The 56318-nt window shown below is 32.4% G+C and carries 59 protein-coding genes; 3 read left to right on the top strand and 56 right to left on the bottom strand.

Annotation, left to right across the window (positions count from 1 at the left end):
• The 9 genes from B5E75_RS07125 to B5E75_RS07085 all read right to left on the bottom strand — a co-directional run.
• Window positions 1–484: glycosyltransferase family 2 protein (locus B5E75_RS07125; RefSeq protein WP_143746943.1), on the bottom strand; the 484-nt coding region annotated here is incomplete at its 3' end.
• Between the two features lie 133 nt (window positions 485–617).
• Window positions 618–1634 carry a zinc-binding dehydrogenase gene (locus tag B5E75_RS07120; protein ID WP_087305096.1) on the bottom strand — a complete coding sequence of 339 codons (1017 nt, stop codon included), beginning with the start codon at window positions 1632–1634 and terminating at the stop codon, window positions 618–620.
• Window positions 1634–2341, bottom strand: a complete 708-nt coding sequence (locus B5E75_RS07115; protein ID WP_087305097.1) for an IspD/TarI family cytidylyltransferase — start codon at window positions 2339–2341, stop codon at window positions 1634–1636. The genes B5E75_RS07120 and B5E75_RS07115 overlap by 1 nt, the downstream gene beginning before the upstream one ends.
• A 113-nt stretch (window positions 2342–2454) precedes the next feature.
• Window positions 2455–4578, bottom strand: a complete 2124-nt coding sequence (locus B5E75_RS07110) for a glycosyltransferase family 2 protein (protein ID WP_162607649.1) — start codon at window positions 4576–4578, stop codon at window positions 2455–2457.
• Window positions 4579–4684: 106 nt separating this feature from the next.
• Window positions 4685–5497 carry an ABC transporter ATP-binding protein gene (locus B5E75_RS07105; RefSeq protein ID WP_087304020.1) on the bottom strand — a complete coding sequence of 271 codons (813 nt, stop codon included), beginning with the start codon at window positions 5495–5497 and terminating at the stop codon, window positions 4685–4687.
• Between the two features lie 10 nt (window positions 5498–5507).
• Window positions 5508–6320: an ABC transporter permease gene (locus B5E75_RS07100; RefSeq protein ID WP_087304021.1), complete on the bottom strand. Its 813-nt coding sequence runs from the start codon at window positions 6318–6320 to the stop codon at window positions 5508–5510.
• Window positions 6321–6425: 105 nt separating this feature from the next.
• The gene (gene pyrE / locus B5E75_RS07095) at window positions 6426–7058 is read right to left on the bottom strand and encodes an orotate phosphoribosyltransferase (protein WP_087304079.1); all 633 of its coding nucleotides are present in this window, start codon (window positions 7056–7058) and stop codon (window positions 6426–6428) included.
• Window positions 7059–7064: 6 nt separating this feature from the next.
• Window positions 7065–7775, bottom strand: a complete 711-nt coding sequence (gene pyrF, locus B5E75_RS07090) for an orotidine-5'-phosphate decarboxylase (protein WP_087358063.1) — start codon at window positions 7773–7775, stop codon at window positions 7065–7067.
• A gap of 81 nt (window positions 7776–7856) precedes the next feature.
• Window positions 7857–8816 (bottom strand): hypothetical protein, encoded by a 960-nt coding sequence (locus tag B5E75_RS07085; RefSeq protein WP_087358062.1) that lies wholly within the window; start codon window positions 8814–8816, stop codon window positions 7857–7859.
• Between the two features lie 157 nt (window positions 8817–8973).
• On the opposite strand from B5E75_RS07085, the gene B5E75_RS07080 reads away from it, so the two are divergent.
• Window positions 8974–10557, top strand: a complete 1584-nt coding sequence (locus B5E75_RS07080; protein WP_087358061.1) for a putative polysaccharide biosynthesis protein — start codon at window positions 8974–8976, stop codon at window positions 10555–10557.
• Window positions 10558–10910: 353 nt separating this feature from the next.
• Window positions 10911–11045, top strand: coding sequence for a DUF3791 domain-containing protein (locus tag B5E75_RS14755; protein ID WP_206413968.1), 135 nt, complete (start codon window positions 10911–10913; stop codon window positions 11043–11045).
• Between the two features lie 215 nt (window positions 11046–11260).
• On the opposite strand, the gene fabZ is transcribed toward B5E75_RS14755, so the two are convergent.
• From fabZ to B5E75_RS06845, 47 genes are all read right to left on the bottom strand, one after another.
• On the bottom strand, window positions 11261–11692 hold the full coding sequence (gene fabZ, locus B5E75_RS07070; protein WP_087304026.1) for a 3-hydroxyacyl-ACP dehydratase FabZ: 432 nt from the start codon (window positions 11690–11692) through the stop codon (window positions 11261–11263).
• Between the two features lie 2 nt (window positions 11693–11694).
• Window positions 11695–12936, bottom strand: a complete 1242-nt coding sequence (gene fabF, locus B5E75_RS07065; RefSeq protein WP_420866391.1) for a beta-ketoacyl-ACP synthase II — start codon at window positions 12934–12936, stop codon at window positions 11695–11697.
• A gap of 9 nt (window positions 12937–12945) precedes the next feature.
• The gene (fabG, locus tag B5E75_RS07060; RefSeq protein ID WP_087358059.1) at window positions 12946–13680 is read right to left on the bottom strand and encodes a 3-oxoacyl-[acyl-carrier-protein] reductase; all 735 of its coding nucleotides are present in this window, start codon (window positions 13678–13680) and stop codon (window positions 12946–12948) included.
• Window positions 13673–14587: an ACP S-malonyltransferase gene (gene fabD, locus B5E75_RS07055; RefSeq protein WP_087358058.1), complete on the bottom strand. Its 915-nt coding sequence runs from the start codon at window positions 14585–14587 to the stop codon at window positions 13673–13675. The genes fabG and fabD overlap by 8 nt, the downstream gene beginning before the upstream one ends.
• The gene (locus B5E75_RS07050) at window positions 14584–15648 is read right to left on the bottom strand and encodes an NAD(P)H-dependent flavin oxidoreductase (RefSeq protein ID WP_087358057.1); all 1065 of its coding nucleotides are present in this window, start codon (window positions 15646–15648) and stop codon (window positions 14584–14586) included. Before B5E75_RS07050 ends, fabD begins: the two co-directional genes overlap by 4 nt.
• Window positions 15645–16589: an enoyl-[acyl-carrier-protein] reductase FabK gene (fabK, locus tag B5E75_RS07045; RefSeq protein ID WP_087358056.1), complete on the bottom strand. Its 945-nt coding sequence runs from the start codon at window positions 16587–16589 to the stop codon at window positions 15645–15647. The genes B5E75_RS07050 and fabK overlap by 4 nt, the downstream gene beginning before the upstream one ends.
• A gap of 1 nt (window position 16590) precedes the next feature.
• Complete coding sequence (locus tag B5E75_RS07040; RefSeq protein ID WP_087358055.1) at window positions 16591–17565, bottom strand: beta-ketoacyl-ACP synthase III; 975 nt, start codon at window positions 17563–17565, stop codon at window positions 16591–16593.
• Window positions 17562–18482, bottom strand: a complete 921-nt coding sequence (locus tag B5E75_RS07035; RefSeq protein WP_087358054.1) for an acetyl-CoA carboxylase carboxyltransferase subunit alpha — start codon at window positions 18480–18482, stop codon at window positions 17562–17564. Before B5E75_RS07035 ends, B5E75_RS07040 begins: the two co-directional genes overlap by 4 nt.
• Window positions 18479–19348, bottom strand: coding sequence for an acetyl-CoA carboxylase, carboxyltransferase subunit beta (gene accD / locus B5E75_RS07030; RefSeq protein WP_087358053.1), 870 nt, complete (start codon window positions 19346–19348; stop codon window positions 18479–18481). Before accD ends, B5E75_RS07035 begins: the two co-directional genes overlap by 4 nt.
• Window positions 19332–20699 (bottom strand): acetyl-CoA carboxylase biotin carboxylase subunit, encoded by a 1368-nt coding sequence (gene accC, locus B5E75_RS07025; RefSeq protein ID WP_087358052.1) that lies wholly within the window; start codon window positions 20697–20699, stop codon window positions 19332–19334. Before accC ends, accD begins: the two co-directional genes overlap by 17 nt.
• A gap of 9 nt (window positions 20700–20708) precedes the next feature.
• Window positions 20709–21119, bottom strand: coding sequence for an acetyl-CoA carboxylase biotin carboxyl carrier protein (locus tag B5E75_RS07020; protein WP_087358051.1), 411 nt, complete (start codon window positions 21117–21119; stop codon window positions 20709–20711).
• A gap of 42 nt (window positions 21120–21161) precedes the next feature.
• Window positions 21162–21386 (bottom strand): acyl carrier protein, encoded by a 225-nt coding sequence (locus B5E75_RS07015; protein WP_087358050.1) that lies wholly within the window; start codon window positions 21384–21386, stop codon window positions 21162–21164.
• Window positions 21387–21568: 182 nt separating this feature from the next.
• On the bottom strand, window positions 21569–23392 hold the full coding sequence (locus B5E75_RS07010; protein WP_087358049.1) for an ABC transporter ATP-binding protein: 1824 nt from the start codon (window positions 23390–23392) through the stop codon (window positions 21569–21571).
• Window positions 23385–25607, bottom strand: a complete 2223-nt coding sequence (locus tag B5E75_RS07005; protein ID WP_087358048.1) for an ABC transporter ATP-binding protein — start codon at window positions 25605–25607, stop codon at window positions 23385–23387. The genes B5E75_RS07010 and B5E75_RS07005 overlap by 8 nt, the downstream gene beginning before the upstream one ends.
• On the bottom strand, window positions 25604–26032 hold the full coding sequence (locus B5E75_RS07000) for a MarR family winged helix-turn-helix transcriptional regulator (RefSeq protein ID WP_087358047.1): 429 nt from the start codon (window positions 26030–26032) through the stop codon (window positions 25604–25606). The genes B5E75_RS07005 and B5E75_RS07000 overlap by 4 nt, the downstream gene beginning before the upstream one ends.
• A gap of 126 nt (window positions 26033–26158) precedes the next feature.
• Window positions 26159–27400 (bottom strand): glutamate-5-semialdehyde dehydrogenase, encoded by a 1242-nt coding sequence (locus B5E75_RS06995; RefSeq protein ID WP_087358046.1) that lies wholly within the window; start codon window positions 27398–27400, stop codon window positions 26159–26161.
• On the bottom strand, window positions 27393–28526 hold the full coding sequence (gene proB / locus B5E75_RS06990) for a glutamate 5-kinase (RefSeq protein ID WP_087358045.1): 1134 nt from the start codon (window positions 28524–28526) through the stop codon (window positions 27393–27395). The genes B5E75_RS06995 and proB overlap by 8 nt, the downstream gene beginning before the upstream one ends.
• A complete protein-coding gene (locus B5E75_RS06985) occupies window positions 28513–29343 on the bottom strand; it encodes a hypothetical protein (RefSeq protein ID WP_087358044.1) in 831 nt (276 codons plus the stop codon). The genes proB and B5E75_RS06985 overlap by 14 nt, the downstream gene beginning before the upstream one ends.
• 120 nt (window positions 29344–29463) lie before the next feature.
• Window positions 29464–29784 carry an RpnC/YadD family protein gene (locus B5E75_RS06980; protein WP_087358043.1) on the bottom strand — a complete coding sequence of 107 codons (321 nt, stop codon included), beginning with the start codon at window positions 29782–29784 and terminating at the stop codon, window positions 29464–29466.
• A gap of 45 nt (window positions 29785–29829) precedes the next feature.
• Window positions 29830–30804 carry an Rpn family recombination-promoting nuclease/putative transposase gene (locus B5E75_RS06975; RefSeq protein WP_087358042.1) on the bottom strand — a complete coding sequence of 325 codons (975 nt, stop codon included), beginning with the start codon at window positions 30802–30804 and terminating at the stop codon, window positions 29830–29832.
• Window positions 30805–30885: 81 nt separating this feature from the next.
• Window positions 30886–32667, bottom strand: coding sequence for an ABC transporter ATP-binding protein (locus B5E75_RS06970; RefSeq protein WP_087358041.1), 1782 nt, complete (start codon window positions 32665–32667; stop codon window positions 30886–30888).
• A complete protein-coding gene (locus tag B5E75_RS06965) occupies window positions 32660–34396 on the bottom strand; it encodes an ABC transporter ATP-binding protein (RefSeq protein WP_087358040.1) in 1737 nt (578 codons plus the stop codon). Before B5E75_RS06965 ends, B5E75_RS06970 begins: the two co-directional genes overlap by 8 nt.
• Before the next feature lie 105 nt (window positions 34397–34501).
• Window positions 34502–35107: a rubrerythrin gene (gene rbr / locus B5E75_RS06960; protein ID WP_087358039.1), complete on the bottom strand. Its 606-nt coding sequence runs from the start codon at window positions 35105–35107 to the stop codon at window positions 34502–34504.
• Between the two features lie 52 nt (window positions 35108–35159).
• Window positions 35160–35897, bottom strand: a complete 738-nt coding sequence (locus B5E75_RS06955; protein ID WP_087358038.1) for an ABC transporter permease — start codon at window positions 35895–35897, stop codon at window positions 35160–35162.
• Window positions 35894–36769, bottom strand: a complete 876-nt coding sequence (locus tag B5E75_RS06950) for a hypothetical protein (protein WP_087358037.1) — start codon at window positions 36767–36769, stop codon at window positions 35894–35896. Before B5E75_RS06950 ends, B5E75_RS06955 begins: the two co-directional genes overlap by 4 nt.
• 14 nt (window positions 36770–36783) lie before the next feature.
• Window positions 36784–38532 (bottom strand): NADH-dependent [FeFe] hydrogenase, group A6, encoded by a 1749-nt coding sequence (locus B5E75_RS06945; protein ID WP_087358036.1) that lies wholly within the window; start codon window positions 38530–38532, stop codon window positions 36784–36786.
• A 9-nt stretch (window positions 38533–38541) separates the two neighbouring features.
• The gene (locus B5E75_RS06940; protein WP_087358035.1) at window positions 38542–40341 is read right to left on the bottom strand and encodes an NADH-quinone oxidoreductase subunit NuoF; all 1800 of its coding nucleotides are present in this window, start codon (window positions 40339–40341) and stop codon (window positions 38542–38544) included.
• An 11-nt stretch (window positions 40342–40352) separates the two neighbouring features.
• Entirely contained in the window at window positions 40353–40721 is a 369-nt protein-coding gene (locus tag B5E75_RS06935) for a (2Fe-2S) ferredoxin domain-containing protein (RefSeq protein ID WP_087358034.1), read from the bottom strand.
• A complete protein-coding gene (locus B5E75_RS06930) occupies window positions 40718–41251 on the bottom strand; it encodes an ATP-binding protein (protein ID WP_087358033.1) in 534 nt (177 codons plus the stop codon). The genes B5E75_RS06935 and B5E75_RS06930 overlap by 4 nt, the downstream gene beginning before the upstream one ends.
• Window positions 41251–41955, bottom strand: coding sequence for a PHP domain-containing protein (locus tag B5E75_RS06925; RefSeq protein WP_087358032.1), 705 nt, complete (start codon window positions 41953–41955; stop codon window positions 41251–41253). The genes B5E75_RS06930 and B5E75_RS06925 overlap by 1 nt, the downstream gene beginning before the upstream one ends.
• A 1-nt stretch (window position 41956) precedes the next feature.
• Entirely contained in the window at window positions 41957–42283 is a 327-nt protein-coding gene (locus B5E75_RS06920) for a hypothetical protein (RefSeq protein WP_087358065.1), read from the bottom strand.
• Window positions 42284–42287: 4 nt separating this feature from the next.
• Entirely contained in the window at window positions 42288–43448 is a 1161-nt protein-coding gene (locus tag B5E75_RS06915; protein ID WP_087358031.1) for a [Fe-Fe] hydrogenase large subunit C-terminal domain-containing protein, read from the bottom strand.
• Window positions 43445–43852 carry an ATP-binding protein gene (locus tag B5E75_RS06910; RefSeq protein ID WP_087358030.1) on the bottom strand — a complete coding sequence of 136 codons (408 nt, stop codon included), beginning with the start codon at window positions 43850–43852 and terminating at the stop codon, window positions 43445–43447. The genes B5E75_RS06915 and B5E75_RS06910 overlap by 4 nt, the downstream gene beginning before the upstream one ends.
• Entirely contained in the window at window positions 43852–44202 is a 351-nt protein-coding gene (locus tag B5E75_RS06905) for a hypothetical protein (RefSeq protein ID WP_087358029.1), read from the bottom strand. The genes B5E75_RS06910 and B5E75_RS06905 overlap by 1 nt, the downstream gene beginning before the upstream one ends.
• Window positions 44196–44687, bottom strand: a complete 492-nt coding sequence (locus B5E75_RS06900) for an NADH-quinone oxidoreductase subunit NuoE family protein (protein ID WP_087358028.1) — start codon at window positions 44685–44687, stop codon at window positions 44196–44198. The genes B5E75_RS06905 and B5E75_RS06900 overlap by 7 nt, the downstream gene beginning before the upstream one ends.
• 120 nt (window positions 44688–44807) lie before the next feature.
• Window positions 44808–44948, bottom strand: a complete 141-nt coding sequence (locus tag B5E75_RS14410; RefSeq protein ID WP_241146640.1) for a hypothetical protein — start codon at window positions 44946–44948, stop codon at window positions 44808–44810.
• 176 nt (window positions 44949–45124) lie between these two features.
• Window positions 45125–45769: a bifunctional phosphoribosyl-AMP cyclohydrolase/phosphoribosyl-ATP diphosphatase HisIE gene (hisIE, locus tag B5E75_RS06895; protein ID WP_087358027.1), complete on the bottom strand. Its 645-nt coding sequence runs from the start codon at window positions 45767–45769 to the stop codon at window positions 45125–45127.
• Window positions 45766–46533, bottom strand: coding sequence for an imidazole glycerol phosphate synthase subunit HisF (gene hisF / locus B5E75_RS06890; RefSeq protein ID WP_087358026.1), 768 nt, complete (start codon window positions 46531–46533; stop codon window positions 45766–45768). The genes hisIE and hisF overlap by 4 nt, the downstream gene beginning before the upstream one ends.
• Window positions 46503–47240, bottom strand: coding sequence for a 1-(5-phosphoribosyl)-5-[(5-phosphoribosylamino)methylideneamino]imidazole-4-carboxamide isomerase (hisA, locus tag B5E75_RS06885; protein ID WP_087358025.1), 738 nt, complete (start codon window positions 47238–47240; stop codon window positions 46503–46505). Before hisA ends, hisF begins: the two co-directional genes overlap by 31 nt.
• Complete coding sequence (gene hisH / locus B5E75_RS06880) at window positions 47237–47842, bottom strand: imidazole glycerol phosphate synthase subunit HisH (RefSeq protein ID WP_087358024.1); 606 nt, start codon at window positions 47840–47842, stop codon at window positions 47237–47239. The genes hisA and hisH overlap by 4 nt, the downstream gene beginning before the upstream one ends.
• Window position 47843: 1 nt before the next feature.
• Window positions 47844–48431, bottom strand: coding sequence for an imidazoleglycerol-phosphate dehydratase HisB (gene hisB, locus B5E75_RS06875; protein ID WP_087358023.1), 588 nt, complete (start codon window positions 48429–48431; stop codon window positions 47844–47846).
• Window positions 48404–49732: a histidinol dehydrogenase gene (gene hisD, locus B5E75_RS06870; RefSeq protein ID WP_087358022.1), complete on the bottom strand. Its 1329-nt coding sequence runs from the start codon at window positions 49730–49732 to the stop codon at window positions 48404–48406. Before hisD ends, hisB begins: the two co-directional genes overlap by 28 nt.
• Before the next feature lie 2 nt (window positions 49733–49734).
• Window positions 49735–50352: an ATP phosphoribosyltransferase gene (gene hisG / locus B5E75_RS06865; protein ID WP_087358021.1), complete on the bottom strand. Its 618-nt coding sequence runs from the start codon at window positions 50350–50352 to the stop codon at window positions 49735–49737.
• The gene (locus B5E75_RS06860) at window positions 50349–51311 is read right to left on the bottom strand and encodes an ATP phosphoribosyltransferase regulatory subunit (protein WP_087358020.1); all 963 of its coding nucleotides are present in this window, start codon (window positions 51309–51311) and stop codon (window positions 50349–50351) included. Before B5E75_RS06860 ends, hisG begins: the two co-directional genes overlap by 4 nt.
• Before the next feature lie 340 nt (window positions 51312–51651).
• The gene (locus tag B5E75_RS06855) at window positions 51652–53373 is read right to left on the bottom strand and encodes a hypothetical protein (RefSeq protein WP_087358019.1); all 1722 of its coding nucleotides are present in this window, start codon (window positions 53371–53373) and stop codon (window positions 51652–51654) included.
• 4 nt (window positions 53374–53377) lie between these two features.
• Window positions 53378–54232 carry a damage-control phosphatase ARMT1 family protein gene (locus tag B5E75_RS06850; protein WP_087358018.1) on the bottom strand — a complete coding sequence of 285 codons (855 nt, stop codon included), beginning with the start codon at window positions 54230–54232 and terminating at the stop codon, window positions 53378–53380.
• A complete protein-coding gene (locus B5E75_RS06845; protein WP_241146639.1) occupies window positions 54219–54608 on the bottom strand; it encodes a hypothetical protein in 390 nt (129 codons plus the stop codon). Before B5E75_RS06845 ends, B5E75_RS06850 begins: the two co-directional genes overlap by 14 nt.
• Before the next feature lie 227 nt (window positions 54609–54835).
• Here B5E75_RS06845 and gdhA point away from each other — a divergent pair, with 227 nt between their 5' ends.
• Window positions 54836–56179 (top strand): NADP-specific glutamate dehydrogenase, encoded by a 1344-nt coding sequence (gene gdhA, locus B5E75_RS06840; protein WP_087358016.1) that lies wholly within the window; start codon window positions 54836–54838, stop codon window positions 56177–56179.
• Window positions 56180–56318 lie beyond the last annotated feature (139 nt).

The raw sequence follows: 56318 nt of genomic DNA, 5'->3' as shown, positions 1-56318 counted from the left end.
GATTTAAATGCGGATATTGATTTAAATCATATATTCCAGTTCCTTTATCATAGTTTTTTGAACTGTAACGTCCATGTAATGATATTTTACCATTACGATCCCAATAAATTGGATATGTAATTAAATCCACTTCATTATAATGTTTATCAAAGAAATCTACTAAATTTTTAATACTTTTCTTATCTAGATAATCATCTGAATCAAGAAGCATTATATATTTTCCACGTGCTCTTTGAATACCAATATTTCGTGTATCTGAAACTCCAGAATTATCTTTACAGATATAAGTAATATTTGCATATTTTTTAGAAAGATTTTCACAAATATTTCCACTTTGATCCTTTGAGCCATCATTTATTAATAATACTTCAATCTTAGAAACATCCATCTTTTGATTTTCAATTGATAGTACACATTCTTCTATATAATCTTGTGTATTATATACTGGTATAATAACTGTAACTAGATATTTAAAGTCACTCACTTTTAAATCCTCCTTATGTTATGAGATTACATATTTACATCTATAAATACTTTTTAAAAATGAACATATGTTCTTAAATTATGATATTTGATATATAATTCTATAAAAATAAAGACAAGATAAAAATCTTGTCTTAAATGTCCCATTTCATAACTGTTTTGAAATCATTATTTAAATCATCTTCAAAAGCTTTATGCATATCTTTTATGGATTGAACAACAACTTCTTCTGAGATAATTGTAGAAAGATATTCACAAACATCTGGATAAGTTTCCATTAATTCGACAGATTTCTTAAAATCATCATAATTGCTGCGACTATTACCTAAAAGTGTCAAACCTTTTTCTAAAACCATTCTTGTATTAATCCCTACCGGTGTTTCACTTACTCCCATAAGTGAAATGGTACCTTGAGGCTGAATATAATCAATGATTTGATTGATTGCAGCTTCACTTCCTCGTCCACCAACACACTCAAATGCATGATCAACTTTTAAGTCACTTGGAATATTATTAATCAAGTATGTATCATCTACAAATGAAAAATAAGCCATCTTATGTTCTTCAACACCAAATACAATAATTTTTGTGTCAGGATAAGTTTTCTTTAGAACTAATGCAGAAATAAATCCTAAATTTCCATTTCCCCATATACCAATAACATTTTTTCGTTCATTAGAAATTTTTTTAAAATTTTCCACCGCATTCATGACAACACTTGTTAATTCAAGCAAAACTGCTACTCTAGGTTCCATTTTAAAAGGTATAATCAAATCCCTACGCATACTTACAACATTTTGCATAAAACCATCAAAACCACTGGCTCTAAATTGACTAGAACGTAAATAATTTTCCTTAATGATATCATCTTTCTCCATAGGTGTATTGGGTATCATTACTACATTAGTCCCAACTTTATATTCACCCTTTGGATCATAAACAACTTCACCAACTGACTCATGAATCAATGCCATAGGTAATTTTTGCTTCATTATCACTCGTCCACGACTTCCAGTATAATATCTTTGATCTGCCGCACAAATAGAAAGATAAGTTGGTCTAACAATAATATTCTCATCATCCATTTTTAAATCAACAAAATCTGCACGAATTTGTTTAGGAGCTATTAATCTATACGCTTGATTAATCATTATTTGTCACCTTCCACTAAACCATTAGCGACTTTTAAATCATGCTGAGTTGTGATTTTCATATTGTAAACTTCACCTCTTACAAGATGAACTGGTGTACCCTTAATAACTAGTGCTTTACATGCATCAGTTAAGATGTTTTTTTCATCATCTGTTAATGATAAGAATAAATCTTTTAATAATTTGATATTAAATGATTGTGGTGTCTGTCCCTGATACATCTCACTTCTAATTGGAATATCAGTTATCACTTTTCCATCAACAGAGTGAACAATCGTATCAAAAGCTTCAACAACTGTATCTACAGCACCATATTCCAAAGCACCATCAATATTATCATCAATAATTCTCTGTGTTAAAAATGGTCTAACAGCATCATGTGTAATAATGATATCATCATCATTTAATCCTATGTTTTCTTCTATATATCGAATACCATTCATAATAGTATCATTACGCGTAGATCCACCTGCAACAACAATAACTTTATCAGATTTGACTTCATACTTTTTTAGTGTATCTTTTGTATAAGACATCCATTGTTCAGGACAACAAATAAGAATTTTTTCAATTCTTTTATTTAAAATAAACTGCTCAACTGTATGGATAAATATAGGCTTATGTCCTAATTTTAAAAACTGTTTAGGTAATTCTGTATTACCCATTCTTGTTCCTTTTCCACCAGCTAAAATTTCTGCATAAATCATATTTTTTTCCTCCATTTAGTACAACACATTTCATATTTTAACCTTTAAACTATTTAAAGTCAATCACTATTAAAAATATATTAAATTAAGGTTAAGCACATATTAATTTATATTCATTTTATACGTATATGCCTTTTAATGTATTTAATCCAAGTAGAAGGTTTTAATCGATTAATTGATTTTTTTAATTGCTTGTTTTCTGTTCGTAATTCTTTAATGATTAACCCACGTTCATATTTTTCATCAAATGTTTGCTGTAATCTTTGTTGTTTAAATATAAGTTCACTTTTCACATAACCAGGTGTACTTACTAAAATTCTAAAATCATTTTTTTCAGTAAAATCCAATCCAAGATATGAACTTTTCTCTGCATCATCTAAACGTGCAAATATATCTCTTGCATTTGTTAGTATGCGTAATAACCAATCAAATATTATTTGATTTTCACTTTTATATATCCAATCTAAATCTTGAATAAATTGATAAACATCTTTAAAAGCAATATAATACCCATAAACATTTTGAAAATTTTCTTTTTTTGTCATTATAGAATTTTCACGATATCTTCGATGAAAATAATCCTTATGTATATAACCGACTTTTTTAGCAGTTATTAAATTAATTGTTGTAAAGGCATTATCTTCATGTAGAACTCCTTCATGGAAAAGAACATGTTGATTTAATATATGTTGTCGTTTATTGAATTGTAGACAAGCAGAAACCCTATATTCATCATTTTCATTCATCTTTCTAAAAAGTTCTATACCCATACATACTTTTGGATATGAGAACTTTCTATGATATTGGTCAAGAATTTTTTCGTTTAGTTTAAAATCATCAGCAAAGCAAGATGCATCAAAGTACACAGAATCCAAATTTTCTTTCATTGAAAAATCATATAATTCTTTTAAAGCATTATAGTCAAGAATATCATCACTGTCCATGAAATAAACATATTCACCTTTTGCTTCCTTAAATCCGTGATTTCTAGATGCAGATAACCCCATATTTCTTTGTACAAGCATCGTTATTCTATCATCATAAGTTGCATATGACTCAACAATTTTTTGACAATGATCTGGTGAACCATCAATAACACAAATAATCTCAATGTTCTTCAATGATTGATTAACAATACTTTCCAGACATGCAGGTAAATATTTTTCTACATCATATATAGGAATAATAACTGATACAAAGGGTTGTTGATGTAAATCTGCTTTAATAGTAACTTCATATTCATCACAAATCTGTTTATTCTTCTCCATAATTTGATACTCTTTATATATACAATTATATCCCCTAACACTATTATAATCACGTTTATTTAAGTAAAAGTCTTCTGGATAATTTAAGAGATTCATATCTGAAAACTTGTTGTCTTGTAATGCATAGATAATTTCTTTTTTGACCTTCTCATCATGAATTGAATTCATACAATATACTGTAGATGATAATGCTACCTTTACAAAAGAACGTTCTACTTCATGATAAATTCCTCTTTTGTTCAATTCATCATAAATAGCTCTATAGGCATCAATAAAACATAACGGATTTTTTTCTTTATGGCTTTGTGTATTTTGAAGTAACCCTATACGATAATTAACAAGTTTAGTATCAATCCATGTAATTCTATCAGCAATAGCCATTGCACTTATTGTAAAATAAGCATCATTTGTATTTGCTAAATTTTGAAAAAGCAATTTTTCTTCTAAGATAAATTTTTTTAAAAAACATTTTGTCCAGGGAGCCGGATTAGATAGAGTCAATATATCATCTGGAAAATCATGTCTATTAAATATTTCTTTATCTTTTAGTATTTCATTACGTAAATAATAAGTAACTTCATCATACTCCTTTGTTAATTGATGATATTTTCTGGCATCAAACAAAATAATTTGTGCTTGTGTCTTTTTCCCTTGCTCATATATTTTCTCTAACATATCTTTCTCAAAAAAGTCATCAGCGTCTAAAAATAATAAGTATTCTCCTTTCGCACAAGATATTCCTTTATTTCTAGCAGTTCCAGCGAACTGATGTTGCTGATTTAAAACCGTGATTCGTGTATCAAGAAGTTGATATTTTTTTAAAATATCTAATGAATTGTCACTTGAACCATCATCAATACAAATGATTTCAAATTCTGTAAAAGTTTGTCTTAATAAACTATCTAAACATTCTTTCAAATAATCTTCAACATTATAGACTGGAATAATAATTGATATTTTTACATCCATTTGCATACTCCTTTCCTACTATCTAAAATAAATATTCTATATGAACTTATCATTAAACAAATGTTAATACAATATTAAAAAAACCTCAGTACGTCAGTACTAAGGTTTATAAATGAAAAATACGATCAAAAAGACTAGGTTTATAATCTTTTAATAATCTTTTATTAAATTTATCATCACGTTCTTTTTTCTTATCTTCATTTGACAATGCATTGTAGTAATCGACATATTCAGCATAATGGTCACAAACCTCATCAATATCACCATACTCTCTTAACATTCCACCCTCAATCCACATTGCTTTATTACAAAATGAGCGAACTTGTGGCAATGTATGTGATATAAAGATAATAGTCTTTCCCTCGTCTTTTAAATCATTCATACGATTAATACATTTTTGGGCAAATCCTTTATCCCCTACAGATAAAGCTTCATCAACAATTAAAATATCCGGATCCAAACATAAATTAATAGAAAAACCTAATCTAGACTTCATACCACTAGAATATTTTTTTACAGGCTGATATAAGAAATCACCAATTTCTGCAAATGCTATGACTCCATCTTTAATCTCTTGAATCCTTTTCTTAGAAAGTCCTAATAAAGCTCCTTTTAATTCTATATTTTCCATACCAGTTAATTGCATATTTAAGCCTGTATTAATAGCAATTAATGATTGTTCACCATTGACAATCATTTCTCCTTCATCAATTTCACTAATACCTGCCAGAATAATTGACATTGTTGATTTACCAGAACCATTAGTTCCCAAAACGCCTACAACTTCCCCTTTCGGTATTTTAAAATTAATATCTTTCAAAGCATAAAATCTCTGGTCTTCTTTATGTTTTTTATCTTTAGATTTTAAAGTGTATATTTTAGATACATGATTAAATTCTATTGCATATTCTTGATTCATCTTAACACCTCTACATCAAATCAATAAACTTATGTTTAAACTTATACATCATATAACTTCCTACAATAAGAAGCAAGATTGTAATACCCCAGAAAATTAATCCTTGATATCCAAACGATAACAATCCTTGATGAAAGAAAAAGCAATCTCGATATCCCTGTACAATATAATCAATAGGATTAAACTTCATTAACACCGACAGAATTCTATGTCCATCTAGTTTATGAGGACTCCATAAAACTGGTGTTAAATAGAGTAATAAACGCATACAAGCTAAAATCAATTTTCGTGTATCTCTAGCTAACATATTTAAAACTGATGTTGTCATTGATAAAGAAATAGAAAAAATAACTGCACAGAATAAATAATATAATAATCCAAACCAGTGAATATTTGGATAAAATCCAAATATCAAAAATAAAACAACTAAGATAATCATCAAACAAAGATGATTAAACAATTCTTTCATTACAACTGTTGCAGGTAAAATACTCACAGGAAATTTCATTTTTGTAATAACATCTCTTTTAGCATACACAGCATTACATCCATTTGTAATACATGGAGAGATAAAAAACCAGACAACAATACCACCAAGTAACCAACATAAATATGGAATACCATCTTCATCTGAACGTCCTGGTAAAATAACTCCGAATACTAACCAATAAGTTAAAACTTGAATAGTTGGATTAGCAAAGTTCCAGAATAATCCCAATTTAGAATCCCTCATATCTGCTAATATTTCATATTTAGCAATTGAATATATTCTAAATAAGTTTGTAAAATTTTCTTTTAAGACATATCTCAAACTCTTGAACATATGTATCCTCCTTAAGACTCTCATAACCTCTATAGTTATACATTAAAAAGGGAGAAATTGCAACATTAATTACATTTCATCCCCTTTTCATCCTATTTTTTAACTTTACTTGCTCATCCAAGATTCATCATGAGGATCTTTTTTCCATGCTTTCAATTTTTCTAAATCAGCAGCTTCAATATACTCATGTTCAACTGCAACTTGAATTAAAGTATCATAGTTTGTAAGTGTATAAAAACTACAATCCTTAGCAGCAAAGTTTTTCGCTGAATCTTCTAATCCATATGTAAAGATAGCAACCATTCCTAAAACTTCGCAGCCTGCTTCTCTTAAAGCATCTACACATTCTAATGATGAGCCACCTGTTGAAATCAAATCTTCAACAACTACAACTTTCATTCCTGGTTTCACTAATCCTTCAATACGATTATTTCTTCCATGTGATTTGGCTCCACCACGAACATATCCCATTGGTAAATCTAAAATGTCAGCCGCTAAAGCCGCATGTGCAATTCCGGCAGTCGCTGTTCCCATTAAACATTCACATTCTGGATAGTTTTCTTTAATAAGTTTTGCTAATCCTTGTTCAATATCTTTTCTGACTTCAGGATAAGATAATGTCAAACGATTATCACAATAAATAGGTGATTTAATACCTGATGCCCAAGTAAAAGGCTCATTTGGTCTTAAAAAGACTGCTTGAATACTTAATAAATCTTTTGCTATAGTTTTTTCCATAATTCTCTACTCTCCTTGAAATTGTTTATAAACTTCTTTATATGTTGCTACTGGATCAGCAGCGTTTGTAATTGTTCTTCCTACAACGATATAACTTGATGTTAATTCTCTTGCCATAGCTGGTGTTGTGACACGTTTTTGATCATTCACACTATCACTTGCAAGACGGATACCCGGTGTCACTGTTAAAAAGTCCATTCCTAAATTTTCATGAATAATCTTTGATTCTAAAGGTGAACAGACAACACCATCTAATCCAGCTTCTTTCGCATTTTGTGCCCATTTTAAAACAACATTTTCTAATGGTTCATGAATTAATAATTCATCATCTAAAACTTTTTGATCTAATGATGTTAAACATGTTACAGCAATACATAAAGGACGTTTTCCTCCATTAGCTCCTTCATTTAAACCTTCAATAGCGGCTTTCATCATTGCAATACTTCCTGAAGCATGAACATTAACCATATCAACATCTAATTTAGCTAATTGCTTCATGGCACTTTTTACAGTATTAGGAATATCATGTAATTTTAAATCAAGAAAAATTTTATGTCCTTTTTCTTTGATCATTTTAATCATTTCAATTCCTTCGCCATAAAATAATTCCATTCCAATTTTGACATACAGTTTTTCATCTTCAAACTTATCTAAGAAATCTTTAACATCTTGCTTTGTTTGAAAATCTAATGCAATACAAATTCTACTATCGTTCATAATTCTCCTCCAAGACATATTTTTATATATTATAGCACAATATATAGATGTTAAAATAGACTTTTTTACATTTCATGAAGTTTAATTGATCATTTCAATATAATCATAATAATCTTGATCCCACATCTTCTGACTTTCTTGACTTATTGTTTGATTCTCTATTAAGTTATGTTCCTTTAAATACTCTCCTATATAAGCTGTTACTTTTTGTGCCCCATAATCATTAAGATGCATTCCTTCATCCCTTGTGTCTTTTTTCCAATTAATTAACTGATTATTTAAATTCAAATCCAAAAATGGAACACCCACTTCTTTTGATAAATCCATGATTGTATTATGTTTCTCCATCGTCCATGATCTCGCTGATGGAATCGTTATTAATAATAAAGGAATTTGCTTTTCTTTTAATAAACTCACAATTTTATAAAATATTTCTTGTCTATGTGGTTTTATATTAGCTCTTTTGATTGTTTTGATCATAAAATTTTTATTTTGCTTTCTTGCTTTTACTTTTGTTTTATATAAATAACCCTTTGTAGCCATCCTTGAAAGATAGTTATAATCATAATTATCATAGTTTTTAAATGATTGAGCTGAATATTTCTTCCAATTTGTATAATTTCTAGCTATAGGAAATAGATTCATCGGTGCATATTTTTGAGCTTTTTCATCATTAAAATCCTTTCCTGTAAACATTTCATCCATCTCCCATATAATTAATTGGGGGTGTTGAAACTCTAAAACATTTTTTAAAATATAATAAGCACGATTAGGATCTTGACTTGGTTCAGCAGCCACAAAAGACGTTATTTTATACTCATGCCACAATTGTAATGGATTAAAACCACTATATAAATTACTATTTCCAATAGCAATAACTGATAATTCATCATCAATCTTTCTTTTCGACTGTTCATTGACTTGATTTTGAATTCTTTGTAATTGTTTTTCTTCTTTTTTTTCTTGATAAAATCGATAACATCCGTAAATCGTAGATATCATTACCATAAATATTAAAAATATCTTTAAAAATTTTTTCAATACTTTTTCACCATTCCTTTCACTATCAGTATATTATACAATCAATGTGTAAAACCTATGAAAAAAATCATTTTATGTATAAATATATAAGTTTTTTTGCAATTATTGGAATTAATGTTATAATAAACAAAGAATTACTGGAAAGTGAGGTTTACCCATGTCACGTTCAATCGTTAAACAGGCATCTATACTTGCAATTGCAGGTATTTTCGTACGAATCATTGGAGCTTTATATAAAAGCCCCTTAACAGCATTAATTAGTGCAGAAGGTATTGGTTATTATTCAATGGCATATAATATTTATGCTTTAATATTACTCTTATCTTCTTATAGTATTCCAACAGCTATTTCAAAGTTAATTGCTGAAAAACTAGCTATTCATCAATATAATAATGTACAAAAGATTTTAAAATGTTCATTTATCTATATTTGTATTATTGGTGGTAGTGCTTCGATCATTGCCTATCTTTTAGCCCCTTTACTTGTTACAGGGTATTCTGTATTACCACTGAGAATCCTTTGTCCAACTATTTTCCTATCTGGTCTATTGGGTGTCTTTAGAGGTTATTTTCAGGCTCATCAGACAACTTTTTATACATCTGTTTCACAAATTATTGAACAGATTTTTAATGCAATTGTCGCCATTGGATGTGCTTATTTATTCATTAAGCCATTGATGGAAACAGGTGGCAGTGAAATGGCTGCTGCAGGTGCCGCTGGGGGAGCAGTTGGACCTGGTATCGGTGTTCTGGTGGGTTTAATTTTTATGATGATTATGTATTTAAAGAATCGTAATCATTTAATTATTAAAGATACTCCTGATGATTATGAAGATTCTTATAAAGATATTTTCAAAATGATTATTCATATAGTCACACCTATTATCTTTGCAACATGTGTTTATAATCTTATTACTGTTATTGACCAATATATTTATTCTTTTATTATTGGAACTGATCCAACTTCAGCCTCTATGTGGGGTGTTTATTCTGGTCAATATATTGTTTTACAAAATGTTCCTGTGGCTTTAGCTTCTGCTATGTCAACAGCATCCATTCCTGCTATTTCTTCATCATGGTCATTAAAAAATGCCCGTGAAACAAGAGAACATATTCGTTCAGGCATTCGTGTGACAATGCTGTTACTTATTCCGGCTGCTGTGGGTATGAGTGTCTTGGCTTATCCTATTATTGGTATCCTCTTTCCTCAAGAAGAAACAGTTGCCACTTCTACATTAATGTTAGCTCTAGGAAGTCCAGGTATTGTTTTCTTTGGTTTATCAACTCTAACCAATGGAATTTTACAGGCTCTTGGAGAAGTCAACACGCCTTTAAAAAACGCTGCTACAGCTTTGATCTACCATTTAGTCATCACAATCCTTTTATTGATGTTTACACCTTTAGGACTCTATGCTTTGATGATAGCCAATTGTTTATATGGTTTACAAGTATGTTATTTAAATCAAAGAATGTTACGTAAAATCACACGTTATAGACAAGAAATAAAAAAGACATATTTATTACCTATTATTTCTTCTATCTTCATGGGTATCATTGTAGCCATTGTTTACTATGGTTTATTTGCCCTAACAAGAAAAGTTCTTATTCCATTAGTACTTGCCGTGATCATAGGAGTTATTGTTTACTTTGTTATTATCTTCTATTTCTATTCAGACCATCCTCAAGAACTTTCTTCTATTCCTTATGCCAATAAAATTATTTACAAGTTTAAAAAACATTAAATGAAAAACTATTGGAAAATCAATCACCAATAGTTTTTAAAACCATAGTAATCATTCTATCTATATGCTTTTTTAATGAGAATGTTTAAAATCTATCGAGGTGAAGCAGTATGATCAATAAAACAAAACCAAACATTTTACAAAATATTGATAGTGAAGTTGCAATACTGATTGCAAAAAAACAGTCACTGATATGGATGCACTAAGAATCTTTTTAAATTCCCAAACACACAATGTTATTGAATGATGATATGAAATGATGGTATTTGAGTAGTCTTGCTATCTTTGACATGTGGGAATATGAAGAAGCAACTGGTAATCCAAAAATTCACTGTATCTAAGAAGTGATGAAATTGAATAAAGAATTGAGATTTTTTGCTTACTTACTTGAAAGTTATGCAAACTATAAAAGAACAAGTGCAGGAAAAGTTTTAAAACAACTGGATGAAAAAAATTTAACTGATTTTGTTTATAATATGTATGAATGATATCATATAGAAGCTATTGAAAATGCTTATAAAGATATTGATAACCTTATTGAAACAGGACAACCAGCATGGTAATCAATACTAAAATGAATCATAGTCATCATCTATTTTATACAATACATCAATAGAAATATCACTCTTGACACAGAGCCTTAATAACTTTTATAAAACCATAAAAAAAACAGAAAGATGTCAAAATCTTTCTGCTTTTTTTATTATTCACCTACAGCACACATAATTTCTCCTGTCACTGCAATTTCATCTTCTACTTTTGCTTGAATAGATGCAAAGTAAATACCACCTTTTTCTTTTGTCAAAGTGACAGTCATTGTTAAAACATCACCAGGAATAACCTGTTTTCTAAAACGTGCTTTATTAATTCCAGCAAAGAAAGCAATCTTTCCTTTATTTTCTTCTTTAGAAAGTAATAAGACACATCCTGTTTGTGCTAATGCTTCAATAATAAGAACACCTGGCATCACATGTTTTTCAGGGAAATGCCCTAAAAATTGCATTTCATTTGCAGTCACACATTTTTTCCCAACAATTGTTTTTCCATCTTCACTAATACTTTCAATACAATCAACAAGTAAAAATGGATAACGATGGGGAATAATTTTTTGAATATCATTAGAATTATATAACATGACTAATCCTCCCATTTTTTAAAGATTAATGATGCATTATGTCCACCAAAACCTAAAGAGTTATTCATAACATAATGAATATCTTGTTTTCTACCAACATTTGCAACAATATCCAAATCACATTCTTCATCTTTATTTTGATAATGAATTGTAGCTGGAATATATCCATCTTGTAATGCTTTGACACAGATAACAGATTCTAATGCACCACTCGCTCCTAATAAATGTCCTGTATAAGATTTTGTAGATGACATAGCCAAATGATATGCATCGTCACCAAAAGCATATTTCACAGCCATTGTTTCTGTCTTATCATTTAATGGTGTAGATGTCCCATGAGCATTGATATAATCAATATCAGATGGTTGTAAAGCAGCATCTTCTAAAGCCTGTTTCATCGCTTCTCCACCACCGCTTCCATCAGATAATGGTGCTGTAATATGATAAGCATCGCAAGTTGCTCCATAACCAACAATTTCACCATAGATTGTCGCATTTCTATCTAAGGCATGTTGTAATTCTTCTAACACTAAAACAGCTGCTCCTTCACCCATGACAAAGCCACTACGATCTTTATCGAAAGGAATAGAAGCACGATTTTTATCCTCACCAGTATGCAAAGCTTTCATAGAAGCAAATCCTGCAACTGATAATGGTGTAATAGAAGCTTCACTTCCTCCAGCAATCATAACATCTTCATATCCATCTCTGATTTTATGGAAGGCTTCACCAATTGCATTTGTTCCAGCTGCACATGCGGTTACAACAGAAGATACATAACCTTTTGCACCTAAATCAATCGCAACACTTCCTGCTGCTAAATTAATTAAAGTCATAGGAATAAAATATGGTGAAACTTTTGATGGTCCTCTATTTAATAAACTTTGTTCCGCTTTTTCAATAGATTCAACACCACCAATACCACTACCAATAATGACACCAAAACGATTTTTATTCATTGTTTCTAAATCCAACTTTGCATTTTCAATAGCCTGTTTAGAAACAACTCTGGCAAATTGCGTAAAACGATCATTAAATTTTAAATCTCTTTTTGTAAAATATTGTTCTAAATCAAGATTTTTTACTTCACCAGCTAATTTCACTTTATAATCTGTTGTATCAAAATGAGTAATTTCATCTATTCCACAGACTTGATTTAAAATACCATCCCATGTTTCTTCAACTGTATTTCCAATTGGTGATACAGCACCCATACCTGTAACGACAACTCTTCTTTTCATCATTTGTCCTCCTTACATGACCATTCCGCCATCAACATTAATCACTTGACCAGTGATATATTTGGCACTATCACTTGCTAAAAAGTATGCAACATTCGCAACATCTTCTGGTTCACCCATTTTTTGTAATGGAATATTTTTCAAGATATTGTCTTTTGTATCATCACTTAAAACTTCTGTCATCTTTGTTGCAATGAATCCTGGTGCAATCGCATTAGCACGAATATGACGTGGCGCTAATTCTTTCGCTACTGATTTTGTTAAAGCAATCACTCCTGCTTTACTAGCTGCATAGTTAGCTTGCCCAACATTACCAATAATTCCAATCACACTTGCCATATTGATAATAACACCATTTCTTTGTTTCATCATAATACGAGAAACAGCTTTAATCGTATTGAATGTCCCTTTTAAATTGACATCAATGACATCCATAAATGATTGTGTGTTCATCTTTAATAATAACTGATCTTTTGTAATTCCTGAATTATTCACAAGAACATCAATAGAACCTAATTTTTCTAAAACTGTTTTCATCATTTGATCCATCGCATCATAATCAGTGACATCACCTTCATGAATCATAGCTTGAACACCATATTGACAACATTCTTTTTGGACTTCCAAAGCTTCTTCTTGATTTCCAATATAATTAATCGCAATATCATAACCTTCACTTGCAAATTTTAAAGCAATCGCTTTTCCAATCCCACGACTTGCTCCTGTAATTAACGCTACTTTACCCATTTTTTAACGCTCCTAACATTTGATTTAATCCTTCAATACTATCTACACTATAAACTGGAATTGTTTTATCTGTTTTCTTCACAAAAGCACTTAATGCTTTACCTGGTCCAATTTCTACAAAAGCTTCAACCCCTTGAGCAATCATATATTGAATTGATTGATAGAAATAAACACTTGATTTGATTTGTCGAGTTAAAATGTCAATCAAATCACCATCTTCTTCTTTTCCAGAAACATTATAAACAACTGGTATACGAGGTTGATGAATATCATATTTTTCTAATTCTGCTTTTAACTGGTGTGAAGCTTCTTCTAATAATGGAGAATGGAATGCTCCTGAAACTTTCAATGGAATGACACGTTTAGCTCCTGCTTCTTTTAATTTTTGTGATGCTGTTTCAACAGCTTCTTTCACTCCTGTAATAACAATCTGTCCTGGACAATTGTAATTGGCAATCGTTACTCCATCAATAGGAGCAATCACTTCTTGAATCTTTGTTGCATCCATTGCTAAAACAGCAGCCATAGATGTTGTTCCAGCTGGCAGGGCTTCACTCATGATTTGCCCACGATGTCTAACAATAGTAATCGCATCTTGTATATCAAAAGCTCCGGCATAAGCTAAAGCTGAATATTCTCCTAAAGATAATCCAGCGACATAGTCTGGATGAATACCATGTGCTTCAATCACTTTCGCAATAGCTAATGAGGTTGTTAAAATACAAGGCTGAGCATATGATGTTTCATTAAGAACATCTTCTGGTCCATCAAAACAAACTTTCTTGACATCAATATCAATATGTGCCTGATCATACACATCTTTCGCTTCTTGAAAAGCATCATAGAAAGCTTTTCCCATACCAACATATTGGCTTCCCTGACCAGCAAAAATCATACCAATTTTCATAGATTTTCCTCCATTTCTTCCATATATTCTTGAATCACTTCTTCAACATGTTTCATATCATGAATTCTGGCAGCTTGACTTCCTACAAAAATCAAACCATTTTGGACATTCCCTTTCACACTTTGAATCAACGCTTCACTAATACAATAAGGTGTATTTTCTGGTGTACAAGGAATCATACATTCAAGACATTTTTTCATACAGATATTTCCTGTCTGTCTTGTTTTCTTAACAAAATCATTCACAATCGCACGACCCGGCATACCCGCAGGACTTGTAACAAGCTCTATATCATCCTCTGTACATTGAATGACCATATCTTTAAATTCCTGAGCTGCATCACATTCATAAGTGGCAATAAATGGTGTTGCAATTTGTACACCAGCAGCCCCCTGTTTCACTAATTCAGCTATTTTTTTACCAGAATCAATTCCACCAGCGACGAAAACAGGAATTGTTTTTTTATATTTTTCTTCCCAGACTTTTAATTCTTTTTTGACATCACTTAAAATCTCAGTTAATGTCTGGCATGTATGTGCCAATAAATCTTCTTTTTTAAAACCAAGATGTCCACCTGCTTCACTACCTTCAATCACAACAAAATCAGGTGTATACTGATAACGTTTATCCCAAACTCTGGCAATCAATCTTGCCGCTTTACCACTTGATACAATCGGTGCTAATAATGTTTTTCCTTTTGCCCATTTTGGTAAATCTAGAGGTAATCCTGCTCCTGAAATAATCGCATCACAGCCACCATCCACAGAAGCTTTTACAAATTTTTCATAATCACGACTGGCAACCATGATATTCACACCAATTAAACCATTTCCTTTAGCAATCTCTTTGGCACGTTGAATATGATCTTTAATCGCTTGACAGTTAATAGCTACAGGATTCTTTCTAAATCCTTCATAGTTATATCCAGGATGTGCTGCACTAATCACACCCATAGCACCACATTTAGCCACATGACCAGCTAAAGATGATAACGAGATACCTACTCCCATACCACCTTGAATGATAGGAAGTTTCATTATACGATCTTGTATTTGAATCATTGAATATCCTCCATGACTTCCTGTAAATGGGCATACACATCTTTTGTTGAAGTCATCATTTCTTCTAAAATCTGTTTCATAGGTTTACGTTCTTTGACCATTCCGGCAATTTGTCCCATCATTACAGAACCTGTTTTCACGTCACCTTCTTGAACGGCTTTTCTCAAAGCACCCAATGTTAATTTTTCTAATTCTTCTCGACTTTCAAAATGTCCTTCTAATTTTAAATACTCTCTTGCCATTTGATTCTTTAAAATACGTACAGGCGTATTGACACTTCTTCCTGTCACAACAGTATCTGTATCTTTTGCTTTAATGACTGCATCCTTATAATTTTCATGAATTGGACATTCCTCAGCAACTAATAAACATGTTCCTACTTGAACTCCAATAGCACCTAAACTGAATGCTGCCATCATACCTCGACCATCACCAATACCACCAGCTGCAATAACTGGAATATTCACTGCATCTACAACTTGTGGAACTAAGGCCATTGTTGTCATTTCACCAACATGCCCACCTGATTCTCCACCTTCAACAATCAAAGCATCGGCTCCTGCTCTTTCCATGCGTTTGGCTAATCCAACACTTGGAACAACAGGGAATACTTTAATGCCAGCTTCTTTTAATTTAGCCATGTATGGTCCTGGATTTCCTGCACCAGTTGTCACAACATGTACACCTTCTTCAACAATAACATCAATAATTTCACTGGCATAAGGATTCATCAACATGACATTGACACCAAATGGCTGTGTCGTTAATTGTTTACATTTTTGAATTTCAATGCGTGTCTGATTGGCATCCATTGATCCTGTCGCAATGATACCTAATCCCCCACTATTAGAAACACATGCAGCAAAAGATGCTGTTGCAATGTTTGCCATTGCTCCTTGAATAATAGGATATTGAATATTTAATAATTGATTTAATAACACTTTATTGTCCTCCTCTATTGTCAATAAGAGTTGCCCCATATGTAAGTCCTGCACCAAAGCCAACTAAAATCACACGACCATTGGCTGGTATTTTTCCTTCTCTTTGTGCCATTGCATAAGCAATCGGAATACTAGCCGCTGAAGTATTTCCAAACTCTTGAAGATTCATGTAAAATTTAGAAAGATCAACTTTCATTTTTTTAGCGACATGACTAATAATACGATAATTGGCTTGATGTGGAATCACTAAGTCAATATCATCCATTGTAAGATGTGATTGTTCCAAAACATTTTCAATAGATTCTTTTAAGACTCTCACAGCAAATCTAAACACATCGTTTCCTTTCATATTTAAATAATGTGTTGTAGCTTCGTTGTTTTGTAAATCTTTCACTAATGGTAAGCCTTGAGCCTTTAACACATCTTCTACATCACCTTCACTATTGGCATAATGATAAAGTTTTGTTTGACCACGACCGAGAACCATTGCTCCTGCACCATCCCCAAATAAGACACAAGTTGAACGGTCATTCCAGTCAATCATCTTACTGATTGTTTCACTGCCAATCACCAGAATATGCTGATATCTATTCAATAAATCACTGGCAATCTGAAACGCATATAAAAATCCACTACATGCCCCATTAATATCAAACGCAAAAACAGGACAATCATTTAATCCAAGTTTTGCCTGTACAAGACAAGCTGTTGAAGGTGTCATACAATCCGGTGTCATTGTCGCAACAATAATCACTTCAATATCTTCTTTTTGGATTTTAGCATCTTCAATCGCCTGTAAACTGGCTTGACAAGCCAAATCACTTGTATTTTCAGTTTCACTCACATAACGTGATGAAATCCCTGTTCTTTGAACAATCCATTCATCACTTGTATCGACTCTTTTTTCTAAATCCTGATTAGATATTTTCTTTTGAGCTCTGACAAACCCTGTTCCTAAGATTTCAATTGAACTCATGACATCACTCCCATTTTACGAAATTTCTGATAACGTTTTTCTAACAATTCTTTTTCTTTTGTATGCATTAAAATATCTAATTCTTTTTGTAAGTACTGATCTATATTATCTAAAACAAGTTTTAAATCATTTTGCATACCACCAGTAGGTTCTTTGACTAAATAATCCACAATCCCTTTTTCATATAAATCATAAGATGTGAGTTTCATGACTTCAGCTGCTTCTTGTACACGACTATCATCTTTCCATAAAATACTTGCAAAACCTTCTGGTGATAACACTGAATAAATGGCATTTTCTAACATACAAATACGATCGGCCACACTCAAAGCTAAAGCCCCTCCGCTTCCTCCTTCAGATAACACCACACAAATGACAGGTGTTTTGATATCAGAGAAAACATACAAACATTCAGCAATAGCTTGTGCCTGTCCCCTTTCTTCAGCTTCAATACCCGGATAAGCTCCAGCTGTGTCCACAAAAGTAATAATGGGACGATGAAACTTTTCTGCCTGTCTGGCAAGTCTTAAGGCCTTACGATAACCTTCTGGATTACACATTCCAAAATGTCGATCTAAGTTTTCCTGTAAAGTTTTCCCCTTAGCCTGAGCAATCACTGTCACCGGCATTGAATGAAAATAACCAATTCCCCCAATAATCGCCTGATCATCTCCAAAACGTCTATCCCCATGAAGTTCATAAAAATGATCAAACAATCCTTCAATAAAATCACTAGCTTTTGGTCGTGATGGATGTCTGGCGATAGACACACGATCCCAAGCCGTTAAATTCTGATATGTTTCTTTAGTCAAATGATCTATCTGTAAAGATAATTCATCAAATTCTTTTTGATCTTGAGTCATAGCTCTTTTGGCTTGTAACTCTTTTATTTTATTTTCATTATCTATGAGGCTCATAATTTTCCTCCATGTAACTTTAATAAATCTGAAATAACATTTTTTAAATCATGTCTTTGAACAATCATATCAATAAAACCTTTTTCAAGTAAAAATTCAGCTGTTTGAAAACCTTCTGGTAATTCTTGTTTAATGGTATCTTGAATGACACGTTTTCCAGCAAATCCAATCATGGCTTGTGGTTCAGCAATAATAATATCACCTAACATCGCAAAACTAGCACTGACACCACCCGTTGTTGGATGCGTCAATAAAGCAATATATAATCCACCTTGATTGGAAAAGCGTTTTAAAGCTGCACTAATCTTAGCCATCTGCATTAAAGAATCAATTCCTTCCTGCATTCTGGCTCCTCCACTTGTACAGCTAATGACTAAAGGAAGTTTTTTACGTGTTGCTAATTCAACAGCTTTGCAGATTTTTTCGCCCACAACTTTTCCCATGCTTCCCATCATAAAACGAGAATCCATGACACATAAAACAAGACGATTTTGGTTGATTTTGCCAATCCCACAAATAACTGCTTCATTCATTCCTGTTGACATTTGTGCCTTTTTTAATTTAGCATCATAACCCGGAAAGTTTTCTATATTTTCTGTATGATCTTTTTCAAAATATTCACGCCATGAACCATCATCAATCAAATCACGAATACGTTGTCTGGCACTAATTTTCATATGATAACCACATTTAGGACATACATAATCATTTTCAATAAGAGAAAAATAAGGAATTGACTCATGACAATGATCACATTGTTTAAAAATATTTTCTGGAATTTCTTTTTTTTCTTTGACCTTATGTCTTTTGAGCCATGATGAGAATTCTTTCAATTCTTCATTTCGCTTTTTAAACAATTGATCCATTATCTTTCAACTCCTTTATAAATGTTTCACAAAAACTTGTATCATATCTTCCTTCAATAAATTCTTTAGAATGAAGAACATAGTAATGAAATTTTGTATTGGTTGAAATGCCATCAATAATGACTTCACTTAAAGCTGCACGCATCTTTTTAATACATTCTAGTCGTGTCGGTGCAAATGTAATGAGTTTTAAAATCATAGAATCATAATAAGGTGAAATTTCACATCCACTATACATCGCACTATCAACACGTACACCACGTCCACCCGGCAAATGCATAAAAGTTATTTTTCCAGGTGTTGGAGCAAAATCACGATTCATATCTTCGGCATTAATACGACACTCTAAAGCATAACCATTTTGATGAATATCTTCTTGGCGATAAGGAAGCTTTAATCCTTCTGCGACTTTTAACTGTAATTTAATCAAATCAACACCACAAATCATCTCTGTAATAGGATGTTCTACCTGAATACGTGTATTCATTTCCATAAAATAATAATTTCCATGTTTATCTAATAAAAACTCTATCGTTCCCACACTGTTATAACCTACATGACGACAAGCTTTTAAAGCATCTTCAAATAAATGTTGACGAACATCTTTCTTTAAAATATGACATGGTGCTTCTTCAATCATCTTTTGATGACGTCTTTGAAATGAACAATCTCTTTCATATAAATGAATCACATTTCCATGTTGATCTCCAATGACCTGCACTTCAATATGTTTTGGATTTTCAATCAATTTTTCTAAATAGACATCATCATCTCCAAAACAGGCTTTGGCTTCTGCTTTTGCATTTGTGTATTGTGTTTCAAATTCTTCTTCATTACAAACAACACGCATACCACGTCCACCACCACCATTACTTGCCTTAATCATCACTGGATAACCAATACGACTGGCAATGTCTTTTCCTTGTTCAACAGTTTCCACAACTTCTTTAGAACCCGGAATAACGGGAACGCCAGCTTCTTTCATCATTTTTCTGGCTGCTGACTTATTTCCCAGCATATCAATAATATCTGGTGAAGGCCCAACCCAAATGAGTCCACACTGAATAACCAATCTGGCAAACTGACTGTTTTCACTTAAAAAACCAAATCCCGGATGAATAGCATCACATCCTGTATTACATGCTGCCTGAATAATGGCATTCATATTCAAATAAGAATCATTAGCTAAAGGTCCTCCAATACATACGGATTCATCTGCCAGTTGCACATGTAAAGATTGTCTATCAGCCGTTGAATAAACTGCGACTGTCTGTATTCCCATTTCTTTACATGTACGAATAATCCTTACAGCAATTTCACCACGATTAGCGATTAATAATTTTTCAATCATACAATCACCTTACCCTATCATCATTAAAGTCTGATCATATTCAACAGTTTCACCATCTTGAACTTCAATAGATAAAACTTTACCAGAAACAGTTGCTTTAATTTCATTCATGACTTTCATTGCTTCAATAATACAAATTGTATCTCCTTCTTGAATCGTATCTCCTACTTTAACATAAGGTTCTTTTCCAGCACCACTTGATTGATAATATGTTCCAACAATTGGACTTTTTATAGGTGTTCCTGTTTTTTCTTCAGTTTTTTCTTCTTGAACAGATTGTCCCACAACTGGTGCCACAACCTGTTTAACTTCAACATCTTTTTCTAATGTGATATGCAAATCACCATCAGTTAAATCCATCTTAGATATTTGGCTTTCTTCAAACATCTGCATAATTGATTTAATTTTTTCAGTATCCATATCCATTCCTCCTTAGAAAAATAAGCTAAGTGAAACCTTAGCTTATTGTTTAGATTCAATTAATTTCACAATATCTTCTACAGTTACTAATGCAGCTAATTCTTCATCAGAAATTTCAACATCAAATTCTGTTTCTAAATCTAAAGATAATTCAACAGCTGCTAAAGAATCAATTTCTAAATCTTCTTTTAATCTTGATTCTGGTGTAATTCCTTCTCCATCAATATTTAAAGATTCTACTAATGCGTCTTTAACTTGTTCAAACATGATATGTCCTCCTATGTTTTACTTAAAATTTTTTATATTCTTACTTCAAATTTTTGAAGTAATGTTACTATACACCTCTTTTTTTGATTTGTAAATAGATTTTCATTAATTTATTTAAAAAATTTTATATAAATTTTTAAAAGTATCTAAAAAATAAAAATAACTCACTCAAAATGAGTAAGTTATTCATGACTTGATTCAAATTGTGATTGATACAATTCGGCATAGAATCCATTTTTTGCAAGTAATGACTCATGGTTTCCTAATTCTACAATATCGCCATCTTTCATGACAATAATCGTATTAGCATCCTTAATCGTAGAAAGTCGATGAGCAATAATAAAGCTTGTTCTTCCTTCCATCAATTTATCCATACCTCTTTGTATCAATACTTCTGTTCTTGTATCAACAGATGAAGTTGCTTCATCTAAAATCAAGATTTTAGGATTCGCAAGAAAAGCTCTGGCTATAGTTAATAATTGTTTTTGTCCCTGTGAAATATTATTAGATTCTTCATTAATGATTGTATCATAACCATCTTCTAAAGTATTAATAAAATGATCAGCATATGCCAATCGACAGGCTTCATACATTTCTTCATCTGTTGCATCTAATTTTCCATACTTTAAGTTTTCACGAATCGTTCCACCAAATAACCATGTATCTTGTAAAACCATACCAAACAAACTTCTTAAATCACTTCTGGCAAATTGTGTAATATCTTTTCCATCAATTAAGATATGCCCACCATTCAATTCATAAAAACGCATTAACAATTTGACAATCGTTGTTTTCCCCGCACCTGTTGGTCCAACAATTGCAACACTTTGTCCAGCATGAACATGCATAGAAAAGTCGTGAATGATTGTTTTTTCTGGCGTATAGCCAAATTGAACATGGTTGAATGTAACACTTCCTTGCATGTTATGGACTTGGTCACTAGTGACCAAAGCATGTTCTTCTTCCATCTCTGGTTCATCTAAAAATTCAAACACACGTTCTGCAGCAGCTGCAGTCGATTGTAATTGATTCATAATTTGAGCAAGTTGAGTAATCGGTTGGTTAAATTGACGCACATATTGAATAAATGCCTGAATATCCCCAATCGAAATCATTTGTCCACTAGCTAAAAATCCACCTAACAAACACACACCCACATAACCAATATTTCCAACAAATGTTGTAAGTGGTTGCATCAAGCCAGAAAAGAACTGTGATTTCCATGCAGAGTTATATAAATCATCATTATAGTCTTCAAAACGTGCGACCGAATCTTCTTCGCCATTAAATGCTTTGACCACTTGATGAGCACCATACATTTCTTCAATGTGACCATTCACATTTCCTAAACTTGTTTGTTGTGAAATAAAGTACTTTTGTGTTCTTTTCATGATTTTAGTCATTAAAAACATTGAAATAGGTAACACACATAACGCTAATAATGTCATTGGAATACTGATTGTCAGCATCATGATTAAAATTCCAATCACTGTAACGGAAGATGTCACCACCTGTGTTAAACTCTGATTCAATGATTGCGCAATCAAATCAACATCATTGGTTACACGTGATAAGGTATCCCCACTCGAATGTGTATCAAAATAACTCAATGGCAAACGATCCATTTTTTCTGAAATTTCTTTTCTAAAATCATAAGCAACTTTTTGAGATATACCTGAAGTTAAAAATCCTTGAATATAATTTAGTAAAGCACTGAACAAATAAATACAGACAAGGAAAATAAGAATTTGAAAGATTGCATCAAAATCAATACCACCTGTATGTGAAACCTTAGCCATTATTCCTTCACTTAATTTATCTGTTGCCTGAGCCAATACTTTCGGTCCAAAAATAGAAAAGATTGTTGATCCTGCAGCAAATATAAAGATAAATATAAATTTCACATAATAGGGACGTAAATGTGCAAATAATTTTTGAATCGTTCCCTTAAAGTCCTTAGCTTTTTCATTAGACATCTGTCTACCACCCATGTGTCCTCTAGGCATTGGCTAATTCCTCCTTTGAAAGTTGTGAATAAGCAATCTCCTGATAAACTTGACAAGATTTCATCAATTTTTCATGAGTTCCTTTTCCAACAATTTTTCCATCATCTAAAACAATAATCTGATCAGCATCCATAATAGAAGCTATTCTTTGTCCAACAATCAATACAGTATTATGATTCTTTTCCATTAACTGATTTAATTCTTTTCTTAAAATCGCATCTGTCTTAAAGTCCAATGCTGAAAAACTATCATCAAAAATCAAAATCTCTGGATTTTTTGCAAGAGCTCTTGCAATTGCTAAACGTTGTTTTTGTCCACCAGAAACATTTGTTCCACCTTGTGAAATAGCTTCATCTAAACCATCCGGTTTGGCATCCACAAACTCTTTTGCCTGTGCTACACGAATCACTTCATTCAATTCTTCATCAGTGGCATCATGAGCCCCATATTGTAAGTTAGAACGAATCGTTCCAGAGAATAAAACACCTTTTTGTGGAACAACACCTATACGTTCTCTTAAATCATGTTGCTTCACATCTTTAACATTGACACCATCCACAATGACTTCACCAGCACTCACATCATAGAAACGTGGAATCAAATTTATTAAGGTACTCTTTCCAGAACCTGTCGAACCAATAAACGCTGTTGTTTGTCCCGGTTTTGCTGTAAAAGTAATATGACTTAAAACAGGTTCATGAGCACCCGAATATTGGAAAGACACATCTTTAAATTCCACAACCCCTTGTTGTTTTGGATCAAAATCAACAGGTTGTTGTGGATCTTGAATGGTTAATTCTGTTGATAAAACTTCATAAACACGATCAGCAGCTACACTGGCACGAGGAATCATAATAAATATCATCGCAATAAACAAGAATGACATAATAATCTGCATAGCATATTGAATAAAAGCCATCATTTCTCCAATCGCAATATGTCCTAAATCTAATTGTTGTGAACCAACCCAAACAACCAGAACAGTTGCAAAGTTCATAATAAACATCATGATTGGCATTAATGTAGCCATCGCACGATTGACAAATAAGTTGACTGTTGTTAAATCATTATTGGCCTTATCGAAACGTTCTTCACTATGTTTTTCATTACCAAAAGCTCTAATCACAAGAACACCTGTTAAATTTTCACGCATAGTTAAGTTTAATCTGTCAATTAATGATTGAATAATTTTAAATTTTGGTAAAACAACTTTCATCAAAATCACAATGACAAGTGTAATGACAAATAAAATCATCAAAATAATCCATGTCATAGATGATGAATGGGTAAAAGCTTTAATTAATGCTCCAACACCCATCATAGGTGCAAATAAAACAATACGAAGCAACATAATCATCAACATTTGGACTTGTGTAATATCGTTTGTTGTACGTGTGATGAGTGATGCTGTTGAAAATTTATTAAATTCACTATTAGAAAAACTTTCGACTTTCTTAAAAACAGCACGCCTTAAATCTCTGGCAAACCCTGCCCCTACTCGTGAAGAAAGGAACGCTGATGCCATTGCAGCTAACGAACCAAGTAAAGCAATACCTAACATCTTCAATCCAGACATAAAGATATACTCTGTCTGCATTTGATCAACATCTGCTCCTAGTGCCATATACTCATTTTTGACACCATTTCCAGCCGCAACCAACATCGTTGATTCACCCATTGTTTCAATTTGAGCATCAATTTTTGCTGTCATTTGACTTTTGGCCTGTTCATCCATCATTGAAAAAACCTGATAAATATCCATACCTTCTGGTACATTTTGAAATAATTGTTGATATTCTTTTGAATTAGGGTCCATTGAATCAATGGCTGAAACCATAAGCATTGGCTTTATCAATGCATTTTCCAGCTTTTGATTCTGTTCTTGAGTCATACTGTTATGAACATAAGCATCTTGCAAATGTGGAAACTCTTTTTTGATATCATCAGATAAATCTTTATATGAAACATACGTATAGCTTGATTCAATGATATCTTTTTGCTTTTCATCTGCAAAAATCAAGAGATGTTCAAAAGTATCTTGACTATAAACTTCACCTATTGATGTATCAAATCCACCAGCTTGTATCCCATTTGTCACTATATCACTCATATAGTCTGGTAATGCCAATTCTGATTGTGATTGAATAAAAACAAAACCAATACACAAAATAATTGGCAGCCAAAACTTATAGGCAAATTTACGTAACTTAGTCACTCAATCTCCTCCTTTAAATTCCTTTTTATTTTTTTGACAACTTTTAAAACAGATTGATAATCTTCATCAGTTAAATCTTTACAAACAACTTGATGAACATAATGAAAATCTCTTTTCATTTCTTCAATGACTGCTTTACCTTGAGAAGACAAAACAATATAATAATGTCTTTTATCATCTTCATTTAATTTCCTTTCAATAAACCCCATATCAACCAATCTTTTGATTCTTACTGAAAGTGTTGCCTCAGTAATACGAAGTTTTTGGGCAATCTCCTTTTGATTCATTTGTGCATGAGAAATCAAAAAAATGAGTTTGAGTTGTTCCATTGTTAAATGATGACATTTTTGAGATGTTAATTTTTGAATCATTTTATGAATCTCTCTCATTTCTTCCATCATTTCACTAAAACATTGATATTCCATACTTTCCCTCCTATTACTTAGTGCACTAATCATTATACTTAGTCGACTAATTAATGTCAATATAAAAAGTGAATCTCATAATTCAATTAAATAAACAAAAAGGACAAAAAATAAAATTTTTATCCCTTATTCACGGACTTGTCCATTTCCATATATTTTATATTGATAAGATGTCATTTCCTGTAAGCCTAATGGTCCTCTAGCATGTAGCTTTTGGGTACTAATTCCTAGTTCTGCTCCAAAGCCAAATTCACCACCATCACTAAAACGAGTTGAGGCATTATGATAAACACAGGCTGAATCCACATGACTCAAGAAATAGTCTGCTGTTTGGATATTTTCTGTAATAATAGCTTCTGAATGTTTCGTTGAATATTGAGCAATGTGTCCCACAGCTTCTTTGACATCTTGAACAACTTTGATTGCGACAATATAATCATCATATTCTGTTGCATAATCCTCTCTTGTCACCTGTTGACAAGGAATATATTTTTGAACACTTTGGTCCCCTCGTATTTCTACACAGTTTTGAAACTGCTCATATAATAATGGTAAATATTTAGCTGCAATATCTTGATGAACAAGAATTGTTTCGATCGCATTACAAACAGATGGTCTTTGAATTTTCGCATTCACACTAATATCTATTGCTTTTTCCATATCTGCTTCTTTGTCGATATATAAATGACAATTTCCTGCTCCTGTTTCAATCACTGGAACTGTTGCATTTTGCACAACATGTTGAATCAATCCTGCTCCTCCACGTGGAACCACAACATCCACATAACCATAGGCACGAATCAATTCATCAACCATTTCACGTCCACCATAATCTATCAATTGAACAGATGTTACAGGAAGTAAATCTTGCAAAGCTTTTTGCATGTAATACACAAGTATACGATTAGAATGAATGGCCTCTTTACCACCCTTTAACAAGCAGACATTTCCAGATTTGATACATAAACAGGCAATATCAATAGTAACATTAGGTCGTGCTTCATAAACAATACCAAAGACACCAATTGGAATACGGACTTGTTGAATCAACAATCCATTAGGTCGTTTGATTTCTCTTACAATTTCTCCAACAGGATCTTTTAAATGAATTAACTTTAAAACATCATCACAAATACTCAAAATACGTTCTTCATTTAAGAATAAACGATCCATCATTGCTTTTGACATCCCTGTTTTTTTCGCATTTTCAATGTCTTTTTGGTTTTCTACGATAATATCAGGAATATGCTCTTTTAATGTTTTCGCAATATTTTGCAAAGCCTTATTTTTGTTATCTGTTGATACATTCATCATTTGACGCTGAGCCTGTCTGGCTTGAACCAATTGTTCCAGAAGATTTTTATTCATTGGATTTTCCTCCTAATATAACCATATTATTCGCATGAATAATTTCATCATAATCATAATTTCCCAAAATCTTTTTCATTTCAAAACTTTGATGTCCTTTGACCAACATAATTTCCAAACTTGAATATTGAACAATCCCTTTTGCAATGACTTGCTCATCTTGATCTACAATATCCACAACCTGTCCTGATAAAAACGATCCTTTGACATCCATAATCCCTGAAGGCAATAAACTTTTATGTTCCTTTAGTGCCTGTTTAGCTCCCTTATCAACAATAATTTTTCCTTTAGAATGACTACGATAAGTCAACCAGTGATCTCTTGCATTTAAATTCTTTCCACTTTGTCCATTAAACCATGTTCCTTCTTCATGTTCATCAAAAATATGCAAAAGAGCATTTTGTTTTTGACCACTGACAATGACCATATCTTTTCCATAGTCATTGACAATCTTAGCTGCTTTGATTTTGGTTGCCATACCCCCAGTTCCTAACTTTGATGAAGATCCTGATGCCATCTTTTCAATTCTTTCATCAATTCTTTCTACATATTTTAAAAGTTGCGCTTGAGGATTGACATGAGGATTATCTGTATAAAGTCCATCAATATCACTAACTAAAATAAGCAAATCCGCATCAATCACAGGAACCAGCAAAGCTGAAAGTGTATCATTATCCCCAACCTTAATTTCTTCTACAGCCAAAGCATCATTTTCATTGACAATAGGTATCACGCCATAATCAATCAAAGCATTCATAGTATGAGAAAGATTCATCAAACGTTGACGATCATCAAAATCCCCATGATTCAGTAAAACTTGTGCACATTTCAAATGAAAAAGTTGAAAGATTTCTTCATAAATTTGCATAAGTTTTGCCTGTCCAATGGCTGCAAGTGCCTGTTTTTGAGGCAATGTTTCTGGCTTACATGAAAGTTCCATAGCACCCATCCCTGCACTAATCGCCCCTGAAGAAACAATGACAACTGTTTTTCCTTGTTCAATAAATTGTGCTATCTGCATAACAAAATATAATACTTTCTGTTGATCAATATAACCATTTGAATGACACAATGAGGAAGATCCTATTTTAATAATAACTCGTTTTATATTTTCAATTTTTCTCATGATATTCTTCACTCATTTCTTTATAAAATAAATATTTGGCAATTTCAAATCTCCCTTTGAAGACCTCAATATATAAAAACAATGATGTAATCATACAAAACAACATCAAAATTTCATTTAAACGACCAATCCATAAAACAACACATCCTGTCACAATCCAATATAAAGCATGTCTAAACATATAAAAACAATAAAGACAAACAAATGAAAAGAGTTTTTTCTTCATTAAACGCATGGAATAACTTAAACATTCACTCCAAGAAAATTCTTCTAATTCCATCACATAAGGCACTGGCATAAATAATGCTGTCAAAAAAAGATAAACTAGGATACATAGTATAATATTTCCTACTAAAAATGTATTTTCCATAATCAATGATAAGTATTGAAATTTAGGAATAAAATATTCTGTTTGAATCAGCGTATTGCCTAATGATGAAAACCATTCTATTGAAAATTCAGGTATTAAACTTTGAATGGTAAAAAAAGAAGGAAGCAAACAGATAAGTGTGCACACAACAAGTACTGCTTTTCTCATTAAATAAGCAGGAGCTACTTTTGGAAAACAGATGATTCCATTCAGTGAATCATGATAATCCAATACCGGTTTAGGAAAATCAACTAACTTCATTGCACATTTCACATAGCCATGACTAATAGAGCATAAAAACAGTGATACAAAAAAAGAAAAGATACCACTTCTTAAATATTGAGCCAAGACACCAACATAACCCACGTAAAAAAATTCAGGTATAATCTGTTTTCGATATTGTATATAAATTTTATTTGCATGATTTTTAATGTCTTTGATATTCACGATTTCAGCCCCTCTTTGTTTTTACTATTATACACAACTTATTCTTAAAAGTAAAAGGCAAACAATTTTCAAGATATAAAAACCTGATTCCTTCAAGAATCAGGTCAAACTTCCTCAAAATCAACCACTTACTTCTTTATTAACAAAACGATAAATATCCTCAAGAGTAGCTCCTTCCAGGAGAAGATCAAGAATTTTTTCATACTGTTCAACTAATAAATCATCCAAAAAAGCTATTTCAACTTCAGAAAATCTCTTTTGAAATAATTTCAATACAGAATATTTTAAACCTTCTTGTTTTCCTTCTCTCAAACCTTCTTGTTTCCCTTGTCTTAAGCCTTCTTCACGTACTCTCTGAATTCTTGCATGCCTTGCCCATTTGTTTAAGTCGCGATGAAATGCCATATCCTGTAAAATCATATCTTCATTAAACTTTTCCATAATTGCCATCTCCATTTAAATTTACAATATGAACTTCTTTTTTAATCACTCATGATTGACTATTGCAACAGCACGATAAATATCCTCAAGAGTAGCTCCTTCCAGGAGAAGATCAAGAATTTTTTCATACTGTTCAGCTGATAAATCATCCAGAAAAGCTGTTTCAACTTCAGAAAATCTTTTTTGAAATAATTTCAATACAGAATATTTTAAACCTTCTTGTTTTCCTTCTCTTAAACCTTCTTGTTTCCCCTCTCTTAAACCTTCTTGCTTCCCTTCTCTTAAACTTTCTTCACGTACTCTCTGAATTCTTGCATGACTTGCCCATTTGTTTAAGTCACGATGAAATGCCATATCCTGTAAAATCATATCTTCATTAAACTTTTCAACTTTCTTTTCCATGATCTTCACCACCTTTTTACCTGTTTTTATTATATCATCATCCAACCCATTTTTAAATATATAGATAGCTGTTTCCAGTTCATCAAAGTTACCTATTTGTTTTTCTTTTTTCAAAATGTTTATGTACGGTAAATATATATAAATTCTCGTTATTAAACAATATCTTTCTACTTTACCCAAATCATTTCTCGTCATATACTTATCTATTAACATCAAATTATCAGTATCTAAATCATCAATGAAAATCAATTGAAACACAGGGTGAATATGTTCAATATAATCATCACCTCTTTTTTGTTGTTCAGAAAGCAATTTCGCACCATAGATTTGAAATCTTTGATATTGTTCTCTATCTAATGATGAATTTTGCATTTCTACATCACAAATTTCACCATTTTCATTTATGACTCTAATATCAAGAATCATATCCTTATCTTCTACATGCTGGGGATTCAATTCAGGATTTTGAACCTTTAAAGAATGACATTCAATACCTGCAATATTTTCAATAATCAGCTTTAAAAGATACAAACAATCGGGATCTTGGTCATCTCTTAAAGTAAATTTAAACAAAACATCATTTTTAAAATCTACAATTTTTGTTCTTCTTTTTTTCATAAAATATGCCCTCCTACTTTTCTATACGAAAGTTTGAGGGCATTTTTCTTTTTTTACTGTTATTTCACATAATATCACATATTATGACATTTCTTGAAACTGTGCATTATAGAGCTGACTGTAAAAACCATTCTTTTCTAATAATTCTTCATGTGTTCCCTGTTCAACAAGATAACCATCTTTAATAACAAGTATCAAGTCAGCATTCTTGATTGTTGATAAACGATGCGCTATAACAAAATTTGTACGTCCTTTCATGACTCTTTGCATAGCATCCTGTAATCTCTTTTCTAATCGTGTATCCACAGAAGATGTTGCTTCATCCAAAATCATAATCTGAGGGTCTTTCAACATAGCTCTGGCAATTGTTAATAATTGCTTTTCACCTTGTGAAATATTATTGGCTTCTTCATTGACAATCATATCATACCCATCTGGTAATGTACGAATAAAATGATCAACATTAGCCTGTCTAGCTGCCTCAATGACTTCATCTTTTCTTGCATCTAAACGTCCATAATGAATATTTTCATAGATACTTCCATGAAACAACCATGTATCTTGTAAAACCATACCAAACATAGAACGTAATTGTTCACGTGGAATTTGTCTAATGTCTACACCATCTATACAAATACTTCCAGAAGTCACATCATAAAAACGTAACAATAGACTAATCAAAGTTGTTTTTCCTGAACCGGTTGGACCAACAATTGCAACCATTTGACCACTTTGAATATTCACATCAATATCATGAAGAACTTCTTTTTCATGATAACCAAAACATAGATGTTTAAATTCAACATGGCCTTTTGCATTTGTTAAAACTCGTGGGTTTTCAACTGGTTTTTCTTCAGATTCATTTAAAATATCTGATATTCTATGTAAAGCTGCAAAAGCTGCTTGAATTTGAGAAGATAAATTGCTTACTTGAGAAACCGGATCATTGACCTGCCAGATATAACGAACAAAAGCCTGTAATTCACCAACTAGTAGTGTTCCATTTAAAACAGAAAGACTTCCTATAAAGCCGATTGTTCCAATAATCATATAAGTCACAAGTGAAACACATGGTGAAATAATGGATGACATAAACTGTGCCTGAAAAGCATTATGATAAAGTGTCTGGTTAATATTCTTAAACTTTTCAATAGCATCTTTTTGTTTATTAAAAAGTAAAATTTCACGATATCCACCATAGATTTCAGTAATTGCACCATTTAAGTTTCCTAATGCATCCTGTTGTGCCTGAAACTTTTTTTGTGAACGTTTCACAATAAATCGTGTAATCAGTAAAGCAGCAGGAATAATCAGCAAAACAATACATGTCATCAAGACATGAATACGAAACATCATGAAAATAGCCAACATTAACATTAAAAGACCTCTCATCATTTCTGTTAATGTCTGCTGTAAAGCATTGGACAATGTATCAACATCATTTGTAATACGACTTAATATGTCCCCATATTGGTGCTGATCAAAATAGCTGACTGGTAACTTTCTGATCTTTTCCTGCAAAGCATTTCTTAAATCATGCATCATCTTTTGAATTGAATTTGTTAATGTAACAATCGTTATGGACTGTGATACAGTTTTTAATAAATAAATGCCTAACAACATCACAATAATTTCCATGACACGATCATATTCAACATGTGCACCAGGAATATGATGTAACATATCCATAGCATTTTCCATTAACAATGATGTCATCATACCTTCAATCATTGGAGAAATAGATAATGAAAAACATGTCACAACAATCATTAATAAAGCAATCACAAATCCCCATTTATAAGGCAAGAAAAAAGGAGCCATCTGTTGTAAAGAGTTTTTTAATACCTGCCATTTTTTATTCATAATCTAACTCCTCCTCACTGAGCTGAGATGAAGCAATCTCATGATATATAGGACAATTCTTTAAAAGGTCTCGATGCTTTCCATGTCCAACAATACGTCCTTCATCTAAGACAATAATTTGATCAGCATCTTTAATCGTTGAAATTCTTTGAGCAACAATCAAAACAATAGAATGTTTTGTTTCATCTTTCAAAGCATGTCTTAAAATCGCATCTGTTTTATAATCCAAAGCTGAAAAAGAATCATCAAAAATATAAATTTCTGGTTTTCTAATCAACGCTCTGGCAATGCTTAAACGCTGTCTTTGTCCTCCTGATACATTCGTCGCACTTTCTGTAATCATTTCATCAAAACCTAGAGGTTTTTCCATAATAAAATCATAGCTTTGTGAAACTTTAGCAGCGTGTTCCAATTCTTCTAAAGTTGCATCAACTTTTCCATATCTGAGATTTTCTGCAATGGTACCCGTAAACAACATCGCCTTTTGAGGAATAAAACCAATTTTATTTCTTAAATCATCAATACGATAATCTTGAATATCAACACCATCAATTTCAATTTTCCCATTGCTGACATCATAAAAACGTGGAATCAAATTAATTAATGTACTCTTACCAGAACCTGTACTTCCAATAAAGGCAATTGTTTCTCCCTCAGTCGCTTCAAAAGAGATATTTTTTAAAACAGCTTCCTCACCATCAGGATAGGCAAAAGTGACATTTTGAAATGATAAATGATGTTTATTAACTCTAGACATCTTTGTTTGTGTCACATGATCTTGAATATCACATTTGGTAGATAAAACATCATTAATACGTCTTGCAGAAACGGCTGCACGAGGATACATGACAAAGACATTACAAAATAGCATCATAGAAAACATAGCATGAAAAAGATATTCCTGAAAGGCGATCAGTTTTCCTACCTGTAAAGTTCCAGCATCAATCATATGACTGGCTACATAAAAAATAACCAATGTCACTAAATTCAAGAAAAAATAAAAGACAGGTTGTGTTAAAAGCATTAATTTAAAGATTTTTCTTGTATAACCCGTAAATTCTTCATTTGTCTTATTAAAACGAGCTTGTTCATAAGCATCATTATTAAAAGCTCTAATCACCTTTAACCCTGAAAGATTTTCTCTTGTAATACGATTTAATACATCCAATGATAATTGTTGTTTTTGTGATAAAGGCTCAGAAACCTTTGCGATAATAATAACCCCTACAACAATCACCGGTAATGTCGCTGCAATAATAAGAGATAATTCAAGTGATGTACGCATTGTCATAAAAACACTAATAATGACCATAACTGGTGTCAATAAAGCTGTTCTTAATAAGACATTTACAAATAATTGAATTTGAAAAGCATCATTGTTTGTTCGTGTAATTAATGATGAAATACCAAAACGGTTAAATTCATGGGGTGAAAATGTTTGAATGTGTGTAAAAATATCGTTACGCATATCTCTTGTAATAGAAGTAGAAATTCTCGCACAACAATAACCTAGCACAATCGTTCCAGCTACCCCAATCACCGAAATCACAATAGCTAAAAACCACATCGAATAAAGATAACTTTCATTTTGATAAGTCACCCCATGATCAATCATATCTGCAATAATTGTTGGTAGACCTAGTTCAACTAGTGCAAAACCAAAAACAGATACAATATTTAATAATACTAATTTTTTATATCTTTTCAGATAATGTAATATTAGCTTCATATAGGTCCTCCCTTCATACAGTATAAATCTTATTATACACTAAATTTTGACAAGCGTATAGACATGTTAAATAAAAAGAATATCCTAATCAGATATTCTTAAACGCTACAAATTATCATTTTCACAACTAAATGGAGCGTCTTTTAGACGTATAAAATAACCTTGATCATGTAAACAGACAGGGCATTGCTGAGGTGCCTGTGTTCCTTCAAAAACAAAACCACAATTTAAGCATATCCAGCAACAAGGTTGTTGAGATGCATAAAGCTGTCCGTTTTCCAAGAGTGTTGCCATCTTTTCAAAACGACGACCATGTGTTTTTTCAATTTCAGCAATATTGAAAAAATCCTGTGCAATCTTATGAAAACCCTCTTCTCTGGCAATTGTACCAAAATGTGGATAGACATCTTCATATTCTTCATATTCATTATATCTGGCACTCTTTAAAAGTGATAAGACATCATCATAGGTATCCACCGGATAACTCCCATCAACCATAATACTTTTTCCTGTCAGCTCTTTTAAATGGTTATAAAAAATCTCAGCATGTTCTTTTTCCTGATTAGCTGTAAAATAGAAAACATCTGCCAGCATATGATGTCCTTTTTTGGCTGCTATAGCACCTGCAAATGTATAACGATTTCTCGCCTGTGATTCACCTGCAAAAGCACGCATTAAATTATCTTTTGTTTGACTATTTTGAAAATCCATATTCTCACCTCGTTAAGAGTATGGACTTATTTTTAAAAATCATTCGTCTTTTTTAAAGAGAATGATTTTTCTTTTGAATAAATTGAATCAAAATATCTGATAACTTGATCATCAAAAAAGCCATCAGCACCATCCATAAAACCCATGCAAAAATACTTGTCATATCAATCTGAACTCTTGCTAAATATAATTGTTTCCCTATTCCATATTGTGTAGACACAAAGATTTCTGTCATCACTCCAACTTTTAAACCTAACGGTAATGTTGTTTGAATAGCTGAAAGTATATAGCCTTGAATCAAAGGTAAATAGGCATAACGTAAATTATAAAGAAAAGAATGATGATAGAGTTGAATAATATCCTGCAAATCTGAATCAATATGTAACATTCCTTGTAATGTATTGAAATAGAAGGTAGGTACCAGCATCAAAAAAATAATAATCAACAAGGCTATGTGACTGGAAAACCAGACAAGTAATATTAAAATATATCCAATTTGTGGAATCGTTTGAAAAAATGTCATCAGTGGTTGTATATATTGACGAAAGTCTGAAAAAAGACCACTCAGGATTCCTAAAAATACACCTATACTCAAAGCCAAAAAGAAACCGATCATCACCCGTATGATTGTAGATATGACCGCAATATAAAAACTCTGTTGAAACAAATGTGCAACCATTTGCTGTAAAACATCACCGGGATAAGGCAAGATGACTTCTTTTTGAATCATTCCAGAAGCCATCTGCCATAAAACCAAAATAGCAAAAATAAGAATCAGTTTTCTTTTCATGATAAAATCATATCTGAATCATAAGTGATGTTGAAAAGCTGAAGAAATTGTTTGATATCATCTTCACATTGACTAGCCTCTACATAATGAACATTTTGACGTTCTATCGAAGCAACAGTCATATCTACACTTGGTAGTCCTAACTGCTCAATACCAATATTTTCTAGTTTTTCTTTTAAATCTGGATAACCATTTTCAGTAAAATGTGCAATAGATTCAAATAGATCATCATTTTGATAATCTTCCCTTACAAACATGGCTGCCTGTGGATAACCAGACCCACCATATTCTTTTTGTAAATCCGCCACAATGGACAAATCCACATTGGATTGTTTCGCTTTAGCAATCGTTGCACTGGCAAGTGGTTCTGCAAGCATACCGACATCTACCTGCCCAGATAATAATCTTTGTTGAACGAGTGTTGCTGAAGAATAATAATGCGGTTCAAGACGTATAGACAAATCAACAGTTTCTATAATCTTTTGAGGAACAGCCCCTTCACCAAACAAAGCCAGTTCACCTGTTTCATTCAAAGCATCCTGTGATGTTCCAACAAGGTAAAGATTTCCCCATGTTAAAATACTTTTTAAACGATATGATGTCTGATTTTTTGCGATCAGTTGGGCACCAATATTAATAGGTGCAATGATAATATCATACTCACTATCGGCTTTTGATAGCTGAGCAATCAGCTGATCTGTCCCATCAACGAATTGAATTTCACCATTTTTACTAATGTTATCATATTCTCCAACTAAAGCTAATGCAGGAGCACCCGTTGGACATAAAATACGCACAGTTTCTTCTTTTTGACACCCCATGAGAAGACCCATCATCAAACAACATAAACCTATTTGTATAAACTTCTTCATAAAAACCTCCCAAATCACTTAAACTTTGCTTTTTGATTATAGTGTGTATGCAACAACTGATGTGCTTTTTCACTATTAGGATGATCTAAATAATTGCGATAGAGATCCTGTATTTGAGAATTTTTATGAGATTTACGTACTGGTAAAGACACATCCTCATCATACAAAGCTTTGGCTCGGGCAGCTTTAAAATTAAATCCACTATTTCTTATAGTTGCATTAACATATGGCTGTCCACCACCATTAATGCATCCACCCGGACATCCCATGATTTCAATAAAATGATAAGGCGAAATACCTTGACGAATATCATCTAACAATGGTTTGGCCAGTGACATACTTTGAGCAACCGCAACCTTTAATGTCTGATCACCAATTTTAATGGTTGACTCTTTCACCCCTTCAACACCTCTAATCGCATGATAATCAATCATCGTCAAGTCTTCATGAGCCAAAACATCAGCGACTGTTCTTAAGGCTGCTTCCATCACACCACCACTGGCACCAAAAATAACACCAGCTCCACTATATTCACCAAATAAATCTTGATCGAAATCATCATCTTTTAAATCTCTAAAATTAATTCCAAACATCTTAATCAGTTTTGCTAATTCTCGTGTTGTTAAAACAGCATCAACATCCTGATAATGTGTTGTTTTATTTTCAGGACGTATTTTTTCACCCTTTTTAGCGACACAAGGCATAATCGAAACAACATAAATATCTTTTGGATCAATCCCTTTAGATTGTGCATAGACAGATTTCACCATCGCCCCTAACATCATATGAGGGGATTTACAAGTAGACAGATGATCTAATAAATCAGGATATTCATGTTCAATATAATTCACCCAGCCCGGACTACATGATGTAATCATTGGCAAAGTCCCCTGATTTTTCAAACGTCCTAAAAACTCATAACCTTCTTCCATAATTGTTAAATCAGCCCCAAAATTGGTATCATAAACCTTATCAAAACCAACCAGCTTTAAAGCATGAACCATCTTTCCTGTAACTCTTGTGCCAATAGGCATACCAAATTCTTCACCTAAAGCCCCACGAACAGCTGGTGCTGTTTGCACAACAACATGCTTCGTTGGATCATTTAAAGCCTCAATCACATAATGTATTTCTTCTTTTTCATGTAAAGCACCCACTGGACAAACGTTAATACATTGCCCACATTGCATACAATTGACATCATCAAAGCTTTTATCATAAATCGGTCCAACCTTCGTTTTATAGCCACGATTCATATAACCTAAAATTCCTAATCCTTGAACTTTTTGGCATGTTTCCACACAACGTCCACATAAAACGCATTTTGATGTATTACGCACAATACCTGGTGAAACTGTGTCAAATGTTGGTTCACTCTTTTCACCAGCAAAAGCATCTTCACGAACACCTAATTCCTGACATAAACGCTGTAATTCACAATTCGTATTACGAATACAAGATAAACAATCTTTAGAATGATTGGAAACAATCAATTCCACCACTCTACGTCTGGCATCCAATGCTCTTTGTGAATTGGTCTTAATAACCATGCCTTCTCTGACTGGATAAACACACGCTGCACATAAAGTCTTAGCACCTTCAACTTCGACTTGACAGACACGACAGGCACCCGTTCCAGTGACATCTTTTAGATAACATAAAGTAGGAATATGAATGCCATTATTCTTGGCAGCTTCTAGAACAGTCTGTCCTTCATAGGCTTCCACTTCTCGATTATTAATGGTAATTTTTATTTTTGACATCTTCTACACCTACTTTCTTTCTACCACTTTAAAGTGACATGCTTTCATACATAAACCACAGCGAATACATTTGTCAGGATCAATCTGAAAGGCTTCTTTTCCAATCTTTCCACTAATGGCTCCCACAGGACATTGTCTTGCACAAAGACCACATTTACGACATTCATCTTTATTGATTTCATAACGTAATAATTTTTTACAGACTCCCGCTGGACATCTTTTATCAATGATATGTGCCAGATATTCATCTCTAAATTGATGAATTGTTGAAAGAACAGGATTTGGCGCAGATTGACCTAATCCACACAAAGCTGTATCTTTAATTGTCATAGCCAATGTTTCCAGTTCATCCAATGTTTCCATTGTCCCTTGTCCGTCACAAATCTGTTCCAACAATTCCAGCATACGCTTTGTTCCAACACGGCATGGTGTACATTTTCCACAAGATTCATCAACGATAAAATCCATATAAAATCTAGCCACATCAACCATACAATTATCTTCATCTAAAACAATCATACCACCTGACCCCATCATTGAACCTAATTTCACCAGTTCATCAAAACCAATAGGCGTATCTAATTGTTCTTCTGTCAAACATCCACCTGATGGTCCACCTGTCTGAACAGCTTTGAATTGTTTATGATTTGGACAACCACCACCAATTTCATAAATGACTTCACGCAGCGTTGTTCCCATTGGGACTTCAACAAGTCCTGTATTGGTAATTTTACCACCTAAAGCAAAAACTTTTGTTCCTGGTGACGACTCTGTTCCAATAGATCTAAACCAGTCTGCACCATTTAAAATAATTTGAGCAATATTGGCATAGGTTTCAACATTATTAATAATCGTTGGTTTTCCCCATACGCCTTTATAAGCTGGAAATGGTGGTTTTGAAACAGGCATTCCTCGTTCACCTTCAATAGATTGAATCAACGCTGTTTCCTCTCCACAGACAAAAGCACCAGCGCCTAAACGAATTTCCAAATCAAAATCAAAGCCAGAATCAAAAATATTTGTTCCTAATAATCCCAATTCTTTTGCTTGAGCAATCGCTGTTTTTAAACGTTCCACCGCAATAGGATATTCAGCACGAATATAAATATATCCATAATGAGCCCCAATCGCATAACCAGCAATAACCATTGCTTCAATGACACTATGAGGATTTCCTTCGAGAATGGAACGATCCATAAATGCGCCTGGATCTCCCTCATCAGCATTACAAATCACATATTTTTCATCACCCGGTTCATTATAGGCAAACTGCCATTTTAGTCCAGTTGGAAAACCTCCTCCACCACGACCTCTTAAACCACTCTCTTTAATGATATCAATAACTTCTTGAGGGGTCATCTGTGATAGAACCTGACCTAAAGCAAAATACCCATCCTGTCCAATATATTCTTCAATGTTTTCAGGATCAATGATTCCACAGTTATGCAAAGCCACACGCTTTTGCTTTTGATAAAAACGTGTATGACTAATATCATGAATTTCCTTTGTTTCTTGATCAGATTCATTCAACATCAAACGTTCAACAGGACGTCCTTTATAAAGATGTTCCTGCACAATTTCTTTCACATCTTCTTTTTTGACACCTTTGTAAATAATATTATCAGGATAAATAGAAATATTAGGTCCAGCCCCACATAACCCTAAACAACCTGTTCTTAAAACCTCAATTTCTTTATCAAGCCCCATCGACTTGATTTCTTTTTCAAATTCTTCTATTAATGCTCCAGAATTTCCAATTGTACATCCTGTTCCAGCACAAACTAAGACTTGCGTTCTCTTATATGGCATCTTTGCACCTCCTATTTTGAATAATGTCCGACAGTATATTCATCAATCACTTCACCATGTATCAAATGACGTAAAACAATATCTTTCGCTTTCTTTTCATCAACCAATACATATGTGGTTTTTTGATTATCTTTATCAAAAATTTCTACAATGGGTTCTAAAGCACACATACCAATACATCCTGTTTGCATGACTGCAACAGGTAAATGAGCTTTAGCCACTTCTTCGACAAAGGTGTTCAATACAGGACGAGCTCCTGCTGCAATACCACAGGTTGCCATTCCTACCACAACACGATAATCCTGTCCATCTTGGCCACGCATGGCCATTCTTTCTTTTGCCTGATACCTAATTTTCTTCAATTCATCCAATGACTTCATTGATGCATACCCTCCTTTATATAATCTTTTAACCATAGTATGATTTCTGGCTGATTGATTGGCACATCACCCAAAAGAGCTTTTATATCTTCTGTATTCATATCAAATGCCCAATCATCATTTTGATAATGAAAACAATAATTCACTTTTTCATCATATTGAATACAAGTGATCATAGTATCAACTAAATTTCCCATTGGAGGTGTATCAATATGATTTTTTACATATTCACCTATGATTTTTGTTCCTTTTTGTAAATGAGAATCTATTTGAAAATAACCGCCCGTCGCTTCTACACTTTCTTTAAACAAAGGAATACCTAAACCAATAGAACGTGTGGTACGTGTCGTAAAAAAGGGATTCGTGACTTGTTGTAAAGTTTCTAAACTCATACCACAACCATTATCACATATTTCAATATGAATCATATTATCCTTGATACTATCTTTAATCCATAAATGGATCTGTAAAGCTTGAGCACGTAAAGAATTTTGAATCATATCCAAAATTGTCATTGCTATTTCCTGCATTATCTTTTTCTCCATATCTTTTCTAACTGTTGAAAATCAATCTGATAAAGTGGTTCTTGGATATCTTCTAATTGATGAGCATCACTATTGATCAAAACAAGATTATCCCTACAATGAGGACAAAGTTTCTTTAAATCAGCTAACTGTTTTAAACTGCTCACTTCAATACCATCATAATCCAAAGATTCTGGTATATCTTGATACAATTCATAAACACCATATTTTTTTTGGAAAACATGAGCTAAAACAGCTATTCCTTGAAACTGATGAATCTTGGTAATGATTTGATTTAATGTTAAATCTAATGCATTTAAAAGAAGATAAACTTCTTCATCTATAATTTGATCATTTTCATCGAATATATATTGATTTCCATAGTAATCTTTTTGATTAATTGTTTTCATAAGATGCTGATCTATCCATTGTTGAATAGGCTGTAAATGTGTTCCTCTTTGAAAATAAGCCAAAACATGAATATTTTCACAACTTTGTAACTCTACTCCATATATAAAATCAATCTTTCCTTTTAAAATAGGGCTTTGAATGACTTTTTCTAAATGATGTTGTTGTTTTAAAGAATTATGATCAGTAATCGCAATCAAATCTAAACCTTTGATATAAGCCATATGAAAGATATTATAAATGGTCATGGTATCATCACTGCAAGGTGATAAAGCAGAATGAATGTGTAAATCATAATACATATTATAAACCTAACGTTATCAAATCTTTGACAAGTGCAAAAGCATCTTTAGGGCTGACCAGCAAAGGAATCTGCAACTCTGTTGCCTTTTGAATCGTTTCCTCATCAGGATACGATCCCTGTACAAAGACAATCCCTGCAAAATCAAGCAACTGTGCAACGGCCACCACATTTAAATGTTTTTGAACTGTCAACCATAACGTTCCTTCTTTTCCATGTGCCATCACAACACTCAATAAGTCACCTATATAAACATCTTTGATTTCCTGCTTACAACTGACATCATTGATGAGTTCCAAAGGTAACTGTAATATTTGTTTGACCTGCATATTCTCACCTTCTTTTGATTCGACAAAGTGAATCATCTACTTCACCACTCGCTATTTTCATAGCCAGACCACGACAATTGGCAAAACCACAACTTCCACAATCATATTGAGGTAAAGTATCCAAAATCGCATTCACTTTTTGAAACCATTTCATACGCTCTTGAATGGATTGTTTTTGAACATTGATCTGACGTTTTTTAAGATATTCATCTTCACTTAATATCAGATGATTGTCTAAACAATCATTCAACATACTTTCAATATGAAAACGTCCTTCAAAGGGATTATTCCATAAATAATAACCACCAATACATCCCTGATAACAATGATACAAAGCAATCAAACGAATATCCTTTAAACGATCAAATTCAATCAAATCTAAAACCATGCGAATTTGTGGTAAACCTTCCACACTCATCACTTGTAAATGATCTTTACCAAATAAATCACTGACAATACTTTTCACACCATCACGGTATATATCAATATCATCTTTTTGTTGGCTTTTTCGTTTATTAAAATGTGGAAACATACGTGAAATACTTAAAGCATAATCAATCTGTGAATTGTCTTTACCTAAAGGTTCTTTCGCTAAAGTGAGTTTTCCAACACATTCACAGAGTGAAAAAATACCAATATCTTTACCTTGATATTTCTTTCTTAAACGTCTGGCTGCAATTTCTACAGGATAATCATAAGGTAATAGATGATCTATTAATGTAGGATATTCCTGTTTAATCAAACGATTAATACTTGGACAAAAAGATGTCAACATCACACGATCTGATTGAAAACTGGTTTCAATAGCCTGTTGGTAAAGATATCCTTCAATATCACTATATTGCACAACCTCATCAAAATGAAAAGCTTTAATAGCATGAATAAAAGCTTTTAATTCATCAAAACTTTTAAAATCAGATAATAAAGATGTTGGAATCAAAGCAATATTATATTCATGTTTTTCAAAGGCTTTTGTAAGATTCACTTCTTTAATTTTTAATTGTTTATAATCACAGGATTGCACACAGACATGGCAATTGATACAGCTTGAATCATCGATCATCACTTGACCATGCATAATAGAAATCGCTTCTGTAGGACAAGATTTGACACACTTAATACAGTTTTTGCAGTGATCCCCTAAAAAATGAATAACTGGTTTCATTGAAATGTCATTTGAATATGTGTTCCCTCTGGCGAAGATGTAATCTGAAATGAAGACGCAACACTTTTCATATTAGACAATCCCATTCCAGCTCCAAAACCTAAAGAACGTGCTTTTGTAGAGGCAGTCGAATAACCCGGTGTTTGTGCTAATTCCAGATCTTCTATACCCGGTCCAACATCGTCAAAAGATAATGTGATAACACCATCATCATCCATTTCAAAAGTCACAGTTCCACCATTGGAATGAATCACAATATTTATTTCAGCTTCATAACATGCTATCGCTACAGCCTTAAGAACACGACGATCAATGCCAATTGTTTTTAAAGTTCTTTTAATATCTGTAGAGGCTTTCCCTGCATCCTCATAATTTTCTTTTTCTACTTGATAAACATATTTCATTATCTCATTCCTTTTCCATATAAAAGCCCACAGGCTTCAAACATCGTTTGATCAGTTTGAAAAAGATTAATGTGTAAATCTTTCGCTGTTTCTATCATCTGTTGATCCAATGGTTTTCCTCTCACCAAAATCACTGTATCTAAATCCAAAACCTCTGCTGTACGTAAAGATTGTACATTGGCTAATCCTGTTAAAAATAAAACATCTTCTGTTTCATCCTTCAACAAAGCTAAAGCATCCGACATTAAATCAGTCGCAAAACCTTTATCATAATTTTTTTGATAAATATTATCTTGTGCAATATAGATTTCTCTTGCTTTTAAAAGAGCCACGATATCTTGAACTAACATGGTTCTTCTTCCTTCAAATAATCAAGAATAAGCATTTTCAGATCTTCCAGTTGTTTCTGACATCCAAAAACTGTCCCATCCACACTGACAACTGGAGCCAATCCACAAGCTCCCACACAACGCGTGGCATCAATTGAAAACAATCCATTTTCACTGGTAGAATTCACTTCACATTCCGTCATTTCACAAAGCAAATCTAAAATCGTCTGTGCTCCATTGACATAACAGGCTGTTCCAAGACAAACTGAAATGACATGCTTTCCCTTTGGTTCGGTTGTAAACTGTGAATAAAAAGTCACAACACCATAAACCTTAGAAACAGGAACATTCAAAGCATCAGCTATTTTTACCATTGCCTCAAAAGGGATATAGCCAAGCTCATCTTGAATATCATGAAGCATTAATTTCATAGGTCCTTTTTGATCCTTATGCTGATCAACAATCGCATCAATCTTATCTAAATACTCTTGTTTCAAACCTCCCATAAACATACTCCTTTCCTATTTATAAATTCATTATATCATAGTTTGTAAACGCTTTAAATTTATTTTCAGTAAACAAAAAGACTTTTAATATATCCTTTCAATATATAAAAAAGAGAAATCTCATTCTTGATTTCCCTTACAAAGATTTAACTTTTTTTCATCTTCTATTTCTTTAGCTAAATACAAATCACTTCGACAATGCATATCAGAAATTCCATTTCTCATCAATTGATAGATTTGTGATATATAAAAGATATTCATTGCTTTTTTATATCCCAATGATTTCTATTCATAAGCAATAAGACAATTCTTGCATATTAGGTCTTTTATATTTCAATCTTTTTAAAGCAACAGATTTATCAATCAGTCCTTTCATTGTATATAGTATCACATTTTTATTGTGTTTTATCTATATAGGCAGGTTTTAAATGAATGAATCAATAATCTCCTCTTTGATGAAATTCTTTTTTATTTCCACTGATTTGATGTCTTTCCTGAAGTTTCTTTTCGATATCTTCCACTTGAATACCTTGTTGATACATCAAAACAAGCACATGATAAAATAAATCACTGATTTCTCCAATTAATTCCTCTTTATTATTGTTTTTTGCAGCAATAATGGTTTCACTCGCTTCTTCTCCAACCTTTTTACAAATCTTATCAACACCTTGATCCAATAGATAATTTGTATAAGATTTTTCAACAGGGTGAATATGACGATCAGCAATCACATCATAAACTTCATGAAAGATTGTTTTTTCAAAAACATAAGGAATTATCTCTTGAAAGAAACATGAATAGGAACCAGTATGACAAGCTGCTCCTACTTGATCAACAATAATCAGTAAAGTATCATCATCACAATCCAGATACATGCCTTGAATATATTGGAAATGTCCTGATGTTTCACCCTTATGCCACAGTTCCTGACGTGAGCGTGAATAAAAATAAGTTTCACCTGTTTCTAACATTTTATCATATGCTTCTTCATTAACATAAGCCAACATTAAAACGGACTTTGTTTTTGCATCTTGTACAATGGCTGGTACTAAGCCATTCCCTTTTTCAAAATCTGGTTTCATAATTCCCTCCTTACGGGGATATGATGTTTGGCACACAATGCCTTAACATCTTCAATGGTTGCTTCCTGATAATGAAACAAAGAAGCCGCCAAAGCCCCATCACAATTTGTTTTTTCAAATACTTCTACAATATCTTCCTGTCCTCCACAGCCACCACTGGCAATCACAGGAATCGACACAACACGCATCAGTGCATTCAACATATCAATATCAAAACCATCTCTTGTTCCATCACGATCCATTGATGTTAATAAGATTTCACCAGCTCCTAAATCTTCACATTGTTTGGCCCATGTTAATAAATCTAAACCTGTGTTTTTTCTACCACCGGCTATATAGACATCATAACCCGATTGATCTTCTCGTTTTTTCGCATCAATAGCCACAACAACACATTGCACACCAAATTCATCGGATGCCTGTTTGATAAGTTGAGGATTTAAGATAGCTGCTGAATTAATAGAGACTTTATCTGCTCCACTGGATAAAATCATACGAAAGTCATCCAATGTACGAATACCCCCACCAACAGTTAAAGGAATGGAAAGTTCACAGGCAGCTCTTTGAATGACATCTTTAAGAATATCTCGATTTTCATAAGTCGCTGTAATATCAAGAAAAACAACTTCATCTGCACATTGTTCATCATAGCGTTTGGCAATCTCTACTGGATCACCAATATCTTTTAAGCCAACAAAATTGACACCTTTTACAACTTTTCCATCTTTAATATCTAAACAGGGGATGATTCTTTTGGCAAGCATTCTATCACCTCTTTTAAATCAATTTTTCCTTCATAATAAGCCTTACCTACAATGCAGCCTTCATAACCTTGACGATAAGCTTCTAAAACATCATTTCTATCTTTGACACCACCTGATACAATACAGCGTAAAGATGTTGTATCTTTGATTTGTTGATAAATATCAAATGAAGGCCCTTGTAAAGTTCCATCTTTCGATATATCTGTACAAATAACGTATTGAACACCCATCTTCTCTAATGTTTTTAAAAAATCTAAATAATGGACTTGGGTTTGTACTAGCCATCCTGAAGTCGAAACATACCCATCTTTAATATCTACCCCTACAACAATCTTTTGTGCCCCATATTGTTTTAACATTGCTTTTAGAAAATCTGGATTCTGAATAGCTGCAGTCCCAAGAATAACACGATTGATACCAATTTTATCTAAATATAAAGAAACCGTTCTGGCATCACGTATACCTCCACCCACTTCAATAGGGATAGAGATCGTATTACGTATTTTTTTAATTGTTTCTATATTGGTTGTCATGCCATCTTTAGCCCCGTCCAAATCCACAACATGAAGATACATTGCTCCCATGTTTTCAAAGGCTTGAGCCAGCATTTCTGGTGAAGAAGAATAGACTGTTTTTTGTTGATAATCGCCCTTATATAAACGAACAGCTTCCCCATTTTTTAAATCAATTGCTGGAATGATTATCATTTTACCATCTCCTTAAACGCTAATAATATTTTTTGACCAACTTTTCCACTTTTTTCAGGATGAAACTGACATCCCATAACATTGTCTTTAGCAACAACAGCTGTAATCTTTTCTTGCCCATACTCACAATAAGCAATCAACTCATCATCAGTAGGATATGCCATATAAGAATGAACAAAATAGACATAATCTCCTTGATGAACATATTGCATGAGAGGATGTTTTTGTTGCATTATTAAATCATTCCATCCCATATGAGGAATCTTTGCCTGAACTTCCATGCGTCGAACTTCTCCCTTTAAAAAGCCTAAACCTTGTGTTGGACAAACTTCATATCCTTTTTCAAATAAGACTTGCATTCCTAAACAAATCCCTAAAATGGGAATACCGGCCTGTTGTCTTTCATTTAAAATATCAATCAAATCATATTGTTTTAAATGTTCCATCGCCACTGGAAAAGTTCCGACTCCCGGCAAAACAATCCCTTTGGCCTGACGAATGACATCATGGTCACGACTCACAACAACATCCATACCTAGTTTTAAAAAAGCATTTTGAACACTCATGAGATTACCTACATGATAATCAATAATCACAATCATCTTACAAGACTCCTTTAGAAGAAACAATTTGTTCCCTATTCTTTTCATCAATACAAATAGCTTGTTTTAAAGCTCTGGCAAAACTCTTAAACATAGCTTCAATAATATGATGTGTATTTTCTCCATAGTTCTCTACAATATGTAATGTCATCAAAGCATGATCACTGACAGCTTTAAAAAATTCTTTTGTCATTTCTGTTTCATAATTTCCTAAATGCTGGCAAGGTAATTGAGCTTGATAAACAAGATAAGGGCGTCCACTTAAATCCAGTGTCGTTGTGACTAGAGCTTCATCCATAGGAATAGCCATTTGACCATAACGATAAATTCCTTTTTTATCTCCCAATGCTTCTTTTAAACATTCACCAAAAACAATTCCTAAATCTTCTACTGTATGATGACTATCTACTTTTAAATCACCCTGACATTTGACAATACAATCTATTCCACTATGAAAAGCTAATAACTCAAACATATGATCCATAAATCCAATGCCCGTATCTACTTGAGCTTGACCTGTTCCTTCTAAGCAAAGGGACATTTCAATAGATGTTTCCTTTGTTATTCTTTTGATTTGACTTTGTCGCATGATTCATCCTCCTTAAATCTCACTGCAATACTATTTGCATGTCCATCCAATCCTTCTTTGTTTGCAAAAGTCATCACATCATCTTTAAAAGTCTGTAAAACTTGTTTTGGATAATAACTATAAGATGAATACTTCACGAAATCATAAACACCTAAAGCACTATAGAATTTAGCTGTTCCTCCTGTTGGTAAGACATGATTTGTTCCAGACATATAATCCCCTAATGGTTCTGGTGTATATTCTCCTAAAAAGATAGAACCAGCATTATGAATCAAAGGTAAAGTATTCATTGGATTTTCTACTAAAACTTCTAAATGTTCTGGCGCAAATTCATTAGATACCTGAAAAGCTTCCTCAATAGAATCCACCAAAAAGGCACCACCATAATTTGTCAATGATGATTCAATAATATCAGCTCTTGATAAAAATGGCATCTGTTTTTGAAGCTCGACATTTACCTGTTCAATCAATGATTGAGATGTTGTCACCAAAATAGCACTCGCCAATTTATCATGTTCTGCCTGACTCATTAAATCAGCTGCAATGTATTGTGGATTGGCTTTTTCATCAGCAACAATCAAGACTTCACTAGGACCCGCAATCATATCAATATCCACACGCCCATAACAACATTTTTTAGCTGTCGCAACATAAATATTTCCGGGACCAACAATCTTATCTACCTTTGGTAACATATTTGTTCCGATAGCTACACCGGCAACACCATGTGCTCCTCCTACTTTATAAATACGTTCAATGCCACAGACATAAGCAGCTGCTAAAATAGAAGGATTCACTTTTCCATCAGCCTTCACAGGTGTGATGATTATCAATTCTTTGACACCAGCCAGTTTGGCAGGAATCGCATTCATCATGACCGTTGAAGGATATGTGGCAGTTCCACCTGGTACGTATAAAGCAACTTTTTCTAAGCCACGTACAATCTGTCCCATCATCACTCCATTTTCCTTATAAATAGACCATGAACGATCAACTTGATGTTGATGAAAATCAATCAGTTGTTCTTTTGTACGTTCCAATATACGCATAAAATCTTTCCCAACACTTGTCACACCATCTAAAATTTCTTGTTTAGAAACAATAAAATCTTGTGGTCCTTCCATCCTATATCCATCCAATTCATAACAATATTTCATGATGGCCTGATCACCATTTTTTTCGATATCTTCAATCATTTGCATCACAGTTTCATTAACCTGTTGCGAAATTTCTGTTTTACGTGAAGAAAACTTCTTCACCACATCTTTGAATTGTCCTTGTAAATCATATGTCTTCAACATCTTTATTCCCCCTTTAATTTTTCTATCAAATCAAAGATTTCATCTTTTTTAAACTTCAAACTCACTTTATTTACAATCATCTTTGTTGATACATCACTAATTTTTTCAATAATTTCTAAACCATTTGCCTTCAAAGTTGAACCAGTTTCTACAATATCCACAATCGCATCACTTAATCCCACAACCGGCCCTAATTCTACCGAACCTTCTAATTTAATAATTTCAACATCCTGTTGTTTTTGATGAAAGTAATCTTTAGCTACCTTCGTATATTTGGAAGCAATACGCTGACGACGTTTAAAAATCTTATCACGATATTCTGGATATGCCGCTAAAGCAAAATAACATTTTCCAATATTTAAATCCAACATCTCATAATAATCTTGAAAATCACTATCTTCCAAAGTATCTTTACCAACAAAACCAATATCCACAATACCATGTTCTAAAAAGGTTAAAACATCATTTGCCTTTGCAAAAATCATAGATAAACCATCACTTGTTTCAATCATCAATTCACGATCTTTATGAATAATAGGCTCCATATCAAAGCCCTTTTCAGCCAACAACTGACAAACCTGTTTTTCAATACGACCTTTCGTTATTGCTATTTTAATCATGCTTCCTCCTCCTTTTCTAAGGCCTTTAAAATATGACTTAACTCATAACTAAAGCCAATGGCTGGAACCTCTCGATCAAAATGATTCATCAAATGATCATAACGTCCCCCATTCATAATTGGTTGTGCGCTATAAGGAGAATAGCCTTTCAACATGATTCCCGTATAATATTTCATCATGGGTGTCATCGCTAAATCAAAAGTCAGAAGTTCTCTATGAGGAATCTTTTCATACAGTTCAATCAATTCTTCAATCGCTTCCTTCAACAATGTATCTTCCACTCTATTTTTCATATCATATAACACTTGAACATCCCCAAATGCCTGAGGTAAAGTCATTAATAATGTCTGTATACTTTGATCAAAGTGATGACTTTCCACAAATGATTTCATAGCACTTAAATCACGTCGTTTCAAAATATCTATAAATCGTTCATCATCAACAATCTCGACCAAACGATGATAAAACTTAGCTGATCCCATCTCAATACGTATATGTTTCAATTTTAAACATGTCATTGTCTTTAAAACAAGTTCCAGACATTCCAAATCACCAGCAAATCCTCCCTTCCCAATCAGTTCAACTCCTGCCTGAAAAAACTCACTGCTTCTTCCTTTATGCCTTTTTTCTTTTCGATAAACCTTTCCAAAATAACAATATCTTTTTTCACCATTTTCATTTTGTGAACAATATAATCTTGCAAGTGGAACTGTAAAATCCACTCTTAAAGCGACTCTTTTTCCTTCATAATTGACATATTGAAACATCTTTTCTTCATCAATTCCAATATCCATATCATTATAAAGATCAACATATTCAAAAGAAGGCATTAAAACTTCCAAGTACCCACGTTCAACAAAGAGATGTCTTAAATCCTTTTCAATGTCTCTGAGTACAGAAACATTATCCATAATGGCATCAATACTTTCTTCTGGTATCAAATATTTAAATTCTTCCATAAAGTCCTCCTTAACTAAAAAGACGAGCCATAATGACTCGTCCATTCTTTCTAAGTCATTAGATACACCCATTTATAAATATATGCAAAACGGGCTGTATCTTTCTAAGATATAACCCTAAGTGTTCCAATGATGATGGTGATGAAATTGTTGATTTAAAATTGTCTTTTTCATAAATATCACCTCATTTTTTATCATTCTAACACATTTAAAAGACAAAAAAAAGAATTTTTTATAAAAACTTTATAAGTATTCTCATCTATCATATTCATAACTTAAAAATCAACTTTTAAAGACTTATATAAAAAAAGAAAGGTCAGTAAAACCTTTCTATCAAACTTTACCATGCATTATCTACAATGTTATGTCCATCCACACGATAAAGATAATCAGTTGTCCAGCTTGTGTCATAAGGCTCATTATGCGTTTGATGCGTAGATGGCATAAAACGAACACTATAAAATCTTGTTCCAACGTAGTTTTGGTCCTGTTTCCTCATTAGAATAATATCCTGCACTGTTTGAGATTCTGCTACCGAGGAATCAATACGTCGTGTTATATAAACACCATATTGATCATCATTTTGTGAATAGATAGTCATATCCAATATTTGCACATCTAAAATAACACCCTCACTATTATCTATTCGTGTGATTTCTTGATCAATACTTTTTACAGCTTGATAAATATCATCTTCATCTTGCACTTTAATAAGATTTTCATCCGATTTTATAGTTGAAATATCATCAACTTCCAGTAGTTGAGTATAACTTGCATAACGTTGCTGATCTTTTTCTTCCTCTGCTATTTCATATGATTCTTGCTTAGATTCTTCTTGTGAGGAATCTGTTGATTCATTGGTTGATATAGATTTTTCTGTTTCTTGTTTATTTAAATCTTCTTCAAATAAATCCGGATTTATTCTAAGAGTATTATTATATTGTCTATCCAATTGATAAATTTTACATTCATCATTATCCAATTGAATAAGATAATCATGTAGTTCATCTGATATATATAAAATTTGATTACCTACAAGAGAAACCTCACATACATCTTGATTCATAACAACTTGATGTTGTTTAATAACTAAGTTCATCCACTCATTTCCATATATACACCCTTCATATTCATCTATGAAGCTATCTTGATCCTGTGTGATTTTATTCATTGCATAAAATTTATAAGTATCATCGTAGGCAATATAAAAAACATCTTCAAATTGACCTACTCTTTGAACAAAATTGGTATCTATTTCAAAAACTTTTTGTCCAAATAAATAACGTACGTTATCATAAAGAGTCAACTGTTTATCATCTATACGATAAGCTAAATATTGATCATGATAATTGAAATAATTAAGTTTTCCAAATGGTAATACTATAAATAAACCAATGATTATACATCCTATTAAATATATAGGAAAAGAGTGTTTTTTCATTATCAAAACAAGTCCAATACTTATTATCACAACAAGTATAATGATAAGCTCTATCCATAATCCAGTCCAATCAATAAGATAAGTATTCATTAATAAACAATAACCAACACCTGTGATAAGCTTCATCACAACTGAGCAAAAAGCTACAACAAGTAATATAAGTAAAAGCATAGACATTTTTCTTTTTGGTGTCATTGTTGAATCTATTACCTTTGTACACAAAGATTGAAAATAATTGACAACATCTCTATCATATTCAATATATAAAATAAAATCTTCAAAAAAAGCGATAATAACTTTTGAATCATATTGTACCTTTTTAAGAGATGTTAAATCAAAAATACGATTTTGATAAAAGAAACGATGATTTTCATCAATAATAACTAAGTCACTACTAATCGTTTGTTGAAGCTTATTCATTTTTTTCTTTTTTGCAATAACAATAAATTCTAAACATAAAATCCCCAATGCTATCATAATTCCTATAGAACTCCAATGAAAGTCTATACATACTAAACCAATAGAACATCCTATCAAAATAATAAGGAAAATCATAATAGTGAGTCTATTCTGTCTTTTATAACTTATACGATCTTGCATTCTTTGAATATGTAATTCCACTTTCTCACCTCATTTTCTGAGATAGACAGACAAATGATTTTTGCTTTACACCTATATATCGACTGATGACATCACATTTGACCATCAATAAGAAATAAATATTCTTATCTTCCTCACTTAAACTTTCAAAATTAGCTTGACCTTTCGCAATGATGAGATCGGCCTGATGATAAACATCTAAAAACTCTTGACTGGCACGAGAAAGAATCGTGCCCAGTGATCCATCCCCATTAGAAATAATTGTTGCATATTGATCCATACCAACTTCATAAGCATCTTCTAATATAGAATCATTAACAACCGGTTTCCCTCTTGTCACAAAATAAATTTTGAGTTGAGGATTCATTGCTTTTATTCTTTTAATCAACAATAAATCAAGACATATTTCACCACAATTATCTCCCAGATAGACTAAAGAAGAAGCACTCATTAAATCTTCTTTTAATCTTTCAACATGATTAATAGTTAAAGATAATTGATCCATATTTTGAAAATAAGTCATCATATCTTTTTGTACATTTTGATGGATAGGACTAAAATCTATGACATTTCCCACAATAGCATATAAAACAGCTTGTTCAAACGAATCAATCTGTTGCTCAATTTGAGATAATTGTTTTAAAAATAACTGATTATAATCATATCGAATCTGATAATAAGGATCTTCACAATGTAAATAATCTTTAACTAAGGCAAAGACTTCACCGATAATTTCAGGATTCGTTTTATGAAAATCCATTTGACTCATATAATGAAAGACTTGATGAAATAATTCATCTTGTTCTAAACAATCTGTCATTTTTGCAATTTTAACAACTTGATTCATCAAACATGGTAAACATTGTTTATTGATTTTCATGAGTTGAAATCTCCTTTGATATTTTTTGATAAGCATTTATAAATTGATCACTATTCAATACATAAACATGACTTGTTTTTTGATGTTGAATCATAACATGATGTTTTGATTTCCTTTGAATAGATTGAATATTTTGATAAGGAATCAAAACAGGTAAAAATGCAGCAATCTTCCATTCATAAATCATCATTTCATTTTCAAATAAAACAATCTTATATCTGGCACTCATTAACACGAATGCAATCAATCCCAGTAAAAAGCTACCGATAGACTGTGGAACATTCTTTTGCATATAAGCATAGATACCAAAGATCATAAAGAAAACAAATAAAATCAGACATAATAGAAATGTTCTATATTCTTTAAATTTTTTCATCATTTTTTATCACCTATTGTAGTTTATCATATTTAAGGAAGAATGAAAACTTTATTCCCTATATTATAAAAATTTATCATTTATGAAGAAATAAGACTTTTGAATTCTATTTTAGCGAAAAATAAACATTATTTTTATCTAAATTTCAAAAATTATAATAATTTTTTATTAAAATGCTTGTTTTTTATTTATCATTGTATATAATAAATTCAAGGAGGATTCAAACAATGAAATATATTGAGAGAGTATTAGAAGATGTAAAAGCAAAAAATACTGATCAGCCAGAATTTATTCAAGCTGTCGAAGAAGTTTTAGAAAGTTTAGAACCTGTTATTGAAGCTCATCCTGAATACGAGGATATGGCTATTTTAGAAAGATTGGTAGAACCTGATAGAGCCATTATGTTCAAAGTTCCTTGGCAAGATGATCAGGGAAAAGTTCATGTCAATAGAGGATATCGTGTTCAATTCTCAAATGCGATTGGACCATATAAAGGTGGTTTAAGATTACATCCATCTGTCAATTTAGGAATTATTAAATTCTTAGGTTTTGAACAAATCTTTAAAAATTCATTAACAACTTTACCAATTGGTGGAGGTAAAGGTGGTTCTGATTTCGATCCACAAGGAAAATCAGACAATGAAATCATGCGTTTCTGTCAATCATTTATGACTGAATTATATCGTCATATTGGACCAGACGTTGACGTACCTGCTGGGGATATTGGAACAGGTGCCAGAGAAATTGGATATATGTATGGACAATATAAAAGAATCAGAGGAGCCTATGAAAATGGTGTCTTAACTGGTAAACCATTACCATATGGTGGATCTTTAATTCGACCTGAAGCAACTGGATTTGGTGCTGTTTATTATGGTAAAGAAGTTTTAAAACACTTCAATGATTCTTATGAAGGTAAAACAATTGCATGTTCAGGTTATGGAAATGTTGCCTGGGGTGTATGTTTAAAAGCAAGAGAATATGGAGCAAAAGTTGTTTCTATTTCTGGTAGAGATGGATATGTTTATGATCCTGACGGTATTACTACTGATGAAAAAATTGATTTCTTATTAAAAATCAGAAGTTCAAATGATGTCAAACTTAAAGATTACGCTGAAAAGTTTGGATGTGAATTCCATGCTGGTGAAAAACCATGGGGATTAAAAGTGGATATGGCTTTCCCATGTGCGACACAAAATGAAATTGGTTTAGAAGAAGCGAAACAATTAGTTGCTAATGGAGTGAAATATATTATTGAAGGTGCTAACATGCCTACAACACCTGAAGCCATTACTTACTTCTTAGAAAATGGTGGAACTTTAGGACCTGCAAAAGCAGCAAATGCTGGTGGAGTTGCTGTATCTGCATTAGAAATGGCTCAAAACTCTATGCGTTATAGCTGGAGTGCTGAAGAAGTTGATCAGAAATTACATGATATCATGGTTGATATTCATGACTCTTCAGTCAAAGCTGCTCAAAAATATGGTTTAGGATATGACTTAATTAAAGGAGCAAATATTGCTGGATTTGAAAAGGTTGTAGCTGCTATGATTTCTCAAGGAATCTATTAATAAAAAAAGATTGTCAAGATATAAACTGTACCCTGTAAAATGGACAGTTAAATAAAAAGGTATCACTCTAAAATGTGATGCTGAATATTTAACCGACTCTGTTTTACAGGGTCTTTTATTTTGCTTATAATATGATTTG

The sequence above is a fragment of the Massiliimicrobium timonense genome, from assembly GCF_002160865.1.
In the GTDB taxonomy this organism is placed as follows: Bacteria; Bacillota_I; Bacilli_A; order Erysipelotrichales; family Coprobacillaceae; genus Allocoprobacillus.
This window is presented reverse-complemented; position numbering and strand designations above follow the sequence as displayed.

Coding starts and splice junctions, on each gene's coding strand:
- B5E75_RS07120 (WP_087305096.1), bottom strand. CDS start 1,634: ATGATTAATCAAGCGTATAGATTAATAGCTCCTAAACAAATTCGTGCA.
- B5E75_RS07115 (WP_087305097.1), bottom strand. CDS start 2,341: ATGATTTATGCAGAAATTTTAGCTGGTGGAAAAGGAACAAGAATGGGT.
- B5E75_RS07110 (WP_162607649.1), bottom strand. CDS start 4,578: ATGGATGTAAAAATATCAATTATTATTCCAGTCTATAATGTTGAAGAT.
- B5E75_RS07105 (WP_087304020.1), bottom strand. CDS start 5,497: ATGAATCAAGAATATGCAATAGAATTTAATCATGTATCTAAAATATAC.
- B5E75_RS07100 (WP_087304021.1), bottom strand. CDS start 6,320: ATGTTCAAGAGTTTGAGATATGTCTTAAAAGAAAATTTTACAAACTTA.
- pyrE (WP_087304079.1), bottom strand. CDS start 7,058: ATGGAAAAAACTATAGCAAAAGATTTATTAAGTATTCAAGCAGTCTTT.
- pyrF (WP_087358063.1), bottom strand. CDS start 7,775: ATGAACGATAGTAGAATTTGTATTGCATTAGATTTTCAAACAAAGCAA.
- B5E75_RS07080 (WP_087358061.1), top strand. CDS start 8,974: ATGTCACGTTCAATCGTTAAACAGGCATCTATACTTGCAATTGCAGGT.
- fabZ (WP_087304026.1), bottom strand. CDS start 11,692: ATGTTATATAATTCTAATGATATTCAAAAAATTATTCCCCATCGTTAT.
- fabF (WP_420866391.1), bottom strand. CDS start 12,936: ATGATGAAAAGAAGAGTTGTCGTTACAGGTATGGGTGCTGTATCACCA.
- fabG (WP_087358059.1), bottom strand. CDS start 13,680: ATGGGTAAAGTAGCGTTAATTACAGGAGCAAGTCGTGGGATTGGAAAA.
- fabD (WP_087358058.1), bottom strand. CDS start 14,587: ATGAAAATTGGTATGATTTTTGCTGGTCAGGGAAGCCAATATGTTGGT.
- B5E75_RS07050 (WP_087358057.1), bottom strand. CDS start 15,648: ATGATTCAAATACAAGATCGTATAATGAAACTTCCTATCATTCAAGGT.
- B5E75_RS07040 (WP_087358055.1), bottom strand. CDS start 17,565: ATGAGTTCAATTGAAATCTTAGGAACAGGGTTTGTCAGAGCTCAAAAG.
- B5E75_RS07035 (WP_087358054.1), bottom strand. CDS start 18,482: ATGAGCCTCATAGATAATGAAAATAAAATAAAAGAGTTACAAGCCAAA.
- accD (WP_087358053.1), bottom strand. CDS start 19,348: ATGGATCAATTGTTTAAAAAGCGAAATGAAGAATTGAAAGAATTCTCA.
- accC (WP_087358052.1), bottom strand. CDS start 20,699: ATGATTGAAAAATTATTAATCGCTAATCGTGGTGAAATTGCTGTAAGG.
- B5E75_RS07020 (WP_087358051.1), bottom strand. CDS start 21,119: ATGGATACTGAAAAAATTAAATCAATTATGCAGATGTTTGAAGAAAGC.
- B5E75_RS07015 (WP_087358050.1), bottom strand. CDS start 21,386: ATGTTTGAACAAGTTAAAGACGCATTAGTAGAATCTTTAAATATTGAT.
- B5E75_RS07010 (WP_087358049.1), bottom strand. CDS start 23,392: ATGCCTAGAGGACACATGGGTGGTAGACAGATGTCTAATGAAAAAGCT.
- B5E75_RS07000 (WP_087358047.1), bottom strand. CDS start 26,032: ATGGAATATCAATGTTTTAGTGAAATGATGGAAGAAATGAGAGAGATT.
- B5E75_RS06995 (WP_087358046.1), bottom strand. CDS start 27,400: ATGAATAAAAATCTTCTGGAACAATTGGTTCAAGCCAGACAGGCTCAG.
- proB (WP_087358045.1), bottom strand. CDS start 28,526: ATGAGAAAAATTGAAAATATAAAACGAGTTATTATTAAAATAGGATCT.
- B5E75_RS06980 (WP_087358043.1), bottom strand. CDS start 29,784: ATGGAAAAGTTTAATGAAGATATGATTTTACAGGATATGGCATTTCAT.
- B5E75_RS06975 (WP_087358042.1), bottom strand. CDS start 30,804: ATGAAAAAAAGAAGAACAAAAATTGTAGATTTTAAAAATGATGTTTTG.
- B5E75_RS06970 (WP_087358041.1), bottom strand. CDS start 32,667: ATGAATAAAAAATGGCAGGTATTAAAAAACTCTTTACAACAGATGGCT.
- B5E75_RS06965 (WP_087358040.1), bottom strand. CDS start 34,396: ATGAAGCTAATATTACATTATCTGAAAAGATATAAAAAATTAGTATTA.
- rbr (WP_087358039.1), bottom strand. CDS start 35,107: ATGGATTTTCAAAATAGTCAAACAAAAGATAATTTAATGCGTGCTTTT.
- B5E75_RS06955 (WP_087358038.1), bottom strand. CDS start 35,897: ATGAAAAGAAAACTGATTCTTATTTTTGCTATTTTGGTTTTATGGCAG.
- B5E75_RS06950 (WP_087358037.1), bottom strand. CDS start 36,769: ATGAAGAAGTTTATACAAATAGGTTTATGTTGTTTGATGATGGGTCTT.
- B5E75_RS06945 (WP_087358036.1), bottom strand. CDS start 38,532: ATGTCAAAAATAAAAATTACCATTAATAATCGAGAAGTGGAAGCCTAT.
- B5E75_RS06940 (WP_087358035.1), bottom strand. CDS start 40,341: ATGCCATATAAGAGAACGCAAGTCTTAGTTTGTGCTGGAACAGGATGT.
- B5E75_RS06935 (WP_087358034.1), bottom strand. CDS start 40,721: ATGAAGTCATTGGATGAATTGAAGAAAATTAGGTATCAGGCAAAAGAA.
- B5E75_RS06930 (WP_087358033.1), bottom strand. CDS start 41,251: ATGCAGGAAATAGCAATGACAATTTTGGATATGATTCAAAATTCTTTA.
- B5E75_RS06925 (WP_087358032.1), bottom strand. CDS start 41,955: ATGTATTATGATTTACACATTCATTCTGCTTTATCACCTTGCAGTGAT.
- B5E75_RS06920 (WP_087358065.1), bottom strand. CDS start 42,283: ATGCAGGTCAAACAAATATTACAGTTACCTTTGGAACTCATCAATGAT.
- B5E75_RS06915 (WP_087358031.1), bottom strand. CDS start 43,448: ATGAAACCAGTTATTCATTTTTTAGGGGATCACTGCAAAAACTGTATT.
- B5E75_RS06910 (WP_087358030.1), bottom strand. CDS start 43,852: ATGAAATATGTTTATCAAGTAGAAAAAGAAAATTATGAGGATGCAGGG.
- B5E75_RS06905 (WP_087358029.1), bottom strand. CDS start 44,202: ATGTTAGTTCAAGATATCGTGGCTCTTTTAAAAGCAAGAGAAATCTAT.
- B5E75_RS06900 (WP_087358028.1), bottom strand. CDS start 44,687: ATGGGAGGTTTGAAACAAGAGTATTTAGATAAGATTGATGCGATTGTT.
- B5E75_RS14410 (WP_241146640.1), bottom strand. CDS start 44,948: ATGAATATCTTTTATATATCACAAATCTATCAATTGATGAGAAATGGA.
- hisIE (WP_087358027.1), bottom strand. CDS start 45,769: ATGAAACCAGATTTTGAAAAAGGGAATGGCTTAGTACCAGCCATTGTA.
- hisF (WP_087358026.1), bottom strand. CDS start 46,533: ATGCTTGCCAAAAGAATCATCCCCTGTTTAGATATTAAAGATGGAAAA.
- hisA (WP_087358025.1), bottom strand. CDS start 47,240: ATGATAATCATTCCAGCAATTGATTTAAAAAATGGGGAAGCTGTTCGT.
- hisH (WP_087358024.1), bottom strand. CDS start 47,842: ATGATTGTGATTATTGATTATCATGTAGGTAATCTCATGAGTGTTCAA.
- hisB (WP_087358023.1), bottom strand. CDS start 48,431: ATGCGACAAAGTCAAATCAAAAGAATAACAAAGGAAACATCTATTGAA.
- hisD (WP_087358022.1), bottom strand. CDS start 49,732: ATGTTGAAGACATATGATTTACAAGGACAATTCAAAGATGTGGTGAAG.
- hisG (WP_087358021.1), bottom strand. CDS start 50,352: ATGATTAAAATAGCAATAACGAAAGGTCGTATTGAAAAACAGGTTTGT.
- B5E75_RS06860 (WP_087358020.1), bottom strand. CDS start 51,311: ATGGAAGAATTTAAATATTTGATACCAGAAGAAAGTATTGATGCCATT.
- B5E75_RS06850 (WP_087358018.1), bottom strand. CDS start 54,232: ATGAAAATCAATAAACAATGTTTACCATGTTTGATGAATCAAGTTGTT.
- B5E75_RS06845 (WP_241146639.1), bottom strand. CDS start 54,608: ATGAAAAAATTTAAAGAATATAGAACATTTCTATTATGTCTGATTTTA.
- gdhA (WP_087358016.1), top strand. CDS start 54,836: ATGAAATATATTGAGAGAGTATTAGAAGATGTAAAAGCAAAAAATACT.